Below are 56,407 nucleotides of genomic sequence, written 5' to 3' on the forward strand. Positions count from 1 at the left end.
AGCCCCGTACGGCGGCGCTCGAACGGCTCGTCAAGCAACGACCGGCCGTCGTCGTAGAGCAGGTCGTAGACGACGTAGACGGGGGTGCCCGCGAACGCGACGACCTCGCCGTCGAGCACGGCGGCCCTGCTGCCGAACGACTCGGCCAGCGGGCGCAGCCAGCGGTGCTCCCCGGTGACGTCCGCGCCGGCCCCGTCGCGCAGGGTGAGCCTGCCGCCCTCCGCGTACGCGAGCGCCCGCGCACCGTCCCACCAGAACTCCCAGGCGTACGCCTCCGGGTCGCGCGGCACGCGGGCGCGGGTCACCGGCGTCATCGGCGCGAGCGAGGCGGGCGGAGGCTGCCACCGCCCGCTGGGCGGGTCCATCCGGTGGATCATCCAGTTGCGGCCCCGGGTCTGGAACAGCACGTAGCGGCCCGCGACCCGGGAGCCGCTCAGCACGATCTTGACCTCGTGGTCGCTCCACTTCTCGGTCGCGTAGTGGCCGCGGTCCCAGATCGTCATCGTGCCGCCGCCGTACTCGCCCTTGGGGATCTCGCCCTCGAACCGGGCGTACTCCATGGGGTGGTCCTCGGTGTGGACGGCGAGGTGGTTGGTCGCGGGGTCGGGCGGCAGGCCCTTGGGGATCGCCCAGGAGACCAGCACCCCGCCACGCTCCAGGCGCAGGTCCCAGTGCAGGGACCGGGCGTGGTGCTCCTGGATGACGAACGTGTCGTCCTCGCCCCGCGGCAGCGGCCCTTCGGCGGGGACCGGCTCGCTGGTGCGCGTCGCGTCGCGCTTGGCCCGGTAGGTCTCGAGTTTGTCCGCCATCTCACTGGTTCTACCCACGACGTGACTCCCCGTGGGTGACAGGCGTGTCACCTTGTAGCGACATGTCCGGTTAAGGACTTCGTGACCACTTGGTAATTAGGAATCACTATCGTCACCCAGCATGAGTTCAGCGATCAGGCTGACCGCGGGCGCCGGCGTCGTGGCCCTCGGTCTCCTCCTGCCCGGCACCCCCGCCACAGCGGCCCCGAGCCACACGGTCAAGATCACCGTCATGGCCAGCTCCGACATCCACGGAAACGCGCTCAACTGGGACTACTACAAGAACGCGGAGTACGACGACAGCGCGCACAACGACGTGGGCCTGGCGAAGATCTCGACGATGGTGTCGAAGATCAGGGCCGACCGCGGCGCCGACCACACCCTGCTGTTCGACTCCGGTGACACCCTGCAGGGCACGCCGCTGGACTACTACTACGCCAAGATCGAGCCGATCACCTCGACCGGCCAGGTCCACCCGATGGCGAAGGCCATGAACGCCATCGGGTACGACGCCGTGACGCTGGGCAACCATGAGTTCAACTACGGCCTGCCGCTGCTCGGCGCGTGGGTCACGCAGATGAAGGCGCCGGTGCTCGGCGCGAACGCCGTCTCCGCCAAGACCGGCCTGCCGGCCTACCAGCCGTACGTCATCAAGACCATGAAGGTGAAGGGCGAAAAGCCGATCAAGGTGGGTGTGCTCGGCCTCACCAACCCCGGCGTCGCGATCTGGGACAAGGCGAACGTCGACGGCAAGCTGAGGTTCCTCGACCTTGTCGAGACCGCCAAGAAGTGGGTGCCGGTCATCCGCGGCCTCGGCGCCGACGTGGTCCTGGTCACCGCCCACGCGGGCGACGACGGCATGTCGTCCTACGGCTCCGACCTGCCGGTGGAGAACGCCGCCGCCATGGTCGCCGAGCAGGTGCCCGGCGTCGACGCCGTCCTGTTCGGCCACGCGCACAACGACGTGCCGCAGCGCTTCGTCACCAACAAGGTCACCGGGCAGCAGGTGCTGCTGACCGAGCCCAGCAAGTGGGGCCAGCGCCTCAGCGTCGTCGACTTCACGCTCGCCAAGGAGCGCGGGAAGTGGACGGTGACCGGCAAGTCGTCGGCCACGCTCAACACCAACACGGTGGCCGAGGACCCGAAGATCGTCGCGCTCATGAAGGAGCAGCACGACAAGACCGTCGGCTACGTCAACAAGGTCATCGCGCAGTCCACGCAGCAGTTGTCGGCGGCCGAGTCGCCGTACAAGGACACGCCGATCCTCGACTACATCCAGAAGGTCCAGACCGACCTCGTCAGCAAGGCCATCGCCGGCACCGCCGACGCCTCGCTGCCCGTGCTGTCGATCGCCGCGCCGTTCAGCCGCACCGCCGTGTTCCCGGCCGGGCCGGTCAGCGTCCGCGACATGGCCGGGCTGTACGTCTACGACAACACGCTGCTCGGCATCAAGCTGAACGGCGCCCAGATCAAGGACTTCCTGGAGTACTCGGCGAAGTACTTCGCCCAGGTCGCCCCGGGCGCGCCGATCGACCTCGCCACGCTCACCAACGCCGGCGGCACGCCCGACTACAACTACGACCAGCTCTCCGGCGTGACGTACGACATCGACATCTCCAAGCCGGTCGGCCAGCGCATCGTCGGCCTGTCCTACCAGGGCAAGCCCGTCACCGCCGACCAGCAGTTCGTGGTGGCCATCAACAACTACCGCCAGTCGGGCGGCGGCGGCTTCCCGCACGTCTCGACCGCCCCGGTGGTCTACAACGCCCAGGTGGAGATCCGCCAGGCGCTGATCGAGTACGCCGCGGCGAGCGGCACCATCGACCCGGCGACGTTCGCCGAGGCGAACTGGAAGCTCGTCCGCGACGGGGTCCCCGTCTTCGAGAAGTGACGAGTGGGGGTGGTCCGGGATCCTGGGCCACCCCCTTTTTCTCTTGAGCGGTCGTACTCAGTCGATCCGGGTGATCTCGCTCATGCCCGCCCACCCGTCCGGCGGCGACACTGACGTGTCAGAACGCCGAGGGAAAGGGTGGCCGTGAGCAGAAGCGGGATCGTCCTTCTCGCGATCGTCTCCACGATCGCGGGGATCGTCCTGGTCTACGTGGTGGACGTGCCGCTGCCGGTGGTCGTCTCGCTGGGCTTCGGAGCGCTGTGCCTGCTCTGGCTGATCGTGCTCCTGACGGTGCCGTGGAACCTGTACTTCCAGGCTCATGCCCTGATCCACGAGATACGGGTCAGCCGCGAGCGCGGGGTGGAGGTCTCGCCGGAGCGCGAGGCGGAGGCCCTGCGCATCGCGGTGCGCATGCGCCGGGCGGCCGTCGCCGCCCACCTGCTGTCGGCCGCCCTGCTCGCGACCGTCACCTACTTCTCCGGCGAGACCGTCGGCTACTACTTCGCCGTCTTCTACCTGATCGCCACGTTCTTCAGGCCGGCCGGTGCCTGGTTCTCCCACCTGCGCAACCGCATGACCACGATGCTGGAGGAGGTCCGGTATCCCCGGGAGGACGTCGTCACGCTCGTCGAGCGAGTCACCGCGCTTGAGGGGCGGGCCGAGGAGTCCGAGGCCCGGGCCACCGAACTGGCCGAGCGTCTCGACGCCCTCACCTCGGAGACCCGCGCCGGGTTCCACGCGGCCACGGCGCGCGCGGACGACCTCGACCGCCGGCTCGACGCCATGGGCAGGAAGTTCGAGGACTCCCTCAGCCGTCTCACCGACAACCAGGAGGTCCTGTCGGGAATCAAGGCGTTCCTCCGCCTGATCAGATCCGAGACCGGATAATCCCGATTTTGTGGACGGTCCTGCCACTGCCCGATACCCTCTGCCGGGTCGAGATTGTTGGATCTTCAACGACAGGCGGGGACGGCGTGGCACGCTCGTGGAGGGATCTTCCCACGGGCCGGGTCGTGCACCTGCACGCGGGCGGGGACGTGCACCTGCACGGCGACCCGGACGCCGTCGCGCTGGCGGTCGAGCCCCTGCCCGATGACGCGCCCGCGCTGGTCACCTACACACCCCGCCCGGCCGGAACCCCAGCGGACGTGGTCGCCGACGTACTGGGCGAACTGGAGTCCGCCGCGCTGGCGATGTTCCCCGCCTGGCTGCCCGATGCGGACGGCATCACCGCATCCGGCGGCGCGGCCGTCCCCGCCGTTCGGGCCCTCGCCCTGCGTACGGGCTCCGCCACGAGGCATTTCGCGCCCTTCCTCGCCCACCTGGCGGAACGCGCCCTGCGCGGCGAGGCCCGTGGAGGCTTCCCGCCCGAGATCCGTGCCGCCGGGCTGGCCCGGGTGCTCTGTTCGGGCTACCGGCGGCCGGAGGCCGCGATCCTCGTGCGGGTTCCCTCCGGGCTCACGCCTGCCGCCGAGGAGGTGCTGGTCGCGGCGTGCGAATGGCTGGCCCATCACGGCGGGTTCGGCGTCTGGCTCATCGGGCCGCCGCCGCGCTCCGTCGACCGGATCGAGACCATGGCCGCCCCGATCCCCGAAGAGGTGGCGGCGCTCGCCCGCGAGATCGCATCCGGCGGCGCCGAGGAGTCCGCGCTGCCGGCGCTCGCCTTCCCTCCTCTCGCCGGATCACCGCACCCGGCCAGCACCGCCGAGCGGCGGTTGGAGGCGGCACTGTCGCCGTGCGCCTGGGCGGCGGGCCGCGAGTGGAACCAGCTCCACGCCTCAGGACCACTCAGCAACCCGATCCGCGTCGACCTGCTCTGGCGTGCCGAACGATGCGTGGTCGAGATCGACGGCCCGGAGCATCTCAGGCCGCTCCGCCTCGCCGCGGACAGACAGCGCGACCTGCGCCTCCGCCGGGACGGCTACGCCGTCCGCCGCTTCACGAACGAGCAGGTGCTGGAACGCCTCGGCACCGTGCTCGCCGAGTTGGAGCGTTTCCTCCACCAGTGCCGCCATGGAACGCTCGAAGGGTCACTCCATGCCTGACAAACCCTTGTCCTTCTCCGCGACCTGCGCCCTCCTGATCCTGATGGCCGAGGACCGGGAGATGTCCAATCCCGAGCTCAAGGAAAAGTACGGCGTCACCATCACGGGCAAGGAGCGGACCACTCTCAACGAGGGCAGATTCGTCACCAGCCGGAGAACGGGGCGCTCTTTCAGCCATGTGCTGACCGACAAGGGCTGGCACCACGCGTCGGAGCTCGTCCGGGACGGCATCAGCACGCCGGGCACCGGTTTCGCCGCGGCGGCGGTCAAGGCCCTCGTCGGCAACCTCCAGCGGCACGTCGTCCGGAGCGAGAACAGCCTCGCCGAGATCTTCGGGCGGGAGGAGGACCTCGTCCCAGCGAACACCGAAGAACGGGGCGCGGAACCGCCCGCCGCCGAGCCGACGGCAGCGCCGATAGCGATCATGAAGACGTCGGCTGCGAGAGAGCCCGAGCGCCCGTCCGACGACATCGAGACGATGATCCGCAAGGCGTACGCGCAGCTCGCCGACAAGCCGAACGCCTGGGTCAGTCTGACCCTGCTGCGTCCACTGCTCGGCGACGCCCCCAGGGCCGAGGTCGACGCCACCCTCCGCCGGATGATCGGCCTGCCGGACGTGCGTCTGGTGCCCGAGAGCAACCAGAAGATGCTCACCGACGAGGACAGGAACGCGGCTGTAGTGATCGGGGACCAGGCCAAGCACCTCATCCTGATCGGAGCATGATGACGAGCGACGAACTCGACGCCCTTCGGGCTCTGCGGTTCAACTACACGCGGGTCGCCGACGACGTGTGGCGCCCGTTGCCGTTTCATGTCGAGGGGCTGCATCGGGACGCCGCGCAGGTCATCCTCAACGGCCTGCTGGAGGCGGAGGAGAGCGTCGCCGCGAGCCCCATCGGCGTCGCGATACAGGGCCAGCGGGGAACGGGCAAGACGCACCTGCTCGGCTGGGTGCGCGAGAAGGTGCATGAGGAGGACGCCTACTTCTTCCTCGTCAGCCTGCTCGACGCGAAGGACTTCTGGGAGAGCGTGCTGCTCTCCATGCTCGACAGCCTCTCCCGGCCGATGGCCGGGGACGGCAGTCAGCTGAGGGAACTCCTGTGGCGCCTCTGCGTGCTCGCCGAGGTGCCGCAGTCGGCTCGCGGCCCCATCATCGGCGACGTCCCCTTGTCCCGTGCCGACCTGGATGCCTTCATCAACGCCCTGCGCCGGTACGACCCGCACGTCGGCCGTGACGTGCAGGACACCGCACGGGCCCTCACGCTGCGGGCCTCGCATGACCTGGCGGCGCAGGACATCGGTGACGCCTACCTCATCTCGGCGCCGCAGGGAGAGCCCGGCGAGCGCGCGGAATGGGGGTTCCGGACCGTCGAGAAGACACCGCAGGAGATCGTCCACGACCTGTCCAGGCTTCTCGCGCTGACCGGTCCCTCCGTCATCGCCGTGGACCAGGTCGACACGCTGATCGCCCAGTCCGCGACCCTAACCGGGGGTGGATCGGTGGAGGATCCGGAGCACCGGAGGATGATCGAACGTGTCGCGGGTGGTCTGATGACCCTTCGCGAGGTGACCCGCCGCACGCTGACGGTGCTGTCCTGCATTCCCGTCACATGGACGTTGATCGAAAAGAATGCCACGGACACGGTCCAGGACCGCTTCCGGACGACCATGCCGCTGCGAACGATTCCGGACGCGAAGACGGGCCGGGCGTTGATCGAGAAGCGGTTCAGCGCGCAGTACGGCGCGGTTGGATTCACGCCGCCGTATCCGACGTGGCCGGTGAAGCCGGAGGCGTTCGAGGAGGCGTACCAGTACACCCCTCGCCAGCTGCTCATCCGGATCGACACGCATGTGCGGTCGTGCCTGGCGAGCGGGCAGGTCGCGGAGCTGGAACGGCTGACCGGCTCCCAACCCGTCCATGTCGTTCCCAAACCCAAGCCGCTGAAGCGGGAGCCCGACTTCGGTGAGCTCGACAGGCGGTTCGCGGAGTTGCGGCAGCGGGCGGACGTGGTGGAGGCGCTGGACCCGATCACGGAGGACGCCGTGATGCCGGGACTGCTGTCGGCCGGGCTGTCCGCCTGGATCGCCGAGCAGGGCGAGGACGGACGTCTGTTCACTCAGGACCCGCCTCCGAGCACCAAGCCGCCCCTGCACGCCCGCCTGCGGCGGACCCTGGACGAGGCGACGGAGAACGAGGCCCACTGGTGCTTCCGGGCCATCTCCGCGTCCCATCACATCGCCGCGCTCAACCGGCTGAAGGCCGCGTCCACAGCGGCCGGGCTCGACGAGCGGATACCCGCGCGCAAGCTGTTCGTGCTCAGGAACCAGAGCTGGGCCAAGGGACCGGTCACCCAAGAGACCCTGGCCGCCTTCGAGCAGGCGGGCGGCCGCGTCCTCCAGGTCGAGGAGGACGACCTCAGGATCTTCTCGGCTCTTCGCACCCTGCTGGTCGAAAACCCGGCGGACCTCCAGGCATGGCTCGTCTCCCGCAAGCCGACGAGCGAGGTGAAACTGTTCGCCGAGGCGCTGAGCGACGCGGCCGTCCCCCGCGTGTCCGGCGCCGGGAGCGAAAGGTCTCCGCGGCCGTCCCGGTCGCCGGACCGTCCCCGCCGCACCGCCAATCCCGACCGGCGTCTGCTCCGTCAGGAGGCGGTGCCGGGTCTCAAGCCGCTGCCGGTGGTCGCTGCGCCGTCCCCGGCCCCCGACACCGCGCCATCACCGGCCCCCGGCGATGCGGCGTCACCCGCCTTCGGCGATACGCCTTCCGCAGCCCCCGGCACCGCGCCGTCACCGGCCTCCAGCGATGTGCCGGAACATGCCGATACGAGCGTCACGTTTCCCGGCGGCCTGGGCGTCGGCCCGGCCGTTCCCGATCTGCAGGTCTGGCCGCCTCTGCCCTCCTCCGAGGCATCGTCGGTCGAAGCGCCGGCCGTGGAGACGCCGGTCGCGGAGGTACCGGTCGCGGAGACGCCGGTCGAGGCGCCCTTTGCGGAGATGCCCGCAGCGGAGGCGGCGGCCGTTCCTCGCCCGGGCGGGCCGCTGCCGGCGGACGAGGCCCCGACCGCTCCGTACCTGACGATCGGGGCGGCGACCTCGGACGACCGGCCGGTGCGGATCCCGCTGGAGACCCTGCGCAAGCACACGGCGATCTTCGCCGGCTCGGGCTCCGGCAAGACGGTGCTGATCCGCCGCCTCGTGGAGGAGTGCGCCCTTCAGGGAGTCTCGGCGATCGTCCTCGACGCGAACAACGACCTCGCGCGGCTCGGCGACCGGTGGCCGGAGCCACCGGAGGAGTGGGGCGAGGGCGACGCGGCCAGGGCCGACGACTACCTGGCGAACGCCGACGTGGTCGTCTGGACGCCGCGCAAGGAGTCGGGACGCCCGCTGAGCTTCCAGCCGCTGCCCGACTTCGGCAGCGTCGCCGACGACCCGGACGAGTTCGGCGAGGCGGTGGACGCCGCTCTCGCCGCGCTCGTGCCCCGGGCGAAGCTGGAGGCCAGGACGGCCAGGGCCCATCTCGGCCAGGCGGTGCTCCGCGAGGCCGTCGCCCACTACGGACGGCGCGGCGGCACGGGGCTGGGCGGCCTGATCGCCCTGCTCGACGACCTTCCTGACGGCGTGAGCAGTCTCGAAGGCGCGCCCAGGCTCGCGACCGAGATGGCCCAGCACCTGAGGGCGGAGACGATCAGCGATCCCCTGTTCGCGGGGACCGGGACGCCTGTCGATCCGGGCGTCCTGCTGACGCCGCCCGAGGGCAAGCGGGCCCGCGTCTCGGTGATCAGCCTCACCGGCATGGCCTCCGACGCTCAGCGGCAGGGCTTCGTCAACCAGCTGCAGATGGCGCTGTTCTCCTGGATCAAGCGGCATCCCGCCGGAGACCGGCCGCTCGGCGGGCTGTTCGTGATGGACGAGGCCCAGATGTTCGCACCGTCGGGGACGGCGACCGTGTGCACCCAGAGCACGCTCGCCCTCGCCGCGCAGGCCCGCAAGTACGGCCTCGGGCTGGTGTTCGCCACCCAGGCGCCGAAGGGCCTGCACAACCGGATCACGGGCAACGCCGCCACCCAGTTCTTCGGCCTGCTCAACGCGCCGGCTCAGATCACGGCGGCGCGGGAGCTGGCCAGGGCCAAGGGCGGCGACGTCCCCGACGTGGCGCGGCTGCGGTCCGGCCAGTTCTACGCGGCGTTCGAGGGCGGGTCGTTCACGAAGGTCCGTACGCCTATGTGCCTGAGCCACCACCCGAGCAGCCCCCTGACGAGCGAGGAGGTCGTGGCCCGGGCGAACGGGTCCTGAATTGAAGCGGCGGAGCCGGTGCCGCCTTCGGGCGCCGCGCCGGCTCCGCCTGCCGCGTCAGCGCTTGCGGCCCACTCTCGCACAGCCAGAGCAGTCTCCTCGTCGGCGATGTGAGCCCAATCCACGGCGTGTCGGGCGCCGCCGCCCGTGTCCTCCTACCGGCGGAAGGCGGCGGCACCGGCGGCGGCGATCGCCACCGACAGGACCACGACGACCGTGAGCGTCCCCAGGGGGTTGCGGTGCCGTACGGGCGCGATCGCGCGCATGGCCGGCACGCGGGCAACCGGTGACCTCGACGGCGACGGGGTGGGCCGCGGCGTCGCACGAGGGCGGGGCGACGGCGCCGCCACGGGCGGCCGGGGCGCGACCACCACCCGATGCGGAGAGTGCCGGGGCGCCGGTGCGGGCTTCTCCGGAGCCGGCGCCGGAGGCTCCGGGGAGGGCGCGGGCGGCGGCTCCGGAGAGGGTGCCGGCGGTGGCATGGGCGTCGGCGGCGTGCAGGCGGGCCCTCCGATGCCGACCTCGGCGTGCAGGTCGACGATCACGTCGACGTCGACGCAGACGCCGACCCGCAGGCCCGGCCCACCCGGATCGTCGGCCGTGAGAGACGCGCCGGCGGCTGCTCGCACCGGCGCGGGCAGCGCGGCGGCCGACGTGGCCCAGGCCGGTGTGGCCCAGGCCGGTGTGGCCCAGATCAATGCGGCACAGATCAATGCGGCACAGGTCAGCGCGGCACCGGCGCGGACGAGCGCGACGGCCACGCGCGGGCCCGCCGTCCTGCCCATGTCAGCGGCCCTCGGGGATCCGCTGGAACTCGTGCAGGGCGCTCACGAACGCGTCGGGCTTCACCGCCAGGCCGCCGCTGAAGGGGTGGGAGATGTTCCAGGCGAGATAGACGCCGACGCCGAGCAGGACCGCCATCGCCGTCACCGGCACGAGCGTGAGCCCCCGGGGACGGGCCCCGGCCAGGAACGGGAAGACGACGACGAGGACGCCAGTGAGGACCGTCAGCAGCATGACGCCGGGAGGCAGCGCGGTGCCCACGTCGGCGGCGCGCTGCCGTCGGGCGGCGAACAGGTCGGCCATCCGCTCCAGCACCGCGTCCTTGGCGTCGCGCGCCTCGTCGGTCGTGACCGGCAGTTCGGTCACGCGGGCGCGCAGCGACTCCAGTCGCGCCGTCCCCTCGGTGCCGAGGTTTCCCGCCGCCATCTGCGGCCACTCGTCCTCGAGGACGTATCTCGCGTACTCGCGCAGTCCCTCGCGCACCTGGGCGGCGTCGGGGGCGGGGAGCGGCGCGGCGGCCCAGTAGGCCTCCACGAGCGCCTGGGTCTCCGAGTAGGTGTTCTGCCGCGCCGAGTCGGCCGAGGTCCACGGCACGACGATCGCGATGGCGAACACGAGCAGGAACAGCGAGGAGAGCATCGAACCGGCGTGACCGGCGGACGCACCGCCGGGATCGCGATCGTCGGTGCCCCGGCCCAGCGCGCGGAACAGAAGGGCCGCCACGGCCACCAGCCCGACGGCCGCCGCGACCGCGAGTACGCCCATGAGCATGTCATCTCCACAGACACTTTGCTGATTACTTGTAGTGACATGACTATCACAAGAAGTAACCGCCGACCAGCGAAGACGGGCAAGTCACGGCGCGGCCTGCCCCGGCGGCCGGGATGGGTCGTGGCAGGATCGGCGCGGAGGTGAGCGCATGCGCGTGGTGATCGCGGGCGGACACGGGAAGATCGCCCTTCGGCTGGCACGCCTGCTGAGCGGGCGGGGCGACGCGCCGGTGGGGCTGATCCGCAACCCGGATCAGGTCGCCGACGTGGAGGCGGCCGGCGCCGAGGCGGTGCTGTGCGACCTGGAGCGGACCACGCCGGAGAAGGTGGCCGAGATCCTGCTGGGAGCCGGAGCCGTCGTCTTCGCCGCCGGGGCGGGGCCCGGCAGCGGCGCCGCGCGCAAGTTCACGGTGGACCAGGGCGCCTCGGTGCTGCTCGCCGACGCGGCCGAACGGGCCGGCGTGTCCCGCTTCATCCAGATCTCCTCGATGGGCGCGGGATCGCCGCCCGCGCCGGGGAGCGACGAGGTCTGGGCGGCCTACATCACCGCGAAGACGGCCGCGGAGGAGGACCTGCGCGCCCGCCCGCTCGACTGGACGATCCTGCGGCCGGGTCGGCTCACCGACGGGCCGGGGACGGGCCTGGTGACGCTGGCCGATCCGCCGCTTCCCTCCGGGGCGGTGCCGCGCGACGACGTCGCCGCCGTGATCGCCGCGCTGATCGACGCCCCCGAGACGCGGCACCGCGTCCTCGAACTCATCGGCGGAGGCGTGCCAGTCGCCGAGGCCGTACGCCTCGTGCTGATGCGGTGACGGATAAGGGCCACCCACATATCGGCCCCGCATAACAAGAGGCACCGAATACCCAATTGGGCACTAAGCCATCTCGTTGCGGAAAAATCCCAGATTTGGGGGGTTCGTGTACCTTGACGACTTTTTCGGGGTGGCAAAGACTTCCCTCGACCTCGCGTGATCCACTCCGGGCTGACCCCCCTTCCCGGAAGGCACGCCAGATGGAGGAAAGTCGATGAGGAGCTCTCCCCGCAGGGCGCGGCGCTACGCCGCCGCACTCGCACTCCCCCTGGCGATCACCCTGAACGCCCTCCCGGCGCTCGCCGATCCCTCTCCCGATCCGGTCCCGCCCGACCGGGCGTCCAGCACCGCGCAGAACGGCGTCGCGCTGATGCGCGTCGTCGTGGCCGACCAGGCGGGTGTGGACAGGCTGGTCGCCCTGGGCGTCGACCTGGCCGAGTACAGCAAGCCGGTCGACGGCGGCATCGAGGTGCACGCGGTGCTCAGCCCCGACGAGGCGCGGAGCCTGCGCGACCAGGGCTTCGACGTCCGTGACGCCATCTCCGACCAGAGCGACTACGCCGCGAACCTGGCCGAGCGGCGCCAGGCTCTGGCCTCCGCATCGGCCGACGCGGCCGCGACCGACACGCTCACACCGCTGCGCGCCGAGTGGTTCACCAGCCTCGACAACCAGCGTTTCCTGTCGGTCGAGGTGAAGACGAGCGCGACGGACGCCCAGACCGTGCTCACCGCCACCTGGGACAGCGGCCCCGGCACCGCCCCCGACTCCGGCGGGTCGGCGACGATGTCCCGCTTCACCGACGCCGGGCAGTACATGTACCACCGGTTCAACTCGCCGCTGCCGATCACGGAAACCCCCACCCAGGTCACGATCACCAGCAACCGGGGCGGCTCGATCACCGTGCCGGTGAGCAAGTGGCTGGGCGAGCCGCGCAAGGCGCCGAGCAAGCACTACGTGCAGGACTTCGTCGACCACTACATGGACCCCACCGAGGTCACCGGCCGGATCGTGAAGCTGTCCAAGCAGTTCCCGAACATCTCGGAGATCGTCGACCTCCCGTACAAGACGAACGGCTACCGTCGCCAGGCGCAGGCGCAGTTCGGCGCGGGCTCGGGGAGCGCGCTGGCGAGCACGTTCTACGTGACGTCCAAGGCGTACGGCAGCGAGGGCGGCAACGACGTCGGCGTCGCGCTGGTGAACCCCGGGACCGCTTCCGCCCCGCTGTCCGTCGCCGTCAACGGCAAGGACGTCGTGGTCAACCTGGCCACGGACGCCTCCGGCGCGGTCACCAGCACGGCCTCCCAGGTCGTCGCCGCGCTGAACGGCAGCTCCGCCGCTTCCGCGCTGCTGACCGCGAGCCTCTACCGGACCAGCACGGGCACCGGTGTGGTGGCGGCGGCCGCGGCGACCAGGCTGACCGACAGCCTGAAGGCGCCGGCGAGCGTTTCGCGTCAGCCGTTCCAGATGAAGGCGCTGCGCATCGGCAAGAGCCGGGACGGCTCGAAGACCGGTGTGTTCCTCTACTGCCAGGAGCACGCCCGCGAGTGGGTGACCCCGATCACCTGTGTGGAGACCGCCGAGCGGCTGCTGCGCAACTACACGCAGGACGCGGACACCAAGAAGCTGGTGGACGATCTCGACATCTTCATCGTGCCGACGATCAACCCCGACGGCGCCCACTACTCGATGTACGACTACAACATGCAGCGCAGGAACATGGTCAACTACTGCGCCGCCGACGCGGCGGACCCGGGGCGCCGCAACTCCTGGGGAGTCGACCTCAACCGCAACTTCTCGGTGGGAAGCGTCCGCGACGGATACACCGGCGGCTCGACCACCTGCACCAGCGACACCTTCGCCGGGCCGTCCGAACTGTCGGAGCCGGAGACGCGCAACGAGGTGTGGCTCACCGAGAAGTTCCCGAACATCAAGTTCGCGATGAACACCCACTCCTACGGCGGCTACTTCATGTGGCCTCCGGGGGCGTACAAGACCGCAGGACGGGAGACGCTGCCGCGGCCGGACCTCGGCACGGAGGAGTACTTCTGGAACGCCTCCACCCACATCCTGTCCGCCGTCCAGGGCTGGCGCGGCACGGCCATCTGGCCGGGACGCACCGGCCCGGTGATCGACGTGCTGTACTCTGCGGCCGGCAACAGCGCCGACGAGTTCTGGTACAACAAGGGCATCATCGGCTGGGACTTCGAGGTCGGCGCCGACGTGTACGACCAGGCGACCAAGCAGTACCTCGCGGTCGGCTTCCAGCCGCCGTTCGAGGAGGGCCACGAGGAGGCGATGGAGTTCTCCAACGGCCAGATCGGCATCCTCGAGGTCGCCCGCACGTACCAGAAGGACAAGCAGAAGCCCGAGTCGAAGCTCGTGGTGACCGACAGGGCCGACGGCTCGGCGACGTTCACCTTCACCGTGGACGAGCCGGCGAACGTCTACTACACCCTCGACGGCAGCCGGCCGACGCTGAGCTCGCCCAAGCTGACCTCTTCGGGCATGCGTGAGGGCGCCGCGAAGATCTCGATCGACAAGACCACCGAGGTGCACTGGTTCGCCATGGACCTCGCGGGCAACGTCGAGAAGAACTACAAGCCGGACGGCAACGGCAAGAACTACAACGCGGAGACCGTCACGGTCGACAAGGCCCCGGTGGTCCCGCTGACCGTGACCGCCTCGTCCCGCTGCATCGGCACTTCTGCGTACGTGGCGGTGACGGCCGTCAACGGCTCAGGCGCACCGGCGACGGTGACGCTGACCACCCCGTACGGGTCCAAGACCGTCGCCGACGTGGCCCCGGGCAAGCAGGCCTACCAGTCCTTCAACACCCGCGCCGCCCAGATCGACGCCGGCACGGTCACCGTGAAGGCGACCGCCACGATCGACGGCAAGCAGGTCACCTCGTCCCACGACGCCGCCTACACCGCGGCCGGCTGCCGCTGACCGCACCAGCGGTGACCGCGGTTCACGCCACGAGGATTCACGGTGGCCGCCGGCCGGGGAGTTCCCCGGCCGGCGGCCACCGTCGCTTGTGTCGGGGATGGTTCAGGACGAGGTGACACAGGGTTAGGAAATCCTGACGTAGCGGATTGTTGACCGGGCGGTCAATCAGGCAGACCGTCGGGTCATAGGTCACCTCTCCCCCGTACGGAGGCACGGATGGATCTCACGAGATCGTTGTCCGACATCGTCGCCCTCGTCGCCGGGCTGGTCGCGGTGCTCGCACCGTTCTTCTGGGCCGACGCCCAGGCGGCCACGCAGCCACTGCTCGTTCTCGGCGCCCTGCTCGTCGTCTCCGCCCTGTGGTCCATCCTGGGCGCGGGCGGCGCCAGCTCCTGGGTGACCGCGGCGTTCGGCGCCCTGCTGTTCGTCTCCCCCTGGGCGTTCGGCTTCGACGGCGACTCCGCCTCGGCGTGGACCGCCTGGATCACCGGTGCGGTCACCGTCGTCGTCGGCCTGCTGACCGTCCTGCAGGTGCGCGGCCGCACGACCGTCGCCGCCTGACTCCCCAACCCGCCCCACCTCGCGTACGGCCCCGCCACCTGTCGCCCCTCCGGCGACCGGCGGCGGGGCCGTACGCCTTTCCGGCCTTTCCGGTTCTCGCGGTCGGCAGGAGCGGTAAACAGGGGCCTCACCTGCGCCGGGACCAGAGTCGCGCTTATCACCCCATAGGCGATATGTCGCCCCTTGACTTTGGCGCGATCTCCGCTCAATCTGTTGCGTATAGCGCTTCCTGTTCCACCTTACGAAACTGGAAACCTCCGCATGATTCCTGCGTGCCCCCTCGCCGCCCTGCCCAGGGGTGAGGCCCTCCGAGTCGAGACAGATCCCCCGATCGCCGTCTTTCACACCGAGGACGGTGAACTGTACGCGGTGGACGACACCTGTACGCACCAGGACGCGTCGCTGGCGGACGGGTGGCTGGAAGGATGCGAGGTGGAGTGCCCCCTGCACGCGTCGCGCTTCGACCTGCGCACGGGCCAGGTGGACGCCCCTCCCGCGAAGCTGCCGGTGCGCACCCACCAGGTGGTGGTCCGGGACGAGACCGTCTACGTCGTCCCGTCGGACCTGCCGCCGAACCTCCCGCCCGGCGTCCGCACCGGTTCGGCCTGAGACGCCGTGAGGGTGCCGTGAAATCCGTCGCTATCGTCGGCGCGTCTCTCGCCGGGCTGTCGGCGGCCCGCGCGCTGCGCGCCCAGGGCTTCGGCGGGCGCCTGACGATCGTCGGGGCCGAGGCGCACCGCCCCTACGACCGGCCCCCGCTGTCCAAGGAGTTCCTCGCCGGCCAGATGACGACGACGGACCTCGCCCTGGAGGGCGACGGCGAGGACCTCGACGCCGAGTGGCGCCTGGGTGTCGCCGCGACCGGGCTGGAACAGGGCCGGTCGCTGCGGATCGCGCTCGACGACGGCTCCGCGGTCGAGGCCGACGGCGTGGTGATCGCCACCGGCGCGGTCGCCCGCACTCTCGGGGGCGATCTCGCCGGCGTGCACACGCTGCGCACCATCGAGGACGCGGCGGCCTTGCGGGCCGATCTCGACGCCGCCCGGCGGCTCGTGGTGATCGGGGCAGGCTTCATCGGCGCCGAGGTCGCCTGCGTCGCCCGCACGCTGGGGCTCGACGTGACGATCGTCGAGGCGGCGCCCGCGCCGTTCGCCCGCGCGCTCGGGCCCGAGATGGGCACCGCGCTCGCCGGGCTGCACGAGGCGCACGGGGTGCGCCTGATCTGCGGCGCCGCCGTACGGACCCTGACGGGCGAGGGCCGCGTCGACGGCGTGCTGCTGGAGGACGGGCGCCGCCTGGACGCCGACGTGGTGCTCGTCGGCATCGGCGCGCGACCGGCGGTGGACTGGCTCGACGGCAGCGGGGTGAAGGTCGGCGACGGCGTCGTCTGCGACACCGGCGGCGCGACGAGCGTGCCGGGAGTCGTCGCGGTCGGCGACTGCGCCGCCTGGTTCGACCCCGCTCTCGGCGCCCACCTGCGCGTGGAGCACTGGACCGGCGCGGCGCGGCGTCCCGCGACGGCCGCGCAGACGCTGCTGTCCGGCGGCGCCGCCGTTCCGGACGCCCTCGCGCCGCCCTACCTGTGGTCCGACCAGTACGGCATGCGCGTGCAGTTCGCCGGGCACACGCTGCCGGGAGACGAGGTGAGCGTCGAGGAGGGCGATCTCGCGTCCCGCCGCTTCCTCGCCGTCTACCGGCGGGAGGGCCGCACGGTCGCGGTGCTCGGCGTCGACCAGCCGCGCTCGTTCACCCGGTGGCGGCGTCGCGTGAACGAGCCCGCCGGGGCGCGATGAGCGCCGTCGCGTCCCGTCTCGGACGTTTCTCCGGCGCCTGCCGGCGTGCGGCGACCCCGGTCACCCCGCGTGGCCGAGACGGTGGCTGATGTCGGCGGCGCCCGCGACGAGCACGGGCGCGAGCTCACGCATACGCTCCTCGCTGAACCGGTAGGCCGGTCCGGAGGCGCTGACGGCCGCCACCACCTCGCCCTCGTGGGAGTGGATGGGCGCGGCGATGGCGTTCAGCCCGATCTCGTACTCCTCCACGGTGACCGCGTAGCCCCGCCGCAGCGCCTCGTCGAGCTGCCGCCGCAGTTCGGCCTCGTCGGTCACCGTGGCCGGGGTGAAGCGCTCAAGCCCGGCGGCGGCGATGAGCCGTTCGCGGCGCCGCTCGTCGAGGTGGGCGAGCAGGACCTTGCCGCTCGACGTGGCGTGCAGGGGGGTGGGCTGGCCGACCCAGTTGTGGGCGGTCACGGCCGCCTGGCCGCGCACCTGGTCGAGGTTGATGGCGTAGTGGGACCGCGCGACGGCGATGTTGACGGTCTCGCCGATCTCCTCGGCGAGCCGCCGGCACACCGGGCGGCTCTGCTGGACGAGGTCGAGGCGCGCGGCCACCCCGGCGGCGAGCCGGACGATGCCGAAGCCGAGGCGATATTTGCCGCGGTCCTCGGCCTGCTCCGCCAGGCCGCGGGCCTCGAGGGCGCCGAGGAGCCGGAACGCGGTGGACTTGTGGACGCCGATCTCCGCGGCGACCTCGCTCACGCCCGCCTCGCCGCGCTGGGAGAGGATTTCCAGGATCGTCACGGCCCGGTCCACCGACTGGACGCCGCCGCTCCCCTCGGACCGCACGGCGGCCTCGTCGGTCCCCACGAGATCGGGGTCCGGCGCGTGACGTTGCGAATGCTGCACTCTATTGCGCATATCAATATCATCCTGCCCGGGAGGCGGACATGTATGACTTTGTCATCGTCGGTGGTGGATCAGCGGGGAGCGCTCTCGCGAACCGGCTGTCGGCCGACCCCTCGAACCGCGTGCTCGTGCTGGAGGCGGGCCGTCCCGACTACCTGTGGGACGTGTTCATCCACATGCCCGCCGCACTGATGTTCCCCATCGGCAGCCGGTTCTACGACTGGAAGTACGAGTCCGAGCCCGAGCCGCACATGAACGGCCGGCGCATCTACCACGCCCGGGGGAAGGTGCTCGGCGGGTCGAGCAGCATCAACGGCATGATCTTCCAGCGCGGCAACCCCATGGACTACGAGCGCTGGGGCGCCGACCCGGGCATGGAGACCTGGGACTTCGCGCACTGCCTGCCGTACTTCAAGCGCATGGAGAACTGCCTGGCCGCCGACGCGTCGGATCCGATGCGCGGGCACGAAGGGCCGCTGGTGCTGGAGCGCGGCCCGGCCAGGAATCCGCTGTTCAAGGCCTTCTTCGAGGCCGCGCAGCAGGCAGGCTACCCGCTGACCGACGACGTGAACGGCTACCGCCAGGAGGGCTTCGCGCCGTTCGATCGCAACCTGCGCCGCGGGCGCCGCCTGTCGGCCGCGCGCGCCTACCTCCACCCCGTGATGGACCGCCCGAACCTCACGGTCAAGACCCGGGCGTTCGTCACGAAGATCCTGTTCGAGGGCAAGCGCGCGGTCGGCGTCGAGTTCGACGGCAAGCGGGTGCGGGCCGGGGAGGTCATCCTCTGCGGCGGCGCGATCAACTCCCCGCAGCTCCTGCAGCTGTCCGGCGTGGGCGACGCCGACCATCTGAAGGCGCACGGCGTCGACGTGGTCCACGACCTGCCCGGTGTCGGCGAGAACCTCCAGGACCACCTGGAGGTCTACATCCAGTACGCCTGCAAGCAGCCGGTCTCGATGCAGCCCGCGATGAAGTGGATCAACCGGCCGATGGTCGGCGCCCAGTGGCTGTTCCTGCGCAAGGGCCCCGGCGCGACCAACCACTTCGAGGCCGGCGGCTTCGTGCGCGGCAACGAGGACGTCGACTACCCCAACCTGATGTTCCACTTCCTGCCCGTCGCCGTGCGGTACGACGGCTCGGCCCCGGCCGGCGGGCACGGCTACCAGGTGCACATCGGGCCGATGTACTCCGACGCCCGCGGCTCGGTGAAGATCAAGAGCGCCGACCCCCGTGTGAAGCCCGCGCTGCGGTTCAACTACCTGTCCACCGACCAGGACCGCCGCGAGTGGGTCGAGGCCGTACGGGTGGCCCGTGACATCCTGAACCAGCCCGCCATGGACGGGTTCAACGGCGGCGAGCTGTCCCCCGGTCTGGAGGTCGAGACCGACGAGCAGATCCTCGACTGGGTGGCGAAGGACGGCGAGACCGCCCTGCATCCCTCCTGCACGGCGAAGATGGGCGTCGACGAGATGTCCGTGGTCGACCCGCTGACCATGGGGGTGCACGGTCTGGAGGGCCTGCGGGTCGTGGACGCCTCGGTCATGCCGTACGTCACGAACGGCAACATCTACGCGCCGGTGATGATGGTCGCGGAGAAGGCGGCCGACCTGATCCTCGGTAACACTCCCCTGGCCCCCGAGCCGGTGGAGTTCTACCGGCACAGGAAGGACGCCTGACATGAAGGACCTGTACATCGGCGGGCAGTGGCGCGACGCGGCCGGGGGCGGCCGGCGCGAGATCCACTGTCCGGCCGACGGACAGCACGTGGCCACCGTCGCGGAGGCCGGCCGCGCCGACACGGAGGCCGCGATCGCGGCGGCCCGGCAGGCGTTCGACGAGGGCCCGTGGCCGCGCACGCCGGAGCGGGAGCGCGGGGCGTTGCTGCTGCGGGTGGCCGGTCTGCTGGAGCGCGACAAGGCCGAGATCGCGCGAGCGGAGTCGCTGGACACCGGCAAACGCCTGGTGGAAAGCGAGTACGACGTCGACGACGTGATCGCGAGTTTCCGCTACTTCGGCGGGATCGCGGGCACCGACGCCGGGCGGGTGGTCGACACCGGCCGCGCCGATGCGATCAGCCGGGTGGTGTACGAGCCGGTCGGGGTCTGCGGCCTGATCACGCCGTGGAACTACCCGCTGCTGCAGACCTCCTGGAAGGTGGCGCCCGCGCTGGCGGCAGGCAACACCTTCGTGCTCAAGCCGAGCGAGCTGACCCCGTCCACCGCGATTGTGCTGATGCGGCTGCTGGAGGAGGCGGGCCTGCCGCCGGGGGTGGGCAACCTGGTGCTCGGGGCCGGCACGGAGGCGGGCGCGCCGCTGGCCGAGCACCCGGACGTCGACATGGTCTCGTTCACGGGCGGGCTGGCGACCGGGCGGCGGATCATGGCCTCGGCAGCGCGGACGGTCAAGCGCGTCGCCCTGGAACTGGGCGGCAAGAACCCCAACATCGTGTTCGCCGACGCGGACTTCGACGCCGCGGTCGACTTCGCCGTGACCGCCGTCTTCCTGCACTCGGGACAGGTCTGCTCGGCCGGCGCCCGGCTGCTGGTGGAGGACTCCATCCACGAGAAGTTCGTGGACGCGGTGGTGCGCCGGGCCGAGCGGATCAGGCTGGGCGGCCCGTTCGACCCCGAGGCCGAGACCGGGCCGCTGATCTCGGCCGAGCACCTGGCCAAGGTCGAGGCGTACGTCGAGGCGGGGATCGCCGAGGGCGCGAACCTGCGCTGCGGCGGGCGGCGCCTGGAGGGGAAGGGGTACTTCTTCCCGCCGACGGTGCTGGACGGCTGCCACCGCGACATGCGGGTCGTCCGGGAGGAGTCGTTCGGGCCGGTGCTGACGGTGGAGCGGTTCTCGGGTGAGGACGAGGCCGTCGCGTTGGGCAACGACACCGACTACGGGCTGGCCGGAGCCGTGTGGACGACGGACGCGGGCAAGGCGCAGCGGGTGGCCGGGCGGCTGCGGCACGGCACGGTGTGGATCAACGACTACCACCCGTATGTGCCGCAGGCGGAGTGGGGCGGGTTCAAGCAGTCCGGCGTCGGCCGGGAGCTCGGCCCGACCGGCCTGAACGAATACCGCGAGATCAAGCACATCTGGCAGAACACCGATCCCCGCCCCCAGCACTGGTTCCGCCCCTGAATCAGTCGTCCCGCCCGTACGCGGCGAGGAACTCCTCGATGCGCGCGTCCATCTCGGCCGGTGCCGCGAGGGGAAGGCTGTGATGGGTGGCTCCGGGCAGCACGGCCGTCTCCACGCGAGGCAGGAGCGCCGCGGCTGAGGCGGCCACCCGGCCGATGTCGTGCGCCCGGCTGCGCTCGGCCAGGAGGAGCAGCACCGGAGGCCGCAGCGCACGCAGCGCCTCCGGGCCGGGACGCGGACCGGTCAGGGGCCGGGCGGCGGGGAAGGCGGCGGCGCGGTCGTAGAGGCGCAGCCACGTCTCGTCCAGGTCCGCGTGCCGGGTCTCCCATTCGAGGAACGCGCGGCGTCGCCGTACGGTCGGGCGGAGCAGCATCGGCAGGGCGCGCAGCAGGTAGCGGCGGGAGAAGCCGGCGAAGCAGTTCGTCGGGTCGACCAGGACCAGCGCCCTCACCCTGCCGGGAGCGTGCGCCGCGTAGTGCAGGGCGCTCCACGCCCCGTAGGAATGGCCGCACAGGGACACCGTTGAGGCGCCCGATCCGTCGAGCACGGCGTCGAGCACGGCGTCGAGCCAGGCCATCTGGTCGCCCAGCGTCCGAATCGCCCGCTCGCCGGCGACGCTGCGTCCCGCCTCGCCGACGGTGTCGACCGCGTGCACCCGGTAGGCCGTGCCCAGCGACCTCGCCGTGTCGGACCAGACGGTCGAGGTGGTCCCGCCGCCGTGGAGGAGCACGACCGGCGGCGCGTCCGCGGGGCCGACGGAGTTGACGTGGGTCGTGCCGTAGGGCGTGCGGATCTCGGCCGACTCGGTGGAGGCGGGCCAGCGCGCCGCCAGGACGGCGTCGTAGGCCGTGAGAAACGCGTCGTCGATGGTCGTCAAGACGCCTCGCAATGTCTCGTTGAGCGATAATCTTGTTGAGCGAGATAATAGGCCGAGGAGGGGCTGCCATGGCGTCAGGGGTGGCACGCGAGCGCGAGGGCCCGGAGATGGAGATCTTCCATCTGCTGCGGGCGGTCACGGTGGAGTACGGCCTGCGGCAGGCGGAATTCGCGGCCGAGCACGGCATGCACGTCACCGACGTGCGGGCGCTCATCTGCCTGCTGGACGCGGAGCGGGCCGGAGTCGACGCCACCGCCGGTTTCCTCGGCGCCGGGCTGGGCCTCAACTCGGCGGGCACCACGGGGGTCGTCGACCGGCTCGAACGGCTCGGCCTGGTCAGCCGGGTCCGCGACGTCAAGGACCGGCGCCGGGTCCTGCTGAGAGTCGAGGACCGCGCCAAGGAACTGGGCTGGAGCTACTTCGGCCCGCTCATCGACAGGACGATCGGGGTGCTGTCCGGGTTCGACGAGCGGCACCTCGCCGCGGTGCGGCTCTTCCTCCTGACGGCACTGGACGCGTTGACGACGGAAGGCCCATGACCGGCGGCCGCGCCCCTGCGGCAGGGGGCATGCTGGGGGCATGGAGGTGTCCGTACGCTTCTCACCCGAGCTGTGGATCTTCCTCGCGCCGCGCAACCGGCGGCCCGAGGTGCTCCTGCCGTACGACGGGACGTCCTCGCTCGGCCACCTGATCGAGTCGGCGGGCGTTCCGCTGACCGAGATCGGCGAGCCGGTCGCCGGAGGCCGCCCGGTCGACCGGTCCCATCGGCCGGGCCCGGACGAGGTGGTGGAGGTGCCGGCCGTGCCCAGGCCGCAGGCCGTGCCGGACTGCCGGTTCGTCCTCGACGTCCACCTGGGGACGCTGGCGCGGCGGCTGCGCCTGGTCGGCCTGGACACCGCGTACCGCAACGACATGGACGACGACGCCCTGATCGAGCAGGCCAACGCCGAGGGCCGGGTGCTGCTCACGCAGGACCGGGGCATCCTGCGGCGCCGGTCGCTGCGGCTCGGCGCGTACGTGCGCGGCGCCCGGCCGGACGACCAGTTCCTCGACGTGCTCGGCCGTTTCCGGCCGCCGCTGGCCCCGTGGACCCGCTGCACGGCCTGCAACGGGCGGCTCGCGCCGGTCGGCAAGGAGGAGGTGGAGGACGCACTGGAGCCCGGGACCCGGCGCAGCTACGACGAGTTCGCCCGTTGCCTCGCCTGCGGCCGGATCTACTGGCACGGCGCCCACGGCGGCGACCTGGCCGCCGTCGTCGACCGCGCCCTCCACGCGGCAGGGTTGAGTCTCCAGTAGGGGGAGGCGCGAGGGTGGGGGCATGGACGGCGACACGCTCTACTCGATCGGTGAGCTGGCCCGGCGGACCGGATTGACGGTCAAGGCCATCCGGTTCTACTCCGACTGCGGGATCGTGCCGCCCACCGGCCGCAATCCGGCCGGCTACCGCCTCTACGACAACGACGCCGTCGCCCGGCTGGAGCTCGTACGTACGCTGCGCGACCTGGGGATCGACCTTCCCACGATCCGCAGAGTCCTGGACCGGGAGACCACGCTCGCTCAGGTCGCGGCGGCGCACGCCGAGGCGCTGGCGACGCAGATCCGGGTGCTGCGCCTGCGGCGCGCGGTGGCGACGGCGGTGGCACGGCGCGGCTCCACCCCCGAGGAGATGGATCTCATGCACAGACTTGCCAGGCTTTCCGAGGACGAGCGCCGGCGCCTGGTCGACGGCTTCCTCGACGCCGCCTTCGGCGGCCTGGACACCGACCTGACGGGAATCAGGCGCACGATGACCCCGGAGTTGCCCGACGACCCCGAGGACGAGCAGGTCGAGGCGTGGATCGAGCTGGCCGGGCTGGCCGCCGACCCAGAGTTCGGGGCGCTCATGCGGCGCGTCGCCGAGCAGCACCTGGCCGACCGCGTCCGGGGAGAAGGCCCGCGCCCGGACGCGGTGGCGATGATCCGCGACCATGTCGCCCCCGCACTCGCCGCGGGCGTAGGCAGCGCCTCACCTCAGGCCGGCGCGATCGTCGCCGCCGTGACCGCTCAATACGCCGGCCTCGTCGGCCGTCCGGACGACACCGCCCTTCGGCGCCGGCTGCTCACCCTGCTGGAGACCGCGAACGACCCGCGCAGGGAGTCGTACTTCCGGCTGCTCGCGGTGGTCAACGGCTGGCCGCCCCCGGACCCGCTGGCCCCGGCCCTCACCTGGTTCGCCGACGCGCTGAGAGCCCATTGCGACCAGTGACGGAACAACTGTCGGCACCTTCTGGCACGATCACGCCGACATGTCCTCTCGCGCTCCGGAGTGTCCTCCATGGATCAAAGCCGCTCAGCCTTCGTTGACGTCTTCTCCCACTACCGGGAGCTGCTGCAGAAGGAACCATGGCTGGAGACGGCCGTCTGCTGGACGGTCGTCGTCCCGCACGACCATCGGCCGATCTCCGTCGCCGATGTGGGAGCCCGGGTGAGCGGCGGAACCCCGCACGGGGTGCACGAGGCCGCCCCGCTGGAGGCGCTCCCCTACTACGACGGGGTCCACCCGATGTCGGCGGCGCCCGCGGGCCCGGCCGTGATGCTGTTCGAGAACAACGGGTTCCTGGGCAGCCTGCCCGAAGTCCTGCGGCGGCTCAGCCGTGACGGCCGGGTGTGCGGTGTCTACTGGGACGTCGACGGCAACAACAGGCTGAGCTACGCGGCCGGCGGACGGGTGCTGGTCCGCCTCGACGCGATGTTCTGGGATGAGTGGACCGGCGACGACTTCGCGGTGCTCGAACCCGAGTTGCGTGCCATGACCGAACTGCTCTCCGGGGACGAGGACGACTGGCAGGCCGCCGCGATGACCGTCGTCGAGCTGGTGACGGGGGTGCGGCTCACCGGCGAATGGCTCGCCGGGACGCATCCTTACCTCACCTTCCAGTGGCCCCTGGCGACGGAGCCGCCCTCACCGGAGGAACTCGCCGAATACCGGAACGACCCGGAGATGAAGCTGAGGGTCGCAGTGGAGGCGGCGTCGCAGTCGCGACAGTTCGCCGCTCTCGCGCATGTGGCGGAACTGCTCGCCACGCGGTTCCGGCTCGGCGAGTTTCCCGTCGTACGGGACGTCCAGGCCGACCTCGCGGCCGGGCGGCGGGCCGGGGAGCAGCGAATCGTGGAGCTGCGGGAACAGCTCGTGATGCCGTTGGCGCAGCGGTTCCACGAAACCGACCGCGATGACGATGACGATGACGACGTGGACGGCTTGGACGGCGTGTCGTTCGAGGAGAACCCGGCGTGGCAGCGGATGCAGGCGGGGATCGCCCTGCAGATCGCCGCACGCGGACCGGAAGGCACCGCCCTGACGGTCGCCGACATTCCGATGGTGTTCGACGCCTACCATCACGCCGGTCTGGCCCTGGGCGCCGACTGGCCGGCGGTCCGCGAGGCCATCCGCGAGATCCTGTCCGACGCCTGAACGTCACCGTCCGCGGCTACGCCTCGTCGCCGACGTCGTCGATCGGACGGCCGAACGTGACCGCGTCGCGGACGACACCGGGCACGGTGGAGCGAAGAGGCGCGTCGGGGCGCAGGCCGAGCGCGTCGTTGACCGTCGAGAACGCCACACGGAGCGCCACGAACGCGGTGATCGTGAAGATCTGCGAATCGTCGAATCCGGCGTCGCGCAGCTCCTGCACATCCGCCGCGGTGGTGCCGTTGGGGTCGCGCGCCACCTTCCTGGCCCACGCGGCCATGGCCCGCTCGCTGTCGTCCAGGCCGTCGTCGACGCCCTTCAGCACTCCCGCGGCGGTCTCCGCGTCGGCCGCCTGCGCCAGCCTGCTTCCCCACATGAGCGAGCAGTAGGAATCGCCGAACGCCGACGCGCACGCGGTGACGAGGACGGAGCGCTGACGCGGGCTGAGGCGGTCCCCGCTGTTCACCTGCCGCAGCAGGGCGAACAGCCCGGTCACCGTCGCCGGCTGATAGGCCCACAGGCGTGAGACGCTCATCACGTAACCCACCTCGGCGACGTCCTCGTCGAAAAGCTGCCGAGCCTCGGCGGTGACGTCGGGGACGCCGAGAAAACCGATTCTGTCCATGGCCTCTTTTTCACGGGTCGCCGCCTCGCTTGCATCGCCAGCGTCGCCGTTCGCCCACCTCGGTTCAACCGTGCGATGCACGGATTCCCATACGGACGCGGTCTCCGTGCCGCCGGCTTCGTATCGCTGGGCGCCCGTGCCGAAGGACAATGCGTGCATGAGGCACCACGAGGGCGGCCTGCCCGATCGGCTGGCTCGCGCCGGGGTCACCGGACGCGAGGCCGAGATTCTCTGGGCGGTCGCCGAACGGCTGCGTAACCGCGAGATCGCCGAACGGCTGCACGTCTCGGTGCGCACCGTGGAGAGCCACATCGCCGCCCTGCTGCGCAAGCTCGGCGCCGCGGACCGGGCGGCACTGGCCGAGACGGGTGCGCGACTGCGACGTACCGCCCGCGCCGGCACCGCTCTGCCCGCGCCCCTGACCCGCCTCGTCGGCCGGGCGGACGAGACGAGCGAACTCGTCGCGCTGCTCGGCGCCCATCGTCTCGTCACGCTCGTCGGCCCGGGCGGCGTGGGCAAGACGCGGCTCGCGCTGCACGTGGCCGAATCCGCAACCGACCGATTCCCCGGCGGCGTCCGGCTGGCCGATCTCGCTCCGGTGGAGCCGGAGTCGGCCGGCGACACCTTCGCCCGGGCGCTGGGCGTCGTGCCGGAGCCGGGATGGCCGCTCCGCGACATCCTGCGGGAGGTCGCCGCGGGTTCGAGCTGTCTGCTGCTCGCCGACAACTGCGAGCACGTCGTCGCGGAGGCCGCCGAGATCGTCGCCGACCTGCTCGGCGCCGGCGGCGCGCTGCGGGTGCTCGCCACCAGCCGCGAACCGCTCGGCATCCCCGGCGAGGTGGCCTACCAGGTGCGGCCGCTGCACCTGCCCGCTCCGTACGCGTCCGAGCGAGCCGAGAGCATCGCGCCCTACGACGCCGTACGCCTGTTCGTCGACCGCGCGACGGCCGCATCGCCCGGCTTCGCCCTCACCGACGCCGTCGCCCCGGCCGTCGCGGCGCTGTGCCGGCGCCTCGACGGGCTGCCGCTGGCCATCGAACTGGCCGCGTCGCGGCTGCGCACCTTCGGGCCGGTCGAGCTCGTGGAGCACCTCGACCAGCGCTTCGAGCTGCTGTCCGCCGGAGCCCGTACGGCCCCGCCGCGGCACCGCGCCCTGCGCAGCACCATCGACTGGAGCTACCAACTGCTGGACGACGGCGAGCGAACCTTGTTCGATCGGCTCGGCGTGTTCCCCGCCGACTTCGACCTGGCGGCCATCGTGTCGACATGCGAGGGCGAGGATCTCGGTGGCGAAGCCGTGATCACGCTGCTGCCCAGGCTGGTGGACAAATCGCTCGTCTCCACTGTGGGGCGCGGCACCCGGCGCTACCGGCTGCTCGAGACGATCCGGGCGTACGCCACCCAGCGGCTGGCCGGCTCGGGTGGTGAGCCGGCCGCCAGGCGCCGTCACGCCGCCCACTACCTCGCCTTCGCGGAACAGGCTGCCGAGCGGTTACGCACCTCGGACCAGCGCGTCTGGCTCGACCGCATGACCACGGAGCAGCCGAATCTGCACGCCGCGCTGGCACACGGCATCAGCACCGGCGACGTCGAGTCCGCGTGGCGGATGATCGCCGCGCTGCAGCGGTTCTGGGACGTCACCGGCCGGCGCCGCGAAGCCCACAAGTGGATCCGGCAGGCGCTGGCCGTCGCCGACCCGCCCGCCACGCCCGCCGTCGTCGCCGGACTCACCGAGGCCTGCCTGGTCCTGGACTCCCGGGACGCGCGCGCCGCGTTCGACCTGGCCCGCAGGGCGGCCAGGCTGGCCGCCGGTCTCGACGATCTCACTCGCGCCAGGGCGGCACGCGCGGTCGGAATGAGCGCGACCTGGATCCGGCCGGAGCTGGTCGCCCCGGCGTTGCAGGAGGCGCTTGCCGGGTTCGGCGACGAGCATCCGTGGGACAGCGCGCTGACGATGCAGGCCCTCGCGATCACCACCGCCGACCTGAGCCGGGCGCTCCAATGGGGGCGAGACAGCGCGGCGTTCTTCCGCAGGGCGGGCGATCAGATATGCGCGGCCAACACCTTGTACCTCATGGCGCAACGGTCGATAGCCGCGGGCATCGCCGACGACGAGGTGCACGGATGGCTCACCGAGAGCCGCGCGCTGGCCGAGGCCGCCGGAAGCGAGGCGGACATGGCGCACGCGACGGTCGGCTTCGGGCAGTTGGCGTGGCTGCGCGGCGACCACGACCGGGCCGCCGAGCTCATGAGCGAGTGCCTGCCCACCCTGCGCCGGCTCGGCGACCGCCGCTGCACGGGCCGCGCGCTGCACATGCTCGGTCAGCGGGCCTACGAGAAGCGGGAGCCGGCCCGGGCCGAAGAGCTGTTACGCGCCAGTGTCGAGGCCATCGCGCTCGCCGGTCAGTCGTTCGTGCTCGTGTCGGCGCTCGAGGCCCTGGCGGCCGTGTACGCCGCACAGCAGCGCCCCCGCAGCGCGGCCGTGCTTCTCGGCACGGCGCACAGCGTGCGCGAGGCGGCCGGCGCGCACATGCGCCCCCCGCAGCCGCCCGACCGGGAGCTGCGCCACACCCTCGTACGGATCCTGGGCGCAGGGGCCTTCGACGGCGCCCACGCTCACGGGGAGCGCCTGTCGCCGACGGCGGCGCTGCGGCTCGTACCGTTCGACGAACGCCCTCTCCTCACGACGCCGTGACGCCGCCTCCGACGCGGCGCAGCGCCTCGGGCGTGAGGTCCTTGAGGGTGGGATACCCGTCGACGGCCATGATGAGGTCCGCTTCGGCCAGTATGGAGCGCAGCACGTGCACGACACCGTCGACGCCGCCGAGCGCCAGCGCGTACGCGTACGGACGGCCGATTCCCACCGCGGTGGCGCCCAACGCCAGCGCCTTGACGACGTCGGCGCCGCTGCGCACACCCGAGTCGAACAGGACCGGCAGCCCGTCGGCGGCCTCGATCACGCCGGGCAGGCACTCCAGGGCGGGCAGTCCTCCGTTGGCCTGCCGTCCCCCGTGGTTGGAACAGTAGACGGCGTCCGCGCCGTGGTCCTTGGCGCGGCGGACGTCCTCGGGATGGCAGATGCCCTTGAGCATCAGCGGCAGCCTGGTCTGCGACCGCAGCCAGTCGAGGTCGTCCCACCTGAACGGTCCACCGAAGATCGGCAGTCTGCGCAGGAACGCCTCGGTGGCGTCCTCGCCGGGTCGCAGTCCCTTCAGGAACACCGGGTCGCTGGTGTAGTTGCTCAGGCATCCGCTGGGCACCTGCGGATAGTTCGAGCCGCTCAGGTCCCGGGGCCGCCAGCCGGTGACCCAGGTGTCCAGGGTGACGGCGATGCCCTTGAAACCCACCGCCTCGGCGCGGTGCACCAGGCTCGCGGCCAGGTCTCGATCGGGCGGCGTGTAGAGCTGGAAGAAGCCGGGTGTGTCGCCGAGCGCCGCGGCCACGTCCTCCATCGGATCCGCGGAAAGGGTCCCCGCGAAGAACGGAACGTGCGTCCGGGCGGAGGCCCGCGCGCACGCGAGGTCGCCGTGGTCGTCCTGGGCGCACACCCCGATCACCCCGATGGGCGCCATGAACACCGGCGAGGGCAGCCTTGTCCCGCACAACTCGATGGACATGTCGCGCTCGGCGGGAGCGACCAGCATGCGCGGATACAGGCCCCAGTGCGTGAACGCCTCGCAGTTGGCCCGCTGAGTGTGCTCGTCACCGGCGCCGCCGGCCACGTACCCCCAGACCTTCGGCCGCATCGCGGCCGACGCCCTTTCTTCCAGCTCCGCGAAGGTCATGGGATACGGCGGCTGATGGCCGGTCTGTCCCTGGGCGTACAGCTCGTCCTGGTACTCCGCGAAGCTCACACGTGCGCGTTACCCCTGGCAGAGTGCGCTACCCGAGTCGAGCGGCCAAGCGACGGCCAAGTATGCGGAAAGGAACCGAGGGACCCGCCGGCGGCGTGGCGGAAGCCGCGGGCGGGCCCGATGGACGGCGGGCGTCAGGAGGCGACGGAGTAGGAGGTGAGCTCCTTCTCGAACCAGTCGATGGTGCGGCGCAGGCCGATGACGGGGTCGACGCGCGGACGCCAGCCGAGCCGCTCCTCCGCGAGCGAGGTGTCGGGACGCCGGACGGCGGGGTCGTCCACCGGCCGCTCGACGAACCGGATCGGGGAGGACGAGCCCACCAGGTCGCGGATCGTCTCCGCCAGCTCCGCCATCGACATCTCCGCCGGGTTGCCGATGTTCACCGGCCCGGCGAAGTCGCTCTCCGCGAGCGCGAGCACGCCGTCGATCGTGTCGTCGACGTAGCAGATCGACCGCGTCTGGCTGCCGTCGCCGGACACGGTGATCGGCTCGCCCAGCAGCGCCTGACGGATGAACGTGGGGATCGCCCGGCCGTCGTGGGGCCGCATCCGCGGGCCGTACGTGTTGAAGATCCGCACGATCCCCGTGTCTGCGCCCCGCGAGTTGCGGTAGGCCGTGGTCAGCGACTCGGCGAACCGCTTGGCCTCGTCGTACACGCTACGCGGCCCGACCGGGTTGACATTGCCCCAGTACGTCTCCTTCTGCGGGTGTTCCAGCGGGTCGCCGTACACCTCGCTGGTGGAGGCGAGGACGAACCGCGCGCCCTTCTCGGTGGCGAGCCCGAGGGCGTGCAGCGTCCCCATGCTGCCGACCTTCAGCGTCTCGATCGGATGGCGCAGGTAGTCGGCGGGGGACGCGGCCGAGGCGAAGTGCAGCACCAGGTCGACCTGGCCCGGCACGTGGACGAACCCGGTGAGGTCGCACTCCACGAGCCGGAACGCCGGCCGCCCGATCAGATGCTCCACGTTGCGCGGCGACCCGGTCAGGAAGTTGTCCAGGCAGACGACCGCCGCACCGCGCTCCACCAACCGTTCGCACAGGTAGGAACCGAGGAACCCGGCTCCCCCGGTGACCACGACACGGGATCCCTTCACCGCACTCCCACTCCTCGCAACCTTCTGACGGCGTCGAGCACCTCGGGCACCCCGATCTCGAGCAGCCCCTCCGACGGCCGGTCACCGTGCGGGTCGCCCCTGCGCCCGGCCCACAACGCGATGTGCGGACGGCCCGGCGGCGGCCCCCACAGCGCGGGCGGCACCGGGCCGTACAGGATGACCGAGGGCGTGCCGACGGCGGTGGCCAGGTGCGACATGCCCGTGTCGCCGCAGACGACGAGCGCCGCGTGCGCCGTCAGCGCGGCCAGCTCGGGCAGGTTCGTACGGCCGGCCAGCACGGACTCCTCCGGCAGACCGGCGAGTTGGGCGACGTGCCGGGCAAGCGCGATCTCGGTCACGCCGCCGGTGACGACGACCCGGTGGCCCTGACCGGCCAGTTCGGCCGCCACCTGGGCGAAGCGGTCCGGCGGCCACTGCCGCGCCCGGAACGCCGCGCCCGGGTGGATGATCATCTCGCCGCCGGCGAGCGGGCTCGGCCCCGGGTCGCCCAGCGCGAGGTCCTCCGGGTCGGCCGGGATGCCGTACCACTCCAGCAGGGAGCACCACCGGCGCCTCTCGTGCGTCTCCGGCTCCCAGGACGGCCCGTCCGGGCCCGGCACCAGGTCGTGGGCGTGCGTGAGCAGGCGGCCCGGCCGTGTGCGGCGCAGCGCCTGGATGCTCTCCGGGCCGCTGCCGTGCAGGTTGACCGCGACGTCCGGCGACTCGTACGGCACCGGCCCCGGGCCGGACACGTCGAGCAGCTCGTCGACGCCGCCGATCAGCGGCAGCAGCCCGCCGAGGTAGGCCGGGGTGGCCAGCACGAAGTGGTGCCCCGGGTGCGCCCGCCGCAGCGCCCGCAGCGCGGGCACCGAGGTCAGCAGGTCGCCGAGCCCGAGCCCCCGCAGGGCGAGCAGGACCGGTCTTTGCGGATCTTCTAGGGCCATGACGTCTCCGTGGAGGCGCACACGACCAGCTCCCTGACCTCGCAGCCCTGCGGCTGGCCGAGCGCGAACAGGATCGCCGAGGCGACGTCCTCCGGCTGGTTCAGCCGGGCGTCGGGGCCGGGCTTGTACTGGTCGGGGCGGTCGTTGAAGAAGTTCGTCTGCATGCCGCCGGGGATCAGCAGGGTCACTCCCACCTGACCGGCCAGCTCGGCCGCCAGCGCCCGGGTGAAGCCCACGACGCCGAACTTCGAGGCGCAGTAGGCCGTCGCGTCGCTGAGCGCGCGCACCCCGAGCGTGGAGGCGACGGTGACGACCTTGCCTCCCGACCGGCGCAGATACGGCAGGGCCGCCCGGACCACCGCGGCCGTCCCGAGCAGGTTGACCCCGATCACCCGTTCCCACTGATCGGCGTCCACGTCCTCAAGCCGTCCGCAGGCGTCGGTGCCCGCCGCCGTCACGACGCCGTCGAGCCCGCCCGCCCGGTCGGCGAGCTCGCGCACGGCCCGCTCGGCCTGCTCCCGGTCGGCCAGGTCGGCCCGCACGTGGTCGAAACCGCCGTCCGGCTCGTTCACGTCCACGACCAGCGGCCGCCCGCCGGCCTTGGCGACCGCCATGGCGGTGGCCCGGCCCAGGCCGGACGCGCCACCGGTGATCAATACGTTTCCCACCATTGAGGTCGATCCCTTTCGATAGGCGGCCGATGTCACGAAGCGGCTCGGGCGGCGGCGATCAGGCCGGTGGTGGAGTATCCGGGCACGGTCGGCAGGATGACGACCTCCCCTCCGGCCCGGCGTACGGCCTCGGCCTCCGGCATCGACCGCTCGTCGTAGTCGCCGCCCTTCACCCACACGTCCGGGCACAGGCGCTCGATGACCCACGACGGCGTGTCCTCGTCGAAGACCGTCACCGCGTCCACGCAGCCGAGCGCGCGCAGCACCTCGACCCGGTCGCGCTCGCTCACCAGCGGCCTGCTCGGGCCCTTGAGCCGCCGGATCGAGTCGTCGGAGTTCACGCAGACCACCAGGGCGTCGCCTAACGCCCGCGCCCGCCGCAGCAGGCTCACATGCCCGGCGTGCAGCAGGTCGAAACACCCGCCGGTCGCGATCAGGCGGCCCCCCGCGGCGCGTACGGCGGCGGCCACCTCGAAGGCGGACGCGCCGGGCGGGAACGGCACCGGCGACTCGGCGGCAGGGCGCGGCAGGCGCAGCGCGGCGGCCCCGCCCTCCTCCACGAACCTGGTGGCCTCGCCGACCGCGCGGGCGACGGCGTCCTCGGTGGACGCGCCGTCCGCCAGTGCGAGCGCCGCCGCCGCGGCGAAGCGGTCGCCGGCGCCGCAGGCGTCCGTGCCGGACGCGACGTGCGGGACGGGGACCGGCCCGAACCTGCCGCCGCGGCGGGCCAGCATCGCGCCGCGCTCCCCCAGTGTGATCGCGACGGCCTCGGCGTCGAGATCGCGCACCAGCCTGCGGGCGGTGCGCTCCGGCGAGACGTACGGCTCCTCGCACATGCCGCGGGCCTCGGCCTCGCTGGGCGTGACCAGCGCGCATCCCGGCACGGGCAGCGACCCCCGGGGATGGGGGTCCCAGACCAGCGGCACGTCGAGGCCGCGCAGCGGCTCGCGCAGCAGGTCGGCCACGCCGCGCCCGTAGTCGGCGACCAGGACCGCGCTCGCCGCGGCGAGGGCCTCGGCCGCGCGGGCGAACGCGGAGGCGGAGGCCACCTGGCCGGGCCGGCCCATCGCCCGCCCGTCACCGGTGTCGATCCTGACCAGCGTCTGCCCACGGGCGCGGACCCGCGTCTTGCGTACGGTCGTGCCGCGCAGCGGCAGCCGCACGATCTCGACGGTGGGCGACAGCAGCCCCTCCAGGCAGCGGCCGGAGGGGTCGTCCCCCATGGCGCTGATCAGCACCACCCGCGTGCCGTCGCGGGCGGCCAGCAGCGCCGCGAGCCCCGCGCCGCCCGGCCGGTGGTGCTCCGCCTGCCCCTCCACCACGGGAACGGGCGCGTCGGGGGCCAGCCGGTCGGCGGTGCCCTCGACGTCGACGTCGAGCAGGGAGTCTCCGACGATGACAAGTGGTCCGCTCACGCGACAGCCTTCTCGATCACGTCACAGAGCATGTGGATCACCGTGAGATGCACCTCCTGGATGGTCGCGGTGTCGTCCGCGGGCACGGTCAGGGCCTCGTCGCACAGCTCGGCGAGCGGATTGGGCCCGGGGCCGGTCAGCGCCCAGGTCGTCAGGCCGCACTCGCGGCCGGCCTCGGCCGCCTCGGTCACGTTGCGGCTCGTCCCGCTGGTCGACAGGCACATCAGCACGTCGCCGGGCCGGCCGTGCGCCCGCACCTGCCGCGCGTACAGCTCGGCCATGCCGAAGTCGTTGCCGATGGCGGTCAGGGACGAGGTGTCGCCGTGCAGCGGGATCGCGGCGTACGGCCGCCGGTCGGCGCGGTAGCGCCCGACCAGTTCCGCGGTCAGGTGCTGCGCCTCGGCGGCGGATCCGCCGTTGCCGCAGGCGAGCAGCCGTCCGCCGCCGCTCAGCACGGCCGCGAGCTTGTAGCCCCAGGCGTGGATCTTGGGCGTCTCCGGGTCCACCGCCGTCAGCGCGGTGCTCAGCCGGGCCAGATGAGGATGCATCGCTCAGCCTCCCGCGGCGGCGAGGGTGCCCAGGCACCCGCCGGCCAGATTTCGGTACACGGACTCGGTCTGCTCGGCGATCCTGGGCCAGCCGTAGCGGGCGCGGGCCCGCCGGGCTCCGGCGGCCGACAGCGCCGCCCGCAGGCCGGGCCGGGTCAGCAGATCGCAGAGCGCGCGGGACAGCGCACGCGGCCGCCGAGGCGGCACGAGCACGCCGCATCCGGCGACGGTGTCGAGGTGGCCGCCGACCGCCGAGGCGACCACCGGCACCCCGCAGGCCAGGGCCTCCAGGGGCACCATGCCGAACGGCTCGTACCACGGGACGGTCACCAGGACGTCCGCGGAGCGCATGAGGGCCGGCACCTCGGCCCGGCTCACGCTGCCGATCAGCCGGACCCGGTCGCCGAGGCCGAGGCCGTCGGCCAGCGTGCGCAGCCGTGTGCTCTCCTCGTCACCCGGGTCGCCGCCCGCGATCACGAGCTCGGCGCCGGGCACCTGCCGCATCGCGCGGACGACGGTGTCCACCCCCTTACGCGGCACCATGCGGCCGATGCTCAGCACCCGGGGCCGGTCGCCGCGCGGGGCGGCCGGGCCGTCCACGCGGAACAGGCCGAGGTCGACGCCGCACGGCACGACCGCGATCCGGTCGCGCGGCACGCCCATCGCGACGAGTTCGCGCACCTCGTCGGAGCAGGTCGCGATGACCGCGACCGCCCGGCGGCCGATGTCGCGCTCGATCGCGAGCCGGCTCGGCGGGCTGGTGTCGGCCTCGCCCTGCCAGCGCCGTTTCACGGAGCCGAGCGCGTGGTAGGTCTGCACGACCGGTATCTCAAGGGGCTCCGCCGCCGTCAGCGTGGCCAGCCCGCTCATCCAGAAGTGCGCGTGCGCCACGTCGGGCGGCTCGGCCTTCCACCTGCGGGCCAGGTGCTCCCCGAACTCGGGCATGTGCGGCAGCAGCTCGTCCTTGGGCAGCGGCTCCGCCGGTCCGGCCGGCACGTGCTCGACGGTGACGCCGGGCGCCATGGGCACGGCGTCCGGCTGGTCGGGTGAGGTTCGCCGCGTGTGCACGACGACCTCGTGGCCCCGTTCGGACAGGGCCAGGGCCAGCGCCGCGACGTGCACGTTCTGCCCGCCGGCGTCCACACCGCCGAGGGTCGCCAGCGGGCTGGCGTGCTCCGACACCAGGGCGATCCTCATGGCACCCTCTCCTTCACCGCCTCCTCGGCCGGTATGAGGCGGCGCACCGCGTCGACCACCTGCTCACCGCCGACCGAAGTCAGGCACGGATGACCGGGTACGGGACAGATCCTCGCCCTGCTCCCCCGGCAGGGGGCGTCCTGGTCGCCGAGGACCACCGTGGGCACGCCGTACGGCGCCCAGCGGGCGGCCGGCACGACCGGGGCGAACAGGCTGACCACGGGCGTGCCGACGGCGGCCGCGAGGTGGGCGGGGCCGGTGTTGGCGGCGACCACCGCCGACGCCCCGGCGAGCACGGCGGCGAGCTCGGCGAACGTGGTCGCCCCGCCCAGATCGAGCGCGGGACCGGAGACGAGCGCGGTCAGCGCCCGCTCGCCCGGGCTGCCGGTGACGACGACCCGCTCGCCCGCGGCCAGCAGCGCCTCGACCGCCTCCGCCCAGCGCTCGGCGGGCCACGCCCTGGCCGGCGCGGTCGTGCCGGGATGCACCACCACGTAGCCGGGCGGGCCGGTGAGGTGCTCCACGTCCGGCAGCGGACCACGCACGGCGAGCCGCCCGTCGTCGCCCGGCGGGAGGTCGAAGCCGGCGGCGCGGGCGAGGCCGAGCATGCGCTCCGGCTCGGGGACGTCCACGCTCTCGTCCACGACGTGACGCACGTCGAGCAGGGACCCGGGGTAGTCCTCGCTGATCGCGGCGATCCGCGGCACTCCCGCCAGCCGCAGCAGCAGGGCCGTCGGCAGCGCCGACTGGTGGAAGGACGTGAAGATCACGGCCACGTCCGGGCCGACGGCGCGGACCTGCTCCACCAGGCGGGCCGCGTGCTCGGAGGTCATCGGCATCCGGTCGGGGTCGATCCACGGGGCGCGCCATTCCAGGACACGGTCGACGCCGGGCAGCAGTTCGGCCGCGGCCCTGCCGTGCGGGCCTGCGAGCATCACGACCTCCCGCGCCCAGGCGGCGACGGCGCGCACGGCGGGCCCCGCGAGCAGCACGTCGCCCGCGTTGTCGGGCCGCACCACCAGAGCGGTCCCGATCACGAGCGCCTCCCCGTCTTCCCCGTCCGCACCTTCACCTCGCCTCTGATCCGGTGCGCGCAGGCCACCGGTGGGATGACCACGCTGGTCGCGGCCATGCGCGCGATCTCCTCCGGCGTACGCGGGCCCGGGGCGATGCGCGCCCAGGCGAACTCGGCGGTCAGGCCGAGCCAGGCCAGTCCCGCGGCGGCGGCCAGCCGCCTCCGCCGCCCCCCGGTGGCGGCGAGCGTGAGCGCGAGCAGGCCCACGCCGGTGGTGAGCGCGTGCCGCTTGAGCCTGCCCGGGTGGCCGCCGATGGCCGCCCGCCAGTCGCGGCCGTGCACGTGCCGCATGAGCGCGTCGGACGCGTTGCCGCGCTGGAAGCGCACGCTGGACCAGAAGCCGTCGTCGCGCACCGGGTGGCGGGTCAGGCGTTCGCCCTTCACCAGGGCGAACCCCGCCTGCTCGACCCGCAGCGCGAGGTCGGCGTCCTCCCGGTAGGCCCCGGGGAAGCGCTCGTCGAATCCGCCGGTCGCCTCCAGTGCCGTCCTGCGGTAGGCCATGTCGGCGGTGATCCAGTCGGCGCCGGCCAGCCCGGCGGTGTTGCGCTCGGCGTCGGTCGGGCGGCGGCCGGCCGGCAGCGGCACCTCCAGCCGTCCCTGGCTCCCGCCGACGTTCTCGGGCAGGCGGGCGAGGTCCGCCGTCAGCGCGCGGACCCAGCCCGGGCCCGGCACCACGTCGTCGTCGAGGAACACCACCCACGGTGTCGTCGCGGCCCGCCATCCGGCGTTGCGCGCGGCGGCCGGGCCGCGCCCGCCCGACCTGAGCACGCGTACACGGTCGGGCACCGGCAGCGGCTCCGGGCTCTCCCCCGGCCGGTCGTCCACCACGAGGATCTCGGGACCGGAACCTGAACCTGAGCTGGAGCCGACGGCGGCGAGCGTGGCGGCCAGGCTGGGCCGCCCGATCGTCGGGATGACGACCGTGACCGCCGGTCCCGTTTCTTGGTGCGGCTCCCCGGTGGAAGCCGAGTTCGTCTCCCGGGTCATCTCAGTCGTCATCCGGCGAACACCGCCCCCCTGCGCACGACGTACGGACCGAGGACGAGCACGTCCACCGGGGCCGAGCCGAAGCACTCCAGAGCGTCGCGGGGGTCGTCCACCATCGGGCGGCCGGCCGTGTTGAGGCTCGTGTTGACCACCACCGGCAGCCCGGTGCGCGCCTCGAACTCCTCGAGCAGCCGGGCCAGCAGCGGGTCGCGGCCGCGCTCGACGGTCTGGATCCTGGCCGTGCCGTCGACGTGCACCACCGCGGGGATGCGGTCGCGCCACTCCGGCCGCACGTCGTGGACGAACAGCATGTACGGGCTCGACATCGGGCCCCTGCCGAAGATCGTGGGAGCGCGTTCCGCCAGCACCATCGGGGCGATGGGGCGGAACTGCTCGCGGCCCTTCACGTCGTTGAGCCGCTCGGTGTTGCGGGGGTTGCCGGGGTGGGCGAGGAGGGAACGGCGGCCGAGCGCGCGGGGGCCGTACTCGGCGCGTCCCTGGAACCAGGCGATCACGCGGTCGGCCGCGAGCTCGGCGGCGACGGTCGCGGCGAGGTCGGCGGGGCGCTCGTACGGCACCCGCGCGACGTCGAGCCAGGCGCCCAGCTCCTCGTCGGTCCAGCCCCGCCCGAGGTCGGCGCCGGGCATGGGCGTGACGTGGTCGCCGTTCGCCTGCGCGAGGTGCAGCGCGCCTCCGAGCGCGGTGCCCGAGTCGCCCGCCGCGGGCTGCACCCACACCTCCTCGAACGGGCCCTCGGCGAACAGGCGGGTGTTGGCCACGCAGTTGAGCGCCACTCCCCCGGCCATCGTGAGGTAGCGCGCCCCGGTCCGCTCGTGCAGCCACGTGGCGAGGTCGAGCAGCACCTCCTCAAGGCGGATCTGCACGCTCGCGGCGAGGTCGGCGTGGTCGGCCGTCCACTTCTCGCCCTTGCCGAGCGCCTTGGCGTAGACGCTCCAGTCGATCGGCTCGACCCGGAACCCGCCGTCGCCCGTGGGGTAGATGAGCTCGCGCATCTCGCGCAGGAAGCGCGGCTCGCCGTAGGAGGCGAGGGCCATCACCTTGTACTCGTCGCTCGACCGGAGGAAGCCGAGGTGCTGGGTGAGGTCCTCGTACATCAGCCCGAGGGAGTGCGGCAGCGCCTGGCTCGCCAGGACGGTCAGCTCGCCGTCCCGGTAGTGCCCGGCCAGGTGCGAGACGGCCTCGCCGCGGCCGTCGCAGACCAGCACCGCCGACTCGCGGTAGGGCGCGGCCAGCCCTGCCGACGCGGCGTGCGCGATGTGGTGGGGGACGAACCGCACCTGGGCGGCGTCGAGCCCGGGCAGCGCGGTGGCCAGGAAGCTGGGGGCGCGGCGTGCGTAGGTGGTGCGCAGGTCCTCCCAGCGCTCGTCCTGCCCTGGCCCTCCGGGCACCACGAGCTCGGGGTCGTAGGAGTAGGCGACGCCGTCGAGGTCCTCGGGCCGCAGCCCGGCCTGTTCGAGGCACCACGCGGCGGCCAGCTCCGGCAGCTCCCAGGCGGAGAACGGGACGGGGCGCTTGCCGTGCTTGCGGCGGCTGAAGCGCTCTTCCTCTGCTGCGGCGACCACCTCACCATCCACGACCAGCGCAGCGGCTGGATCATGAAAAATCGCGTTTATCCCCAAGAACCGCATCGGTTTCCCTCCGTGGCGCAGTGGAGGTCTGGTTACCGAGAGAAGCGCTCCTAAACACTCCTTTGTAGAGAAGTCGACGTGAGTGGGGGATGCACTCAATAACTACTACTCTGCGTAGTCACGGGCAGAGTTGCGGCGGTGTTTGCCGACCTGTCCCCCGGGTAGCCCGGCGGGCGATTCGTGCAGGAGGTTGCTCGTGCCACAGGCCGCCCGTCCGCCCGCCGCGGTGCTTTTCGACCGTGACGGAACGCTGATTCAGGACGTTCCTTACAACAGTGATCCCGAGCGCGTGGAGCCCGTCGCCGGGGCTCGGGAGGCGCTCGACCGGCTGCGCGCGGAGGGCATCCCCATCGGGATCGTGACCAACCAGTCGGGGGTCGCCAAGGGCCTGATCGTCCCGGAGGCCCTGCGCGCCGTGAACGACCGGGTGGACGCCCTGCTCGGCCCCTTCGACGTGTGGGAGATCTGCCGGCACGACGACGGCGACCGCTGCGACTGCCGCAAGCCCGCGCCCGGTCTCGTGCTGCGCGCGGCCCGCCGGCTCGGCGTCCGCCCGGAGGACTGCGTGGTGATCGGCGACATCGGCCGGGACGTGGAGGCGGCCCGCGCCGCCGGCGCCCGGGGCATCCTCGTGCCGACCCCGGTGACGCTGCCGGAGGAGGTGGCGGCCGCCCCCGAGGTGGCGTCCGACCTCGCCGCGGCGGTCGATCTGGTCCTCGGGGAGTTCAGCTCACAGCTGAGGATGAAGAGGGCATGACCAGGGCAGGTGGGTGAGGCGCCCGCGGGCGGAGGGCACGGTGTTCCGAGGTCGGCAGTACGACGGACGGGGAGCGAAGCGATGAAGATCATGGTCTGGCATGTCCACGGTTCGTGGACCACCTCTTTCGTGCATGGGCGGCACAACTATCTGGTGCCGCTCACCCCCGACCGCGGTCCCGACGGGCGGGGCCGGGCCGACACCTATCCCTGGCCCGACACCGCGCGGGAGGTCCCGTACGACCGGCTGGCCGGCGAGGACGTCGACGTGGTCGTCTACCAGCGGCCGCACGAGCTCGACCTGGCCCGCGAATGGCTGGGGCGCGACGTGCCCGGCGTCTACGTCGAGCACAACACGCCCGCGGGGGACGTGCCCAAGACCCGTCATCCCCTGGCCGACCGCGACGACGTCCCGATCGTCCACGTCACCCACTTCAACGACCTGTTCTGGGACTCCGGCCGCGCCCCCACCCATGTGATCGAGCACGGGGTCGTCGACCCCGGCTACCTCTACACGGGCGAGCTGGCCCGTGCCGGCGTGGTCGTCAACGAGCCGATCAGGCGCTGGCGGGTGGCGGGCACCGACCTGCTGCCCACGTTCGCCGCGACGGCCCCGCTCGACGTGTTCGGCATGAAGGTGACGAACCTGCCGTCCAAGCTCGGCCTCTCCGAGGAGATGGAGACGTTCGAGGACCTGCCGCAGGCCGCCATGCACGCCGAGCTGGCCCGGCGCCGGGTCTACCTGCACCCCTACCGCTGGACCTCGCTGGGACTGTCGCTGATCGAGGCCATGATGATCGGCATGCCGGTCGTCGCGCTCGCCACCACCGAGGCCGTGGAGGCCGTGCCGCCGGAGGCGGGGGTCGTCTCGACCAAGCTGCCGACGCTGCTGCGGGCCCTCGACCGGTATGCCAACGAGCCCGAGCTCGCCGTACAGGCGGGCAAGGCCGCCCGCTCGGCCGCGCTGGCCCGCTACAACCTCGACCGCTTCCTCGCCGACTGGGACAAGCTGCTCGCCTCGATCGCCCAGGGATGACCTGTTCAGCCTGAGCCACCGCGACGACCTGGTTCGGTCGCCTCGGTGGCTCTCGCCTGCGGGCCATGTGCGAGCCCTGAGACCCGGCTTGACGACAGACCGGCAGCATATGGATACTGACTGTGTCGCACTCCCTGGAGTGCGGAAGTGGCGCCGGGAACCCCCCGATGGAATCGGGAGCCCGGCGCTCGCGCTATTCGGGATCAGATTCCTTCGGCTTCCAAAAACGTGATGCGCTCCCCGAAGAGCGCCAACCAGCGGTCTTCTCCGTCCAGCCATCCGGCGACGATTCCCGCGATCACGTCTGCCGTCCACAGCGCCGCATCGGAACTCGCTCGCGACCAAACAACAGCCATGTCAGCGGCAACCTGCCCAGATCTACGGAGGTGTGTCAAGATCGCTCTATCGCCGGTGTCCTGCTCCCGCCGGGATTCGAAGACGACCGTGTCCACCTGCCGTGCGGACAGCTCAGGCAGCATCCGGAGGAGACGGTGGCGCCTGGCGCGCTCCGAACGTCCTGGAGGGCTGTAAAAGGTGACAGCGACGTTCAGCGCGCGGGCAGCCTGCGATGTCCTTCGGGTCGCGCTGCTGATGTCTACGTGGGGAAGGCCTTACCCCTCGTTGAGACCGGCAGGTTCTCCCTGCGGGAACATCTTGCGGGGCGGCAGGGGGGAGCCATGCCCGATTCCCGGGAGATCCATGACGCTTTCGCGGAGGCACTCTGCACGCACGACAAGAGGCGTCTTCTGGACTGTTTCCACCTGGACGCCGTCATCGTGACCCCCGTCGGGATGGTCGAGGGGCACGAACAGATCGAGTGGTATTTCGGCCAGTTCTTCTCCACCGTGCCCGACCTGACGACCGAGGTCACCACGATGCGGGTCCGCGGTGACACCATCGCCGTCGAATGGGTCACGTCGGGGAGCCAGGCGGGAGTGATGCTGCTCCCGGACGGCACCGAGATCCCCGGCACCGGCCGCCCCGTCTCATGGACGGGGTGCGGGATGTGGACGGTGGAAGACGGCAGGTTCGCCAGCGGGCGCATCTACTACGACCAGTTGCGTGCTTACATGTCGTTGGGCTGCCGGCTCGCACAGACCGAGCCCGGCTCCGCGGCCGCCCCCGTCCACACGGCCACCCCTGATCGGGAGGCCGAGCCCCTGCCTGCCGCCGAGTCGCGGTCCGGATCCGTCCGCCGGCTTCTCCGCAGACTCAGCGGCCGGTGACCGCCGCCGCGTCCGTGCCGGCGAGGCGGGACCTTGATTGTTTACCGAGAACGGGGCACCGCGAGGGCACGTGATCCGGCCCAGGTGGGAAAAGGCTCCTCATGATGCGCAACCTGGTGAACGGCGCCGTCGGCGGCGCGCTCGCGACGGCCGTGTACAGCGCGGTGCTGATGGCGGCGGACAGGGCCGGCCTGCTGGAGGAGCCGCCGCCGCGGCGGTTCGTGCGGCTGACCCTTTCCGGGCGGGACAAGCCCATGAGGGGCGAGAACGTGCTGGGCACGATCGCGCACTTCGCGTTCGGCTCCTCCTGTGGCTCGGTGCTCGGCCTGCTGTCGGCCGGACAGCGGGTGCCCGTTCCGATCGGCACGGCGTACGGGTTGCTGGTGTGGTACTTCGGCTACCAGGGCCTCGCGCCGAGCATCGGCGCGTACCCGCCCATCCCCAAGGACCGCGCGGGACGCCAGGCCGCACTGCTGGCGGGACACCTGGTGTGGGGCACGGCGCTCGCCCTCGCGCTCAACCGGCTGCGGACCGAGAAGGCGCCGCTGACCGCCGAACTCGCGCCCCGCGTTCGCGAGCAGGTCCGGCGTGTCATGCCCACCCCCGAACCCGTCCCGGCGCGGTGACGTTCGCCAGCGCATACGAAAGCAGGGGGTGACGCCCGCCGATCGTCCGATGCGCCGTGACCTGCCGAGTGTCCAGCTTGATGGCGTGTCGGCCCTGACCCCTGTGGGGGATGGGCCCGCGTCCGTTCCGGGATCTCCCGGATGTCCCGGATGCTCTTCGGCCGACATGGTGGACCCGTGTCCTAATGATCGGAGTCACACTGATGTCGCACGCCATCCTCGACCTGGTCCAGCAGGTGATGTCATCGCCCTGGTTATACGTGGCGCTGTTCGCCCTGGCGCTGCTCGACGGGTTCTTCCCGATCGTGCCGGCCGAGACCTCGGTGATCACCGCCGCGGTGTTCGCCGCGTCGGGCGAGACCAACCTGGCCCTGGTCATCGTGGTCGCGGCTCTCGGCGCATGCGCGGGTGACCACATCTCCTACCTGATCGGCAGCAGGTCGGCGGGCAGGCTGCGGGAGAAGAGGCCGTTCGTCTGGGCGCGGAACGCGCTGGCCGAGCGGGGCGGTCTCGTCCTGGTCGTGGCCAGATACATCCCCGGTGGACGCACCGCGACCACGCTCACCATGGGCGCCGTACGGCATCCGCTGCGCTCGTTCACGTTCTTCGACGCGATCGCGGCGGGCTCGTGGGCGGTGTACTCCGGGCTGATCGGCTTCTTCGGCGGCATGGCGTTCGAGAACGACCCGATCAAGGGCCTGTTCCTCGGCCTCGGCATCGCGCTGTCGATCGCCGCGATCGCCGAGCTGGTGAGATGGCTCAGGAAACGACGCGCCACCCGGCTCGCCCCGGAACGTCTTCCCGCGCGCACCTCCGCCTGACCCTCTCCGGTGATCTGCCCTCGCGCCGGCTGGGAACATGGGAGCACGAGGCTCGGATCATGTCCCCGTTCTCGCGTCAGCGTCAACGAATCAAGGAGGAGTCAGATGAGCAAGCTCGATGAGAACGCCGTAGCGCTGCTGAAGGAACCGGTCCACGCCTGGGTGACGACCATCCGGCCGGACGGGTCGCTGCACAACACCGTGGTGTGGGTGGACGTCGACGGCGACGAAGTGATCTTCAACACCGCCGTGGGGCGGGCGAAGGAGCGGCACCTGCGTGACAACCCCCGGGTGTCTGTCAGCGTGCTCGACCCGGAGAACGCCTTCCGCTTCGTCAGCGTCTCGGGCACCGCCGAGCTGGAGCTCGAAGGCGCGGACGCGGTCATCGACGGCCTGGCGAAGAAGTACCTCGGGGTGGACGCCTACCCCTACCGCCAGCCGGGAGAGCAGCGCATCACCGTGCGCATCGCTCCCGAGAAGGTCATCTCCAGCGCCGGCCGCTGACCCGTTCACACGGCGGCACGTAGGTAGGCGAGCACGGCGAGCACCCGGCGGTGGTCGTCGGCGTCCGGAGGCAGGTCGAGCTTGGCCAGGATGCTCGCGATGTGCTTGGCGACGGCCGCCTCGGAGACGAACAACGCGCGGGCGATCGCGGCGTTCGACCGTCCTTCCGCGACGAGGGCGAGCACCTCGCGCTCGCGTGGCGTGAGCCGGGCCAGCGGGTCGCGGCGCCCGCGCAGCAACTGCCGGACGACCTCGGCGTCGATCACCGTGCCGCCGCCCGCGACCGTCGTCACCGCGCCGGCGAACTGCGTGACGTCGCCGATCCGGTCCTTCAGCAGGTAGCCGACGCCGCCCCCGCCCGAGGACCGGGTCTGGTCGAGCAGTTCGGCGGCGTAGGTCTGCTCGACGTACTGGCTGAGCACCAGCACCGCGAGGGACGGCCGCGCCGCCCGCAGCTCCAGCACGGCCCGAAGCCCCTCGTCGCTGTAGCCGGGCGGCATGCGCACGTCGGCGACGACGACGTCCGGGTCCTGCTCGGCGACCGCCGCGATCAGCGCGGGGGCGTCGCCGACGGCCGCGACGACGCTGTGCCCGAACCGTTCCAGCAGGCCGGCGAGGCCCTCCCGGAGCAGCACCGAGTCTTCGGCGATCACCACTCGCACGGGATCTCCGCCCTCACCGTGGTCGGGCCGCCGTACGGGCTCTCGACGGTCAGTGTGCCGCCGACGGCCGCCACCCGGTCGGCGAGCCCGGTCAGGCCGGTGCCGCGCGCCGGGTCCGCTCCCCCTCGCCCGTCGTCGGCGATCTCCAGCACGAGCCGGCCCCGGCGCAGCCGGCCGCGCACCGCGCAGGAGCCGGCCCCGCTGTGCTTGGCCACGTTCGCCAACGCCTCACACGCGACGTAGTAGGCCGCCGCCTCCGCCCGCTCGGGCGGCCGCCGGTCGAGCTCGACGTCCACCCGCGCGGGCACCGGCGACCTACCGGCCACATCGCGTACGGCGGCGGGCAGCCCGCGGTCGGCGAGCACCTGCGGATGGACACCGCGAATCAGCTCGCGCAGCTCCGCGAGCGCCTGCCCGGCCAGCTCGCGCGCCTCGTCGAGCCGCACGGCCGCGGGCGAGCCCGGCGGAAGGTCGAGCCCGGCCAGGCCGAGCTTCATCGACAGCGCGACGAGCCGCTGCTGCGCGCCGTCGTGCAGGTCGCGCTCGATGCGGCGGCGCTCGGCCTCGAAGGCGTCCACCAGTCGCGCCCGCGACCGCGCGATCTCCCGCATCTCGGCCTCCTGCGGGACGAGCATCGCCCGCGCCATCGCCGCCCTGGCGCCCGCCCAGGCGGCGATCGTGTACGCCGCGACGGGCACCAGCAGCAGCCCGACGGCCGAGCCGACGAAGGTCTGCCCCAGCGTGGCCTCGCCCTCGGGAGCGATCGGCTGCACGACCGGCGAGAGGATCAGCACCACCGGCCCGGCGATCGCGGCCGCCACCACCAGCAGGTCGACCCACCAGAGCGCGACCACCGCCACGAGGGTGTGCCCCGCCTCCCGCCACCCCGGCCACCAGCCGTCCGGCAGTCCGCGCACCGGCTGCCGGTCCGCGAGGCGCAGCCGCCACCGCTCGAACCGGGACAGGGGCATCAGCAGCACGGCGGCCACCACGAGGGACAGCGGCGCGGCGAGCAGGCCGCCCACCGCACGGACCGGCACCAGGACGACGGCGAACGCGAGACCGGGGACGGCCCCGGCCAGCAGGTACGCCAGAGACCTCCACGGCCAGGCCGAGGCCAGGAAGCGCTGGGGCGGTCCGCTGAGCGCGTCCAGCGCGGTCCGGGGCACAAGGGTCACAGGGGCGGGGACGAGGAACGGGGTGGCCACGGCACCGACGCTAACCGCTGAGCGCGCCGGTGTCGGTAGTGCTGGGGATACCCCTGGGTCTCGCCCCAGTGTCAGTGCCTCGCGGGCCCGCCGCCGGTTGGCTGAGCGACATGACACAGACAACCGGGCAAGCGGTCCTGATCGACTCGGTCCGCGTGGTGTACGGCACCGGGCCTGGCGCGGTGACCGCTCTCGACGGCGTGACCCTCGGCTTCGGCCAGGGGACCTTCACCGCCGTGATGGGGCCCTCGGGCTCCGGCAAGTCCACGCTGCTGCACTGCGCCGCCGGGCTCGACCGGCCGACGTCAGGGACCGTGCTGATCGGCGGCACCGACCTCGGCCCCCTCGACGAGAAGGCGCTCACCCTGCTGCGCAGGGAACGAATCGGCTTCGTCTTCCAGGAGTACAACCTGGTCGACGCGCTCACCGCCGAGGAGAACGTGGCGCTCCCCCTCCGTCTGGCCGGGCGCCGCCCCGGTCCTGACGAGGTGCGCGACGCGCTCGCCGAGGTCGGCCTGGACCGGCGGGCCGGGCACCGGCCCGCCGAGCTCTCCGGCGGCGAGCGGCAGCGGGTGGCGATCGCCCGCACGCTCATCACGCGGTCGAGAGGCACCGCGCCCGCCGTGCTCTTCGCCGACGAGCCGACCGGCGCGCTCGACCGCGCCGCGTCCCGCATGGTCATGGAACTCCTGCGCGCGCTCGTCGACGCCCACGGGCAGACCGTCGTCATGGTCACGCACGACCCCGCCGCGGCGGCGTACGCGGACCGGGTCGTGCTGCTGGCCGACGGCCGGCTCGCCGGGGAACTGGGCCGGTCGGGCGCCGCCGAGATCGCCGCGCGCATGGCCCTGCTGGAGGAGGCATGTTGAGCCTCTCGCTCCTCCGTGGCCGGTGGACCGGGCTCGCGGGCACCTTCGTCGCCCTCTGCCTCGGCGCCGCGGTCCTCGCCGCGAGCGCGCTGCTGCTGACGTCCGCGGGCCCGCGGGTGCCCGCGCGGTACGCCGCCGCGCCCCTGCTCGTACGCACCCCCGGCGTGCCCGGGGACGACAACGCCTTCGCCGAGAACCGGCCCTGGTCTCCGGAGACGGTGGAGGCGCTGGTCCGCGCGCTGTCGTCGGTGCCCGGCGTCGCGGCGGCCGTCCCCGACCGCGCCTTCTACGCCCAGGCCGTCGTCCGGGGCAGGCCGTCCGGCGGAGACGAGGCACGAGGCTGGAGCACCGCGGCGCTGGCGCCGCACCGGCTGGTGGCGGGCAGTCCGCCGGTCCGCGCCGGAGAAGTGGTGCTCGGCCGCGCGCTCGGGATCGCGCCGGGATCGCCGGTCACGCTGCTGACCGCCAGGGGACCCGCGCCCTACACGGTCAGCGGGCTCACCGACGGCCCCGGACCGTACGTCTCGGACGGCGAGGCCGCGCGCCTCGGGGGCGGGGTCCGCGTCATCGGACTGCTCACCCGGCCCGGGACCGAACCCTCCGCCGTACGGCGTGCCGTGCGGGGTGTCGTGCATGGTGTCGTCGGGGGGTCCGGGCAGGTGCTCGCCGGGCCGGACCGGGCGGCGGCCGAGCCCGCGGCCGACGCGCGGACCCGCTGGATCGGCATGCAGGTGCTGACCGCGATGGCGCTGCTCGGCGGGTTCGTGTCGGTGTTCGTGGTGGCCTCCACGTTCGCGTTCCGGGTCACCCAGCGGCGCCGGGAGTTCGGCCTGCTGCGGGCGGTCGGCGCGACCCCGCGCCAGGTGCGGCTGATCGTGTACGGCGAGGCGCTCGCCGTGGGAGCCGTCGCCGCCGCGGCGGGGGCGCTGCTGGGCGCGGCCGTCGCGCCCGCCGTGGGCGGGGTGCTCGTCGCGGCGGGCTTCGAGCCCGAGTCGTTCGGCGTGCGGTTCGCCCCGCTGCCCGTGGCCGGAGCGGTCGCGGCCGGGATCGCGGCGGGCCTGCTCGGCGCGTGGTCCGCCTCGGGCAGGGCAGCCCGGGTCCGCCCGCTCGAGGCCCTTCGCGACCACGCGGCGGGCGGCACGCCGATGACCCGCGTGCGGTGGATCGCGGGCATCGTGTCGGTCGCCGGCGGCCTGGCCCTGGCGGTGGCGAGCGGTTCCGCCGGCGAGGACGCCCTGGTGAACGACGTCCTGCTCGCCGCGATGGCGCTGATCGCCGGGCTCACCCTGCTCGCCCCTGTCGTCCTGCCGTCGCTCGTCCGCGTCCTCGCATGGCCGGTCTCCCGGACGGCCGTGGGCATGCTGGCCGGGCGGAGCGCGATGACGGCCGTGCGGCGCACCGCCGCCACGGCGGCCCCCGTCCTGCTGACGGTGGGCTTCGCCGTGCTCGTCACCGGCATGGTGCGCACGACCGCCGCGGCCTACACGGTGGGGCGGGCGACCGGCACCCCCGCGGCGGCGGTGCTCGTGCCCGACGGCGCCCCCGGCCTGTCGGACGCGGCGCTCGCGGCGGCCTCGGCCCCAGCGGTGCCGCTGCCCACCACCGTGTACAGCGACCGGCCGCTCTCCGCGCTGGGCGACGATCACCTCACGACCGGCGAGTCGGCGGTCGCGGAGTGGGTGGCCCGGGACCACGGCTGGCGGAAGGGCGACGTCGTGCCGCTCACCTTCGAGGACGGCAGGGCCGTGCGCCTGCGGATCGCGGCGGTCCTGCCCGGCGCGCCGGCGGAGGTGCTGGTCTCCAGGGACACGGTCCGGGCGCACGACCCGTCGGCGCTGACCCCCGAGGCGTACGTGTCCCGGCCGGCCGGGATGGTCTTCCCGGGGGCGAGGACGGTGAGCGTCGCCGACCGCGCGGCCGGCGACCAGGCGGAGGAGGACCGGCTCGTCTGGCTGTTCACGCTCCTGCTGGTCGGGGTCTCGGCCGGTTACTCGGGCCTGGCGATCGTCAACACGCAGGTCATGGCGGCGTCGGCACGCGCACGCGAGTTCGCGGTCCTGCGCCTGTCGGGCGCGACGCGGCGGCAGGTGACCGCCTCGGCCGCGGCCGAGGCGGCACTCGTCACCGGGATCGGCACCGTGCTCGGCCTCGCCGTGGCCGTTCCGGCGCTGCTCGGAATGCGCGCCGGGCTGGCGCAGAAGTCCGGCGCGGCCGTTCCGCTGGTCGTCCCCTGGCCCACGGTCGCGGCCGTCGTCGCCGCCTGTCTCGTCCTCGCGGCCGGAGCGAGCACTTTCCCAGGAAAAACACCTTTCACTTCAGGAAAGACCTCATCCAGGCCGCGTACCAGGGCAGTTGCGTGATCAGGCAAAGGAACCGTCGATCCTTCGCCTTGTTATCGCAAGTATTGCGATCCCACGTGTTCAGACGGCCCGGTTTCCGGATGGCCCTTATTAACATTTTTTTCCTGAGCATTGCATAACGGACACGAACGGAGGGGTCATGGCGGGCTGGCACGTGCCTTCCCTTTTACGCCCGCGCTCGATCCAGGCGCGGACCGCCCTGATGAGCGCGGTCCTCTCCCTCGTCGTCCTCACGGTGATCGGGTTCGGCCTGGACATCGCCGTCCGCAACCGGATCCACAGCCACCTCTTCATGGACACCCAGCGGGTGGCCACCGACTGGATCGCCTCGATGGGCCCCAACGGCATCCCGGAGCCGCCGGCCGCGCACGAGGACCTGGTGCAGCTCGTCGACTCCCGCAACCGGGTGATCACCGCCAGCCGGGCGGCGAGCGGCCGGGCCCCGCTGACCGCCCCCTTCCCCACGGGCCAGGACCGGCTGCAGTACCGGATCGAGTGCCCGGACGAGGGCCGGTGCGTCGTGCTCACCGCCGTACGGGTCCTGCCGGTGCAGTCCCGGCTGTTCTGGAACGGCGAGCCGCACGCCGTGTACGCGGGGAGGACCGAGCCCGGCCTCCTGGCCACGCGGCGGCTGGAGCTGTTCATCGCGATCGGAGTGCTGCTGATGACCGCCGGATGGACCTGGGCGAGCTGGCGCGCCGCGGGCCGCACGCTGCGTCCGGTCAGGGAGATTCGCGAGATGGTGACCGAGATCAGCGTGCGCGACCTGAGCCTGCGCGTCCCCCAGCCGCCCGGGCGTGACGAGATCGCCGAGCTCGCGCGGGCCTCCAACAGCTTCCTCGAACGTCTCGACACCTCGGTGCGCCAGCAGCGGCACTTCGCCTCGATGGTCTCCCACGAGCTGCGGACCCCGCTCGCCGGGCTGCGCACGCAACTGGAGGAGGCGCTGCTCTACCGTGAGGAGACCGATCCGTACGAGGCGATCCGTACGGCGGTGCTGACCACAGAACGATGCCAGGCGATCATCGACGAGATGCTCACGGTCGCCCGCGTCCGCACGGCCGCGACGGCCGAACCCGAGCCGGTCGACCTCGGGGCGCTCGCGCGGGAGGAGGCCGCCGCCCGCACGGACGGCGTGCCCGTGCACGTCGAGGTCGAGGACGAGGTGACCGTACTCGGCAACCGGGTCCAGCTGTGCGGCGTGCTGACCAACCTGCTGGTCAACGCCCAGCGCCACGCGTACAGCAGGGTCGATGTCACGGTCGGGCGGGCCGGGGGCGAGGCGGTCGTCACCGTGCTCGACGACGGCGACGGCATCGCGCCGGAAGACCGCGAGCGGGTCTTCGAGCCGTTCGTCCGCCTGAAGGACGGGCGCCGCCGCGACCCCAAGGGCACCGGGCTGGGCCTCGCCCTGTGCCGCATCACGGCGGACGCGCACCACGGGACGCTGCGGGTCGAGGACTCCCCGCGCGGCGCCCGCTTCGTCCTGCGCCTGCCGCTGCCCGCGGGCGCCGCGGCCGCGGGCGGCGCCCGCCAGATCAGCCGGTGACGCTCAGCCGCTGACGCTCGGGCGGCCGTTCCCGACGGCGGCCAGGGTCAGCGCGAAGTCGGCGGCGCTGTCGGTGTACCAGCGGCAGACCGCGAACCCGGCCCGGGACAGCTCGTCGAGCACGCCCTCCCTGCGGAACTTGGCGCTGATCTCCGTGCGCATCTCCTCGCCCTCGGCGAAGGCGACCGTGAGGCCGAGCGCCCTGATCGGGACCTCCATGGGCCGGGTCGCCCGCAGCCGCATCTCGATCCAGTCGTTGTCCTCGTCCCACAGCGCGACGTGCTCGAACGCCTCCGGCTCGAATCCGGCGTCCAGCTCCCGGTTGAGCACGTGCAGCACGTTGCGGTTGAAGGCGGCCGTCACGCCTCCCGGGTCGTCGTACGCCGCGACGAGCCGCCCCTTGTCCTTCACCAGGTCGGTGCCGAGCAGCAGGGTGTCGCCCGGCCGCAGCGTGGCGCGCAGTTCCTTGAGGAACACCTCCCGCGCGGCGGGCGGGAGGTTGCCGATCGTGCCGCCGAGGAACGCCACCAGCCGCCTGCCGGTCCTCGGCAGCAGCGCGAGGTGCTGCTCGAAGTCGGCGCGCACCGGCCGCACGTCGAGTCCGGGATAGCGTACGGCGAGCCGCTCGGCCGCGGCCCCCAGCGTGACGTCGTCCACGTCGACCGGCGTGTAGGCCCGCAGCGTGCCCGCGTTGGCCAGCGCGTCGAGCAACAGCACGGTCTTCTCGCTGGTGCCCGAGCCCAGCTCGACGAGAGTGTCGGCGCGGCTGAGGCCGGCGACGTCGACGGCGCGGCGGCGCAGGATCTCCAGCTCGCGCCGGGTGGGGTAGTACTCCGCCAGCCGGGTGATCCGGGAGAACAGCTCGCTGCCCGCGGCGTCGTAGAACCACTTGGGGGGCAGCCACTTGGGCGACGAGGTGAGCCCCGCGCGTACGTCGTTCTCCAGAGCCTGGCGCAGGTAGTCGCCGCCGAGATGATCGGTAACCATGGTCGCCTCTCAATCGATGGGTGTCACCGAAACGCCGTCGGGGGACGCGAGCAGCAGGCTCCGGTCGGGCACGGCCCGCCAGCCCGGCCGGTCGTCCAGCGGCTCGCTCGCGACGAGCACCCCCTCCTCCAGGTGCGTGAACAACGTGTCGCCCCACGCGACGGCGGCCAGGTGGGAACCTCCCGTGACGAGCAGGTTGAGCCGGGCCTCCGGGTCGCCCTCGGCGGCCGCGCGGACGACGGCGGGCAGGACGTCGGCGAGCGGCAGGCCGTCCCCCAGCCGGGTGAACACGGCCGCGGCGAGCCACGCCGAGTCGCACACGCTCTCCGCGTCGGCCGCGAGGGGCCGGACGGCCTCACGCCTGACCCTGCCGTTGTGGCTGAGCAGCCAGGGCCCGTCGGCGAACGGCGCGGTGGCCGTCTCCTCGATCGGCATCCCGACCGTGGCCGACCGCACCGCCGCGATCAGGCACGTCGAGCGGGCCGCCGCGGCGAGGCCGGGCATGTTGGCGTCCGCCCAGATGGGCACCGTACGGCGGTAGCGCACGGGCCGGGACCCGTCGTACCAGCCGAAGCCGAACCCGTCGGCGTTCACCGTGCCGTACTTCTGCAGGCGCGGCGCGTACGACTGACGCAGCAGGCCGTGTTCTGGGTCGCTGATGAGCGTGATCAGGGACCGCGCCGGGCCCAGCCACGCCACGTGACGGCACATCCCCTCACTCCTCCGAGCGGGCGCAGCGGAACCCGGCGAAGATCTGCCGCCGGATCGGGTAGTCCCAGTTGCGGAAGGTCGTGCGGACGGCGGAGGGGTGGGTGGCCCACGACCCGCCGCGCAGCACCCGGTAGGTCTCCCCGAAGAAGACCTTGCTGTACTCCTCGTAGGGGAAGCACCGGTAACCGGGATAGGGCTGGAACCAGGAGTCGGTCCACTCCCACACGTCCCCGATGAGCTGCTCCACCCCGTAGGGGCTCGCGCCGTCCGGGAACGCCCCGGCGGGCGCGGGCCGGGCCGCGCGGTGGCCGAGGTTGGCCCAGCGCCCGAGGTGGCCGGGATCGGCCTCGCCCCAGGGGTACGTGCGGCCGCCGCACGCCTTCTCCCACTCGGCCTCGGTCGGCAGGCGCTTGCCCGCCCACCGGGCGTACGCGTCGGCCTCGTACCACGAGACGTGCTGCACCGGCTCGTCCGGCGGCACGGGCTCCTCCCGGCCGAACCTGACCCGCCACCAGGTGTCGCCGTCGCGCGTCCAGAACAGCGGGGCCTCCACGCCGTTCCGCTCGACCCACTCCCAGCCCTGCGGCACCCACCAGCGCGGGTCGCGGTAGCCGCCGTCCTCGACGAATTCGAGGTAGGCCCCGTTCGTGACGGGGTGGCGGTCGATCCAGTAGCCCGGCAGGTACAGCCGGTGGGCCGGCCGCTCGTTGTCGTACGCCCAGGCCACGGTGTCGGTGCCCATCGTGAAGACCCCGGCGGGGATGTGCACCTCGGGCTCGGCGGCGGGCCTGCCGGGCGGCAGTTCCCCGTCACGGACCAGGCCGGGCCGCCGGGACAGCTGGAGCGTGGCGAGCATGGTCTCGTCGTGCTGGTGCTCGTGCTGCAGCACCAGCCCGAAGACGTAGCCGCCGGACCGCAGCGGATCGGGACCGGTCAGGTCCACCCGGTCGAGTACGTCGAGCACCCGCCCGCGCACACCGGAGATGTACTTCCTGGCCTCGGCCGGGCCGAGCAGCGGGAGCGACGGCCGGTCCTTGCGCGGATACTTGAACGCGTCGTAGAGATGGTCGATCTCCGGGCGCAGCGGCTCGATGCCGCCCACCTCGCGCAGCACCCACAGCTCCTCGTAGTTGCCGACGTGGGCGAGGTCCCAGACCAGCGGCGACATCAGGGGCGAGTGCTGGCGCACGAGCATGTCGTCGTCGGCGTCGGTGTAGGCGAGCGACCGCTCGCGTACGGCGGCGAGCTCGGCCGCGATCCGCTCCTTCAGACCGGTCGGGCCGGCGTTGCCCAGGACGGCGTCGAGATCGGTCACGCGAACACCTCCATCTGGTCGGCGGCCGGCGATCGGCCGGATTCGATGTGCCGAGAGGCGAACGCGCGGACCCGGGCGACCAGCGAGGGCTCGGCCCCGAGACGGGGCAGGGCCTCGGCGGCGGCGGCGAAGCAGACCGAGGCGGAGCGGCGCAGATCGGGGTCGGCGAGACCGAGACGGGCGGCGTCCGCCCACCGGTGGGCGACCGGCCGGGCCGCCTCCATGGCGAGCCCGGCGGCCCGGTCGTCGGTGACGAGCGCGTGGACGACGGCCACGCACACGGGCCACTCGGCGGCCCCCTGCGCGTCGAGGTAGCGCACCTCCAGCCAGCCCCGGGGCCGCACGGGCGGGAAGAGCGTGGTGGCGTGGTAGGCGAGGTCGGCCTGACCGGGGGGTCGCCCGGCCACGCGGGCGAAGTCGCGGAACGCCGAGCCGTCGAGGACCGGCAGGAGACCGCCGGCCCTCCGGACCAGCATGAGGCGGGCGTCGAGGAGGTAGCGCGCCCAGTCGTCCGCCGGGTCGCCGTTCTGTGCGACCGGCGCGGTCCTGCTCGGGTCGAGCCTGCCCCACACGGCCTGGCGGCCGGAGGCCCACCCGTCGGCGGGCGAGTTGGCGAAGGCCGCCACCAGCACCGGGCCGAGCACGTGGGCCCGTTCCCAGCGGGCCCGGTGATCCTCGCCGAAGTCCAGGTTGACCTGGATCGACGCCGTCGAGCACATCATCGTCAGGCCGTGCGGCCGCTCCAGGACCGCGGCCATCGCCTCATACCTGGGCTCTCGTAACTGCCGCAGGGGCGGGCGCAGGGTGTCGAGGCCGCGGCCGCCCAGCCGCAGCCCGGCCCGGGCGAGCGCGAGCCGTACGGCGGCGACGTCGGCGGCGAGCTTCGCGAGGGCGGCGGGCAGGACGTCCGGCGGGGCGGACAGTTCGAGCTGCCCGCCCGGCTCGAACGTCACCCGGCTGCCGCCCGGGAGCGCGGGGAGCGCGCCCGCGATCCGGGCGATGGGGACGTGAAGCACGGGGTTGTCCGCGTCGAAGACCAGGAACTCCAGCTCGACGCCCAACCGGTCGGAGGTGACTCCGCGGAAGCAGTCCCGGGCGTACCTCTGCACGTCGGTCATTCGCCCCCCATCGGGCCGATGTTTACGCGACTCGGTCGTGCCGAGTCAACTTTCCCCGCAATCCCCCCTCTCAACCTGAAACCCACCGAAACAGTGCGTTAACACAGGTCACGCGGCGGAGGTCGCCCATTCCTCGTTGCGCATGCGGATCATCGAGACGCCGACGATTCCGAAGACGACGAGCAGGATGACCGGGCCGCCGAGGCCGAGCACGAGGTTCCACGCGCTCGCGCCGAACAGCCAGACGAGGATGCCGACGAGCACGCCGGCCGGGAACCACCACCCGGCCCGGCCTCCCCAGGCGTAGGCGACGGCCACGAGCACGAGACCGAGGAACGATCCGATCATGCCGGGCATCTGCCAGGCGGTGATCATCGCGGGCTGGGCCCCGTCCTGCATGAGTTTCTCCGCCTGGTCCACCGGCAGCATCTGGAACGCCACGATGTAGAAGAAGTCCGAGATCATCAGCGCCGAGAAGTTGATGAGGCCGAGAACCGTGATCACGCCCGCGATGTTGGCGAGCACCACGCCCTTCTTGCGTACGAGGTGGACGAGGCCGATCACGCCGGGCACCCACAGGGCCCACGCGTAGTGGAGGAGCGTCGCGCTGACGCCCACGGCGCCCGGGTTGTGCGCGTACGCGAGGGGGTCGTCGACCCCGGGCTCGGACGGGTCGGCGGCGATGCCGAGGAGCAGGCAGAGCGGGGCAAGGATGAGGCTCGTGCCCGCCGCGACGCGGCGGAAGGTGTTCGCGTTGGTAAGCATGCGGAGGACCGTACGGAGCGGTCCCCCACCCCGTCGTCAAAGCGTCCCTTGACCCTTCGTCCCCCGCCAGGCTGATTTCCCGGACTCCCCGTATCCCCCGCCGACGTTGCCGGTGATGGTTGATCCGGTCGCGAACTCGGATCCTCATAGGACGCTTGCAGTGCAAGTGAGATGTTGATGCCGCCACGCGAAGAGGGAATGCCGTCATCCTGCGCGTATGGAAGCAGATGCCGCCCTTGCCCGTAGGTCACGATCTGTGGCGGAAGCCGGTGGAGTATCGGGGCCGCTCCGCTACGCTGACGCATCGTGATTACGGGTGAACTGAAGAGCAAGATAGACCGGATCTGGGACGCCTTCTGGTCGGGCGGGATCTCCAACCCTTTGGAAGTCATCGAGCAGATCACCTACCTGATGTTCATCCGCCGGCTGGAGGACATCCAGACCGCGAAGGAGCGCAAGGCCAGCCGTAGCGGGAAGCCGATCGAGAATCCGATCTACACCGAGGAGACCAACGCCCTTCGCTGGTCGGAGTTCACCGAACTGCACCCGGAGAGCATGCATCAGGTGGTGCGGGACGCGGTCTTCCCCTGGTTGCGCGAGCTGGGCGGGGAAGACTCCACCTACTCCCACCACATGAAGGACGCCCGGTTCACGGTCCCGACGGCGAACCTGCTCACCAAGGTCGTCGACATGCTCGACGAGATCCGCCTGGGCGAGCAGGACACCAAGGGCGATCTGTACGAGTACATGCTCAGCAAGATCGCTACCGCTGGGCAG

General features: G+C 72.4%; 51 protein-coding genes (2 of these 51 only partly in view). 27 read left to right on the plus strand and 24 right to left on the minus strand.

Annotated elements, in window-relative coordinates; translation table 11 throughout:
• Positions 1-809: the 5' portion of a DNA polymerase ligase N-terminal domain-containing protein gene (locus FLW16_RS03965; RefSeq protein ID WP_142557698.1), read on the minus strand. It extends 190 nt beyond the left edge of the window; the window shows 809 of its 999 coding nt (coding positions 1-809); it begins with the start codon at positions 807-809; its stop codon lies off the left edge, out of view.
• 121 nt (positions 810-930) lie between these two features.
• Here FLW16_RS03965 and FLW16_RS03970 point away from each other — a divergent pair, with 121 nt between their 5' ends.
• The 5 genes from FLW16_RS03970 to FLW16_RS43385 all read left to right on the plus strand — a co-directional run bounded on the left by FLW16_RS03970 (position 931) and on the right by FLW16_RS43385 (position 9,038).
• Positions 931-2,700 (plus strand): 5'-nucleotidase C-terminal domain-containing protein, encoded by a 1,770-nt coding sequence (locus FLW16_RS03970; RefSeq protein ID WP_142557699.1) that lies wholly within the window; start codon positions 931-933, stop codon positions 2,698-2,700.
• Positions 2,701-2,844: 144 nt separating this feature from the next.
• Complete coding sequence (locus tag FLW16_RS03975; RefSeq protein ID WP_142557701.1) at positions 2,845-3,588, plus strand: hypothetical protein; 744 nt, start codon at positions 2,845-2,847, stop codon at positions 3,586-3,588.
• 86 nt (positions 3,589-3,674) lie between these two features.
• Positions 3,675-4,745 (plus strand): DUF559 domain-containing protein, encoded by a 1,071-nt coding sequence (locus FLW16_RS03980; protein ID WP_185949239.1) that lies wholly within the window; start codon positions 3,675-3,677, stop codon positions 4,743-4,745.
• On the plus strand, positions 4,738-5,469 hold the full coding sequence (locus tag FLW16_RS03985) for a hypothetical protein (RefSeq protein WP_142557703.1): 732 nt from the start codon (positions 4,738-4,740) through the stop codon (positions 5,467-5,469). Before FLW16_RS03980 ends, FLW16_RS03985 begins: the two co-directional genes overlap by 8 nt.
• Positions 5,466-9,038, plus strand: a complete 3,573-nt coding sequence (locus tag FLW16_RS43385) for an ATP-binding protein (RefSeq protein ID WP_260614855.1) — start codon at positions 5,466-5,468, stop codon at positions 9,036-9,038. Before FLW16_RS03985 ends, FLW16_RS43385 begins: the two co-directional genes overlap by 4 nt.
• A 155-nt stretch (positions 9,039-9,193) precedes the next feature.
• Here FLW16_RS43385 and FLW16_RS43390 read toward each other — a convergent pair whose 3' ends face one another.
• Together FLW16_RS43390 and FLW16_RS04000 are read right to left on the minus strand one after the other, a co-directional pair.
• Positions 9,194-9,823 (minus strand): hypothetical protein, encoded by a 630-nt coding sequence (locus tag FLW16_RS43390; protein ID WP_185949240.1) that lies wholly within the window; start codon positions 9,821-9,823, stop codon positions 9,194-9,196.
• A gap of 1 nt (position 9,824) precedes the next feature.
• The gene (locus tag FLW16_RS04000) at positions 9,825-10,592 is read right to left on the minus strand and encodes a DUF4239 domain-containing protein (protein ID WP_142557705.1); all 768 of its coding nucleotides are present in this window, start codon (positions 10,590-10,592) and stop codon (positions 9,825-9,827) included.
• 148 nt (positions 10,593-10,740) lie between these two features.
• Here FLW16_RS04000 and FLW16_RS04005 point away from each other — a divergent pair, with 148 nt between their 5' ends.
• The 5 genes from FLW16_RS04005 (at position 10,741) to FLW16_RS04025 (ending at position 16,707) form a co-directional block, all read left to right on the plus strand.
• Entirely contained in the window at positions 10,741-11,403 is a 663-nt protein-coding gene (locus tag FLW16_RS04005) for an SDR family oxidoreductase (protein WP_142557707.1), read from the plus strand.
• Between the two features lie 214 nt (positions 11,404-11,617).
• Positions 11,618-14,353, plus strand: coding sequence for a M14 family metallopeptidase (locus FLW16_RS04010; protein ID WP_142557709.1), 2,736 nt, complete (start codon positions 11,618-11,620; stop codon positions 14,351-14,353).
• Between the two features lie 216 nt (positions 14,354-14,569).
• Positions 14,570-14,914, plus strand: coding sequence for an SPW repeat protein (locus tag FLW16_RS04015; protein WP_079315940.1), 345 nt, complete (start codon positions 14,570-14,572; stop codon positions 14,912-14,914).
• Between the two features lie 261 nt (positions 14,915-15,175).
• The gene (locus tag FLW16_RS04020) at positions 15,176-15,523 is read left to right on the plus strand and encodes a bifunctional 3-phenylpropionate/cinnamic acid dioxygenase ferredoxin subunit (protein WP_142557711.1); all 348 of its coding nucleotides are present in this window, start codon (positions 15,176-15,178) and stop codon (positions 15,521-15,523) included.
• A gap of 17 nt (positions 15,524-15,540) precedes the next feature.
• A complete protein-coding gene (locus tag FLW16_RS04025) occupies positions 15,541-16,707 on the plus strand; it encodes an NAD(P)/FAD-dependent oxidoreductase (RefSeq protein WP_142557713.1) in 1,167 nt (388 codons plus the stop codon).
• Positions 16,708-16,767: 60 nt separating this feature from the next.
• Here the strand turns inward: FLW16_RS04025 and FLW16_RS04030 are convergent, their stop codons facing one another.
• A complete protein-coding gene (locus FLW16_RS04030) occupies positions 16,768-17,559 on the minus strand; it encodes an IclR family transcriptional regulator (protein ID WP_260614857.1) in 792 nt (263 codons plus the stop codon).
• An 80-nt stretch (positions 17,560-17,639) separates the two neighbouring features.
• Between FLW16_RS04030 and betA the strand changes: the two genes are divergently transcribed.
• Positions 17,640-19,274 carry a choline dehydrogenase gene (gene betA, locus FLW16_RS04035; protein ID WP_142557718.1) on the plus strand — a complete coding sequence of 545 codons (1,635 nt, stop codon included), beginning with the start codon at positions 17,640-17,642 and terminating at the stop codon, positions 19,272-19,274.
• Between the two features lies 1 nt (position 19,275).
• The gene (locus FLW16_RS04040; RefSeq protein ID WP_142557720.1) at positions 19,276-20,733 is read left to right on the plus strand and encodes an aldehyde dehydrogenase family protein; all 1,458 of its coding nucleotides are present in this window, start codon (positions 19,276-19,278) and stop codon (positions 20,731-20,733) included.
• Position 20,734: 1 nt separating this feature from the next.
• Here FLW16_RS04040 and FLW16_RS04045 read toward each other — a convergent pair whose 3' ends face one another.
• Positions 20,735-21,610, minus strand: a complete 876-nt coding sequence (locus tag FLW16_RS04045; RefSeq protein WP_142557721.1) for an alpha/beta fold hydrolase — start codon at positions 21,608-21,610, stop codon at positions 20,735-20,737.
• 68 nt (positions 21,611-21,678) lie between these two features.
• Between FLW16_RS04045 and FLW16_RS04050 the strand changes: the two genes are divergently transcribed.
• From FLW16_RS04050 to FLW16_RS04070, 4 genes are all read left to right on the plus strand, one after another.
• Complete coding sequence (locus FLW16_RS04050; protein WP_142557723.1) at positions 21,679-22,149, plus strand: MarR family transcriptional regulator; 471 nt, start codon at positions 21,679-21,681, stop codon at positions 22,147-22,149.
• Positions 22,150-22,189: 40 nt separating this feature from the next.
• Positions 22,190-22,906, plus strand: coding sequence for a Mut7-C RNAse domain-containing protein (locus FLW16_RS04055; protein WP_142557725.1), 717 nt, complete (start codon positions 22,190-22,192; stop codon positions 22,904-22,906).
• Between the two features lie 22 nt (positions 22,907-22,928).
• On the plus strand, positions 22,929-23,855 hold the full coding sequence (locus tag FLW16_RS04060; protein ID WP_142557727.1) for a MerR family transcriptional regulator: 927 nt from the start codon (positions 22,929-22,931) through the stop codon (positions 23,853-23,855).
• Positions 23,856-23,924: 69 nt separating this feature from the next.
• On the plus strand, positions 23,925-25,061 hold the full coding sequence (locus FLW16_RS04070) for a DUF6461 domain-containing protein (protein WP_185949241.1): 1,137 nt from the start codon (positions 23,925-23,927) through the stop codon (positions 25,059-25,061).
• A 16-nt stretch (positions 25,062-25,077) separates the two neighbouring features.
• Here the strand turns inward: FLW16_RS04070 and FLW16_RS04075 are convergent, their stop codons facing one another.
• Complete coding sequence (locus FLW16_RS04075; protein WP_142557732.1) at positions 25,078-25,683, minus strand: carboxymuconolactone decarboxylase family protein; 606 nt, start codon at positions 25,681-25,683, stop codon at positions 25,078-25,080.
• A 157-nt stretch (positions 25,684-25,840) separates the two neighbouring features.
• Here FLW16_RS04075 and FLW16_RS04080 point away from each other — a divergent pair, with 157 nt between their 5' ends.
• Positions 25,841-28,378, plus strand: a complete 2,538-nt coding sequence (locus tag FLW16_RS04080) for a LuxR C-terminal-related transcriptional regulator (RefSeq protein WP_185949242.1) — start codon at positions 25,841-25,843, stop codon at positions 28,376-28,378.
• Here FLW16_RS04080 and FLW16_RS04085 read toward each other — a convergent pair.
• The 10 genes from FLW16_RS04085 to FLW16_RS04130 form a co-directional block, all read right to left on the minus strand.
• Complete coding sequence (locus tag FLW16_RS04085; protein WP_142557736.1) at positions 28,365-29,537, minus strand: alpha-hydroxy-acid oxidizing protein; 1,173 nt, start codon at positions 29,535-29,537, stop codon at positions 28,365-28,367. The two genes, FLW16_RS04080 and FLW16_RS04085, sit on opposite strands and share 14 nt — an antisense overlap.
• 134 nt (positions 29,538-29,671) lie before the next feature.
• On the minus strand, positions 29,672-30,631 hold the full coding sequence (locus FLW16_RS04090; protein WP_142557738.1) for a UDP-glucuronic acid decarboxylase family protein: 960 nt from the start codon (positions 30,629-30,631) through the stop codon (positions 29,672-29,674).
• The gene (locus tag FLW16_RS04095; RefSeq protein ID WP_142557739.1) at positions 30,628-31,575 is read right to left on the minus strand and encodes a glycosyltransferase family 9 protein; all 948 of its coding nucleotides are present in this window, start codon (positions 31,573-31,575) and stop codon (positions 30,628-30,630) included. The genes FLW16_RS04090 and FLW16_RS04095 overlap by 4 nt, the downstream gene beginning before the upstream one ends.
• On the minus strand, positions 31,566-32,246 hold the full coding sequence (locus FLW16_RS04100; RefSeq protein ID WP_142557741.1) for an SDR family oxidoreductase: 681 nt from the start codon (positions 32,244-32,246) through the stop codon (positions 31,566-31,568). The genes FLW16_RS04095 and FLW16_RS04100 overlap by 10 nt, the downstream gene beginning before the upstream one ends.
• Positions 32,247-32,278: 32 nt before the next feature.
• Positions 32,279-33,661 (minus strand): PfkB family carbohydrate kinase, encoded by a 1,383-nt coding sequence (locus FLW16_RS04105; protein ID WP_142557743.1) that lies wholly within the window; start codon positions 33,659-33,661, stop codon positions 32,279-32,281.
• Complete coding sequence (locus FLW16_RS04110; protein WP_030512289.1) at positions 33,658-34,209, minus strand: SIS domain-containing protein; 552 nt, start codon at positions 34,207-34,209, stop codon at positions 33,658-33,660. Before FLW16_RS04110 ends, FLW16_RS04105 begins: the two co-directional genes overlap by 4 nt.
• A gap of 3 nt (positions 34,210-34,212) precedes the next feature.
• A complete protein-coding gene (locus FLW16_RS04115) occupies positions 34,213-35,406 on the minus strand; it encodes a glycosyltransferase (protein WP_142557745.1) in 1,194 nt (397 codons plus the stop codon).
• Positions 35,403-36,443: a glycosyltransferase family 9 protein gene (locus FLW16_RS04120; protein ID WP_142557746.1), complete on the minus strand. Its 1,041-nt coding sequence runs from the start codon at positions 36,441-36,443 to the stop codon at positions 35,403-35,405. The genes FLW16_RS04115 and FLW16_RS04120 overlap by 4 nt, the downstream gene beginning before the upstream one ends.
• On the minus strand, positions 36,440-37,480 hold the full coding sequence (locus FLW16_RS04125) for a glycosyltransferase family 2 protein (protein ID WP_260614861.1): 1,041 nt from the start codon (positions 37,478-37,480) through the stop codon (positions 36,440-36,442). Before FLW16_RS04125 ends, FLW16_RS04120 begins: the two co-directional genes overlap by 4 nt.
• Positions 37,477-39,117 (minus strand): carbamoyltransferase C-terminal domain-containing protein, encoded by a 1,641-nt coding sequence (locus tag FLW16_RS04130; RefSeq protein WP_142557748.1) that lies wholly within the window; start codon positions 39,115-39,117, stop codon positions 37,477-37,479. The genes FLW16_RS04125 and FLW16_RS04130 overlap by 4 nt, the downstream gene beginning before the upstream one ends.
• Positions 39,118-39,313: 196 nt before the next feature.
• Here FLW16_RS04130 and FLW16_RS04135 point away from each other — a divergent pair, with 196 nt between their 5' ends.
• Both FLW16_RS04135 and FLW16_RS04140 read left to right on the plus strand, forming a co-directional pair.
• Positions 39,314-39,874: an HAD family hydrolase gene (locus FLW16_RS04135; RefSeq protein ID WP_260614862.1), complete on the plus strand. Its 561-nt coding sequence runs from the start codon at positions 39,314-39,316 to the stop codon at positions 39,872-39,874.
• Positions 39,875-39,955: 81 nt separating this feature from the next.
• Positions 39,956-40,909: a glycosyltransferase gene (locus tag FLW16_RS04140; protein WP_142557750.1), complete on the plus strand. Its 954-nt coding sequence runs from the start codon at positions 39,956-39,958 to the stop codon at positions 40,907-40,909.
• A gap of 203 nt (positions 40,910-41,112) precedes the next feature.
• Here the strand turns inward: FLW16_RS04140 and FLW16_RS43395 are convergent, their stop codons facing one another.
• A complete protein-coding gene (locus FLW16_RS43395) occupies positions 41,113-41,388 on the minus strand; it encodes a hypothetical protein (protein WP_185949243.1) in 276 nt (91 codons plus the stop codon).
• A gap of 198 nt (positions 41,389-41,586) precedes the next feature.
• Between FLW16_RS43395 and FLW16_RS43400 the strand changes: the two genes are divergently transcribed.
• The 4 genes from FLW16_RS43400 to FLW16_RS04160 all read left to right on the plus strand — a co-directional run bounded on the left by FLW16_RS43400 (position 41,587) and on the right by FLW16_RS04160 (position 44,086).
• Entirely contained in the window at positions 41,587-42,135 is a 549-nt protein-coding gene (locus FLW16_RS43400) for an ester cyclase (protein WP_185949244.1), read from the plus strand.
• A gap of 101 nt (positions 42,136-42,236) precedes the next feature.
• The gene (locus tag FLW16_RS04150) at positions 42,237-42,761 is read left to right on the plus strand and encodes a DUF6789 family protein (RefSeq protein ID WP_185949245.1); all 525 of its coding nucleotides are present in this window, start codon (positions 42,237-42,239) and stop codon (positions 42,759-42,761) included.
• A 203-nt stretch (positions 42,762-42,964) separates the two neighbouring features.
• Positions 42,965-43,582 carry a DedA family protein gene (locus FLW16_RS04155; protein WP_142557754.1) on the plus strand — a complete coding sequence of 206 codons (618 nt, stop codon included), beginning with the start codon at positions 42,965-42,967 and terminating at the stop codon, positions 43,580-43,582.
• Between the two features lie 105 nt (positions 43,583-43,687).
• Positions 43,688-44,086 (plus strand): PPOX class F420-dependent oxidoreductase, encoded by a 399-nt coding sequence (locus FLW16_RS04160; protein WP_142557756.1) that lies wholly within the window; start codon positions 43,688-43,690, stop codon positions 44,084-44,086.
• A 5-nt stretch (positions 44,087-44,091) separates the two neighbouring features.
• Here FLW16_RS04160 and FLW16_RS04165 read toward each other — a convergent pair whose 3' ends face one another.
• Complete coding sequence (locus FLW16_RS04165; RefSeq protein WP_142557758.1) at positions 44,092-44,748, minus strand: response regulator transcription factor; 657 nt, start codon at positions 44,746-44,748, stop codon at positions 44,092-44,094.
• Positions 44,736-45,956, minus strand: a complete 1,221-nt coding sequence (locus FLW16_RS04170; protein WP_260614863.1) for a histidine kinase — start codon at positions 45,954-45,956, stop codon at positions 44,736-44,738. Before FLW16_RS04170 ends, FLW16_RS04165 begins: the two co-directional genes overlap by 13 nt.
• Before the next feature lie 110 nt (positions 45,957-46,066).
• On the opposite strand from FLW16_RS04170, the gene FLW16_RS04175 reads away from it, so the two are divergent.
• From FLW16_RS04175 to FLW16_RS04185, 3 genes are all read left to right on the plus strand, one after another.
• Positions 46,067-46,825: an ABC transporter ATP-binding protein gene (locus tag FLW16_RS04175; protein WP_142557760.1), complete on the plus strand. Its 759-nt coding sequence runs from the start codon at positions 46,067-46,069 to the stop codon at positions 46,823-46,825.
• On the plus strand, positions 46,819-49,185 hold the full coding sequence (locus FLW16_RS04180) for an ABC transporter permease (RefSeq protein WP_142557761.1): 2,367 nt from the start codon (positions 46,819-46,821) through the stop codon (positions 49,183-49,185). The genes FLW16_RS04175 and FLW16_RS04180 overlap by 7 nt, the downstream gene beginning before the upstream one ends.
• Before the next feature lie 202 nt (positions 49,186-49,387).
• Positions 49,388-50,734: a HAMP domain-containing sensor histidine kinase gene (locus tag FLW16_RS04185; protein WP_185949246.1), complete on the plus strand. Its 1,347-nt coding sequence runs from the start codon at positions 49,388-49,390 to the stop codon at positions 50,732-50,734.
• Positions 50,735-50,737: 3 nt separating this feature from the next.
• Here the strand turns inward: FLW16_RS04185 and egtD are convergent, their stop codons facing one another.
• The 5 genes from egtD to FLW16_RS04210 form a co-directional block, all read right to left on the minus strand.
• Positions 50,738-51,721: an L-histidine N(alpha)-methyltransferase gene (egtD, locus tag FLW16_RS04190; RefSeq protein WP_142557765.1), complete on the minus strand. Its 984-nt coding sequence runs from the start codon at positions 51,719-51,721 to the stop codon at positions 50,738-50,740.
• A 9-nt stretch (positions 51,722-51,730) separates the two neighbouring features.
• Positions 51,731-52,432: an ergothioneine biosynthesis protein EgtC gene (gene egtC, locus FLW16_RS04195; RefSeq protein WP_142557767.1), complete on the minus strand. Its 702-nt coding sequence runs from the start codon at positions 52,430-52,432 to the stop codon at positions 51,731-51,733.
• A gap of 4 nt (positions 52,433-52,436) precedes the next feature.
• Positions 52,437-53,747 (minus strand): ergothioneine biosynthesis protein EgtB, encoded by a 1,311-nt coding sequence (egtB, locus tag FLW16_RS04200; RefSeq protein ID WP_260614864.1) that lies wholly within the window; start codon positions 53,745-53,747, stop codon positions 52,437-52,439.
• Complete coding sequence (gene egtA / locus FLW16_RS04205; RefSeq protein WP_142557769.1) at positions 53,744-54,865, minus strand: ergothioneine biosynthesis glutamate--cysteine ligase EgtA; 1,122 nt, start codon at positions 54,863-54,865, stop codon at positions 53,744-53,746. The genes egtB and egtA overlap by 4 nt, the downstream gene beginning before the upstream one ends.
• A 108-nt stretch (positions 54,866-54,973) precedes the next feature.
• Positions 54,974-55,630 carry a hypothetical protein gene (locus tag FLW16_RS04210; protein ID WP_142557771.1) on the minus strand — a complete coding sequence of 219 codons (657 nt, stop codon included), beginning with the start codon at positions 55,628-55,630 and terminating at the stop codon, positions 54,974-54,976.
• Between the two features lie 306 nt (positions 55,631-55,936).
• On the opposite strand from FLW16_RS04210, the gene FLW16_RS04215 reads away from it, so the two are divergent.
• Positions 55,937-56,407, plus strand: partial view of a class I SAM-dependent DNA methyltransferase gene (locus tag FLW16_RS04215; protein ID WP_142557773.1) — the beginning only. 1,047 nt of this gene lie beyond the right edge of the window; 471 of the gene's 1,518 nt are visible here — the first part of the coding sequence; the start codon lies at positions 55,937-55,939; its stop codon lies beyond the right edge, outside the window.

Origin of the sequence: Microbispora sp. KK1-11 (genome assembly GCF_006874435.1) — a bacterium.
GTDB classification, from domain to species: domain Bacteria; phylum Actinomycetota; class Actinomycetes; order Streptosporangiales; family Streptosporangiaceae; genus Microbispora; species Microbispora catharanthi.

What these genes read in the sequence shown, in the direction of transcription:
- FLW16_RS03970 (WP_142557699.1), top strand. Translation starts at nt 931, where the DNA reads ATGAGTTCAGCGATCAGGCTGACCGCGGGCGCCGGCGTCGTGGCCCTC.
- FLW16_RS03985 (WP_142557703.1), top strand. Translation starts at nt 4,738, where the DNA reads ATGCCTGACAAACCCTTGTCCTTCTCCGCGACCTGCGCCCTCCTGATC.
- FLW16_RS43385 (WP_260614855.1), top strand. Translation starts at nt 5,466, where the DNA reads ATGATGACGAGCGACGAACTCGACGCCCTTCGGGCTCTGCGGTTCAAC.
- FLW16_RS43390 (WP_185949240.1), bottom strand. Translation starts at nt 9,823, where the DNA reads ATGGGCAGGACGGCGGGCCCGCGCGTGGCCGTCGCGCTCGTCCGCGCC.
- FLW16_RS04000 (WP_142557705.1), bottom strand. Translation starts at nt 10,592, where the DNA reads ATGCTCATGGGCGTACTCGCGGTCGCGGCGGCCGTCGGGCTGGTGGCC.
- FLW16_RS04005 (WP_142557707.1), top strand. Translation starts at nt 10,741, where the DNA reads ATGCGCGTGGTGATCGCGGGCGGACACGGGAAGATCGCCCTTCGGCTG.
- FLW16_RS04010 (WP_142557709.1), top strand. Translation starts at nt 11,618, where the DNA reads ATGAGGAGCTCTCCCCGCAGGGCGCGGCGCTACGCCGCCGCACTCGCA.
- FLW16_RS04015 (WP_079315940.1), top strand. Translation starts at nt 14,570, where the DNA reads ATGGATCTCACGAGATCGTTGTCCGACATCGTCGCCCTCGTCGCCGGG.
- FLW16_RS04020 (WP_142557711.1), top strand. Translation starts at nt 15,176, where the DNA reads ATGATTCCTGCGTGCCCCCTCGCCGCCCTGCCCAGGGGTGAGGCCCTC.
- betA (WP_142557718.1), top strand. Translation starts at nt 17,640, where the DNA reads ATGTATGACTTTGTCATCGTCGGTGGTGGATCAGCGGGGAGCGCTCTC.
- FLW16_RS04040 (WP_142557720.1), top strand. Translation starts at nt 19,276, where the DNA reads ATGAAGGACCTGTACATCGGCGGGCAGTGGCGCGACGCGGCCGGGGGC.
- FLW16_RS04050 (WP_142557723.1), top strand. Translation starts at nt 21,679, where the DNA reads ATGGCGTCAGGGGTGGCACGCGAGCGCGAGGGCCCGGAGATGGAGATC.
- FLW16_RS04055 (WP_142557725.1), top strand. Translation starts at nt 22,190, where the DNA reads ATGGAGGTGTCCGTACGCTTCTCACCCGAGCTGTGGATCTTCCTCGCG.
- FLW16_RS04060 (WP_142557727.1), top strand. Translation starts at nt 22,929, where the DNA reads ATGGACGGCGACACGCTCTACTCGATCGGTGAGCTGGCCCGGCGGACC.
- FLW16_RS04070 (WP_185949241.1), top strand. Translation starts at nt 23,925, where the DNA reads ATGGATCAAAGCCGCTCAGCCTTCGTTGACGTCTTCTCCCACTACCGG.
- FLW16_RS04075 (WP_142557732.1), bottom strand. Translation starts at nt 25,683, where the DNA reads ATGGACAGAATCGGTTTTCTCGGCGTCCCCGACGTCACCGCCGAGGCT.
- FLW16_RS04080 (WP_185949242.1), top strand. Translation starts at nt 25,841, where the DNA reads ATGAGGCACCACGAGGGCGGCCTGCCCGATCGGCTGGCTCGCGCCGGG.
- FLW16_RS04095 (WP_142557739.1), bottom strand. Translation starts at nt 31,575, where the DNA reads ATGGCCCTAGAAGATCCGCAAAGACCGGTCCTGCTCGCCCTGCGGGGG.
- FLW16_RS04100 (WP_142557741.1), bottom strand. Translation starts at nt 32,246, where the DNA reads ATGGTGGGAAACGTATTGATCACCGGTGGCGCGTCCGGCCTGGGCCGG.
- FLW16_RS04110 (WP_030512289.1), bottom strand. Translation starts at nt 34,209, where the DNA reads ATGCATCCTCATCTGGCCCGGCTGAGCACCGCGCTGACGGCGGTGGAC.
- FLW16_RS04115 (WP_142557745.1), bottom strand. Translation starts at nt 35,406, where the DNA reads ATGAGGATCGCCCTGGTGTCGGAGCACGCCAGCCCGCTGGCGACCCTC.
- FLW16_RS04125 (WP_260614861.1), bottom strand. Translation starts at nt 37,480, where the DNA reads ATGACGACTGAGATGACCCGGGAGACGAACTCGGCTTCCACCGGGGAG.
- FLW16_RS04130 (WP_142557748.1), bottom strand. Translation starts at nt 39,117, where the DNA reads ATGCGGTTCTTGGGGATAAACGCGATTTTTCATGATCCAGCCGCTGCG.
- FLW16_RS04140 (WP_142557750.1), top strand. Translation starts at nt 39,956, where the DNA reads ATGAAGATCATGGTCTGGCATGTCCACGGTTCGTGGACCACCTCTTTC.
- FLW16_RS43395 (WP_185949243.1), bottom strand. Translation starts at nt 41,388, where the DNA reads ATGCTGCCTGAGCTGTCCGCACGGCAGGTGGACACGGTCGTCTTCGAA.
- FLW16_RS43400 (WP_185949244.1), top strand. Translation starts at nt 41,587, where the DNA reads ATGCCCGATTCCCGGGAGATCCATGACGCTTTCGCGGAGGCACTCTGC.
- FLW16_RS04150 (WP_185949245.1), top strand. Translation starts at nt 42,237, where the DNA reads ATGATGCGCAACCTGGTGAACGGCGCCGTCGGCGGCGCGCTCGCGACG.
- FLW16_RS04155 (WP_142557754.1), top strand. Translation starts at nt 42,965, where the DNA reads ATGTCGCACGCCATCCTCGACCTGGTCCAGCAGGTGATGTCATCGCCC.
- FLW16_RS04160 (WP_142557756.1), top strand. Translation starts at nt 43,688, where the DNA reads ATGAGCAAGCTCGATGAGAACGCCGTAGCGCTGCTGAAGGAACCGGTC.
- FLW16_RS04175 (WP_142557760.1), top strand. Translation starts at nt 46,067, where the DNA reads ATGACACAGACAACCGGGCAAGCGGTCCTGATCGACTCGGTCCGCGTG.
- FLW16_RS04180 (WP_142557761.1), top strand. Translation starts at nt 46,819, where the DNA reads ATGTTGAGCCTCTCGCTCCTCCGTGGCCGGTGGACCGGGCTCGCGGGC.
- FLW16_RS04185 (WP_185949246.1), top strand. Translation starts at nt 49,388, where the DNA reads ATGAGCGCGGTCCTCTCCCTCGTCGTCCTCACGGTGATCGGGTTCGGC.
- egtD (WP_142557765.1), bottom strand. Translation starts at nt 51,721, where the DNA reads ATGGTTACCGATCATCTCGGCGGCGACTACCTGCGCCAGGCTCTGGAG.
- egtC (WP_142557767.1), bottom strand. Translation starts at nt 52,432, where the DNA reads ATGTGCCGTCACGTGGCGTGGCTGGGCCCGGCGCGGTCCCTGATCACG.
- egtA (WP_142557769.1), bottom strand. Translation starts at nt 54,865, where the DNA reads ATGACCGACGTGCAGAGGTACGCCCGGGACTGCTTCCGCGGAGTCACC.
- FLW16_RS04210 (WP_142557771.1), bottom strand. Translation starts at nt 55,630, where the DNA reads ATGCTTACCAACGCGAACACCTTCCGCCGCGTCGCGGCGGGCACGAGC.